Source organism: Bacillus sp. EB600 (assembly GCF_024494385.1).
GTDB lineage: Bacteria > Bacillota > Bacilli > Bacillales > Cytobacillaceae > JAEVLT01.
The window spans coordinates 288,358-346,028 of the sequence record NZ_JAEVLT010000002.1 but is presented as its reverse complement, the minus strand read 5'-3'; the positions used below and the strand labels follow the sequence as shown (position 1 = coordinate 346,028).

The following is a 57,671-nucleotide window of genomic DNA, read 5'->3' as shown; positions in this document are numbered from 1 at the left end:
ATTTTTCTTGGCGCTGAATAAATAGGAATTGCTTATTAAAAAAAATAGCTTCTGCCAAAAAGGCAGAAGCTATTATCACAATATAAGAAAGGATAGAATTAATTAGGAGAAAAAATGGCCAATAAACAACCCGACAGCCAGCAAAAAACCGAAGAATGTGTTGGTTTGGGCTGTTGCTTTCATGGCCGGCGCCATTTGAATCGGCAGGTTATTATGAATAAATCCGTTAATTGCTTGGATGGCTTTTGGAGTGCTTAGAACAACAAGTGCAATCCAAACGGGAGCAACACCAGTAATAATAAGTGTTAAAACCCATAGATAGGAAACGATGAAAATGAATGCCAGTAAATAAACAGCTTTCTTTTTTCCTAATAGGATTGGAAGTGTCTTTCGGCCACTCTCTTTATCGCCTTCACGGTCACGAATATTGTTTGATAAGTTGATGCCGCCCACAAGGAGCATAATTGGTATTGATACAAGGACGCTTGTCTGGTCAATTGTTCCGGTTTGGATAAAGAATGAGATTAAGATTATCAGAAATCCCATGAAAAATCCGGAAAGAAGTTCACCAAAAGGAGTGCTTGAGATTGGAAGCGGGCCGCCTGTATATAGATAACCAGCCGCCATACAAACAAGCCCGACTAGAGCTAACCACCAGCTGCTATTCATACAGATATAGACTCCAAGTAACAAGGATATACCGTACAAGCCTAAGGCGAGGTTCAGTACCGTTTTCGGCTTGACGCCATCCCGAACAATCGTTCCGCCAATCCCGACAGAATTTTCATTATCGAGGCCATTTTTAAAATCATAGTATTCATTAAACAAATTGGTTGCAATTTGAATGAATAAACTAGCTAGCAGCATTGCAATAAAAAGGCCAAGGTGAAATTTTTCATATCTAAGGGCAAGTGCTGAACCAAGCAGTACTGGCACAAAGGATGCTGTTAGTGTATGGGGACGTGTCATTTGCCACCAAACTTGAAAACCACGGTTCGATTCCAAGCCTGATTTAGAGCTTGAAGGTAATTGTGGCTGCATATTTGATCTCTCCCTTTAAAAATAATATCTATAAGTTATAGAGAAACTGTTTGTAAGGTAATAAAGATTTTCATCCAAAATTAAGTTTATGGAATTAGCCGAACAGTGTCAATGACTTTTTCACTACTGAAATTGGAAGATTATCCTTAACAGTTGATTAGTGGAAAAATAAAGCTCAATTCTGCCAAAACTTGTGTTATTAATATATAATAAGGAACGAACTAGGCTTATTGTAATATGTATTATTGACACCGCTCTTATCGGAGTAGTATCTTAAAATAGGCTTAAAATGAATGGATAACAGTCACTTTGGCTGTTTTGGAGGGATTTTTTTTGGTTACCATTCAAGAAACGGACGTTAAGGAAAAGGCAATGGCAGCTTTAGCACGCGCAAGAAGGCTTGCTCGGCCGATTTTAGTAAGTGTTGTAAATAAAGTTGATTCAATAGATCCACTGCTTTTTTTTCAGAGTGGCAGTGATCATTATTTAGGTGAACGATTTTTCTGGAAGGACCCAGCAGATGAAATCGTTCTTGTTGGAATGGGAATAGCGAAACAAATACAATCGGATCAGGCTACTGACCGCTTTTTTCATGTTGAAAAAGTGTGGCAGGATTTTTTAGCAGAAAGCATAACCCATAACCCTTTTACGGAAAATGGAATCGGGCCGCTGTTGTTTGGCGGATTTTCCTTTGATCCATTAAAGCAAAAGACAGAGCTTTGGAGCAAATTCTCTGATGCACAATTTTATGTTCCAAAGTTTATGCTGAGTATCATTAAAGGACAAACCTTTATTACCACAAACATAGTCTGTACAAATCATGATGATCTCAGTTTATTTCAACTGGCAGTAAAAGAGATGCAGGAGATGTTAAGCTTAGCTACCCAAGGCTTGGATTTAGAGCCTGCCAAAATTGTTGATACAATGGTTATTTCCCCGCAAAGGTGGAAGGAAACGGTTGATGAAGTAGTCAAGGACTTAAAAGCCGGGGCATTAAAAAAGGTCGTCCTTGCCCGTGAACTGAGGCTGCGATTTGATCATTGTATACCAAGTGAGACAGGCTTAAGCCGCTTATATAAAGAGCAGCATGACAGCTTTATTTTTGCATTTGAATCCCATGGGGACTGCTTTATTGGGGCTTCACCAGAGCGGCTTGTGAAAAAACAAGGAGGGAATGTTTTTTCAACCTGTTTGGCTGGTTCGATTCCAAGAGGGAAAACAAAAGAGGAAGACGAAATTCTAGGTGAGCAATTATTGGCAGATCGTAAAAATCGAATGGAGCATCAATTTGTTGTCGAAATGATTAAAGAAGCGCTAGAAGAATCCTGTGAGGATATCATTCTGCCAGATAAGCCGCAATTGATGAAAATAAGAGATATTCAGCATCTATATACACCCGTTATTGGTAAATGCAAAGAAGATGCTTCCTTATTGATGTTAGTTGAAAGGCTTCATCCGACACCGGCACTTGGCGGACTTCCGAAGAAAGAGGCAATTGAAAAAATTAGACAGGTAGAGGAATTGGACCGAGGTTTTTATGCTGCCCCGCTTGGCTGGATGGATTATCAAGGAAACGGAGAATTTGCTGTTTCCATCCGCTCCGGGTTGATTCAGGGAAATGAGGCCTCACTGTTCGCAGGCTGTGGGATCGTTGCCGATTCGGATTCGGAAAGTGAATTCTTGGAAACTAGCTTAAAATTTAGACCGATGCTAACTGCGCTTGGAGGAAAGTGACATGAACCATCAAGAATCTTTAACCGCTTATACAGCTGCCTTTGTGGCAGAATTAGTTCAAATAGGTGTTACCGAGGTTGTAGTCAGCCCTGGTTCTCGGTCCACTCCGATGGCAATGGTGATGGCAGAACATCAGGAGCTGAACATCCATATCCTAGTGGATGAAAGATCCGCCGCCTTTTTCGGGCTTGGAATCGCCAAAGCTTCTGGTAAGCCTGTTGCGATCCTTTGCACATCTGGCACGGCGGCAGCAAACTACTTTGCGGCTGTTGTAGAGGCCAATTTGTCACGAATTCCGTTACTTGTGATTACGGCAGACAGACCCCATGAGCTACGGGATGTTGGTGCACCACAGACTATTGATCAAATTCGTTTATATGGCCATCACGTTAAATGGTTTGTCGAAATGGCCCTGCCTGAGAAAAGCGATGAAATGATTCGCTATGTAAGAAGTGTATGCGGCAGGGCAGCCGCAACCGCCCTTCAAGCACCATCAGGTCCTGTCCATTTAAATTTTCCGTTCCGGGAACCGCTCATTCCTAAATTAGACGATGATAATCTTTTTCAGTTAACAGAACGGCCAAACCGTTACGTTACTGTTCATAATGGGGATTTAACCATTGATCAAGCTGAAATCAAAGAAATTGCCGGAATAATAGATAAGCACGAAAAAGGGATCATTGTTTGCGGTCAAATCGAAGATGAGAAGTTTGCTGCAGCTGTAACCCAGCTTTCTGCCCGATTAAATTTCCCTATTTTGGCGGACCCACTATCACAGCTGAGAAGCGGTAAGCATTCAAGCGAAACGATCATTGATGCGTATGATACTTTTTTGCGGAATGGAGAGGTAAAAGAGTATTTAAAGCCAACGATTATTTTACGCTTTGGAGCAATGCCTATTTCTAAAGCGCTGACAAACTTCTTAAAGGAAAACCATCAAGCCGTACAATTCGTCGTCGATGGAGGCGGAGGATGGCGCGATCCTGCTGCACTGTCAACTGACATGATTTATTGCAATGAATCAAAATTTTGTCAAGAGCTTTTCGCACTGCTTAAAACACATGATAATCAGCATTTTCTTGATAAATGGCTTTCTATCAATCGCTTATCAAAGGATAATATGACATTTAGTAAGGATACGATCGAACTAAGTGAAGGACGTTTATTCTCTCAATTGGCGGAAATGCTTCCTGAAGGAGCAAACCTGTTTGTCGGAAACAGTATGCCGATTCGTGATTTGGACAGTTTCTTTCATAATAACGATAAATCGATTCGTGTTTTGGCTAACAGAGGGGCAAATGGGATTGATGGAACAATCTCTACTGCATTAGGAGCGGCAACTGTCTGTTCACAGCCACTTTATCTTGTACTAGGCGACCTGACGTTTTATCATGATTTAAATGGTTTGTTGGCGGCCAAACTCTATAATATTGATATTACAATCATTATTATTAACAATAATGGCGGCGGGATTTTCTCGTTTCTTTCGCAGGCAGAGCATCCAAAGCATTTTGAACTCCTGTTTGGAACACCTTTAGACCTTGATTTTGAGTATGTCGTTCATATGTATAATGGAAATTTCACACGTGTAAAGGATTGGGCTCATGTGGAGGCCATGATGGAGGCTTCAAAAACACCTCAAGGTTTAAACGTAATCGAGATTGTGACAAAGAGAGACAGAAATACAGAAGAACATCGTCAAATGTGGAATCTGGTTTCCCAGGAAATATCAAAGTTTGTCAAGGGTGAACAGTGATGGAGATCGATATTGATGAAGTTAGCTACCATGTAGAGACTTGTGGTGAAGGCTTCCCTCTGCTGCTGCTTCATGGATTTACAGGAGATTCCTCAACATGGACAGGCTTTTGTAAGGATTGGGGGAAGCATTCCAGCTTGATCATCCCTGATATTATTGGTCATGGGAGCACGGAAGCACCTGAGCAGCTAATCCGTTATAAAATTGAGGCTGCTGCCAAGGATTTAAACGACATCCTTACTAAACTTGGCGTCGAAAAAGTTGATTTGCTTGGTTACTCGATGGGGGGCAGACTTGCCCTAACCTTCGCTATTCTTTTTCCGGATAAGCTCCGTAAGTTGATTTTAGAAAGTTCTTCACCAGGTTTGTTGACAGAGGCTGAAAGAGAAGAACGTTGTATGAAAGATGGAGAACTTGCCCATTTTATTAAGGAAAAGGGTATAGAGCCGTTTGTTGACTATTGGGAAAAAGTCCCTCTGTTTTCAACGATGGAAAATCAGCCTCAACAGATAAAGAATGCCATTCGGCGGCAGCGGTTGTCCCAGTCTCCCCCGGGCTTAGCAAACAGTTTGCTTGGAATGGGGACAGGTGCGCAGCCTTCATGGTGGGCAAAACTGCCCCAGCTAAAGAACGAGGTTCTTTTACTAACGGGAGAGAAAGATGAAAAGTTTTGCAGGATTGCTGAAAAAATGCAAAAAGGCTTAAAAAATAGTACATGGATGGTCATTGAAAACAGCGGCCATGCAATTCATGTGGAAGAACTAGAAAAGTTTGGTACAATAGTAAGTGAGTTTTTGCTAAATACATAATAAAGGAGGATTTCATTTTGACAGTAGAATGGGTACCAGGACGTAAATATGATGAAATTATTTATGAAACCTATAATGGGATTGCGAAAATTACGATTAATCGCCCCCATGTACATAATGCGTTTACTCCAAAAACCGTTATGGAAATGATTGATGCATTTGCTTATGCTCGTGATGACTCTGATGTTGGTGTGATTATTTTAACTGGCGCAGGGGATAAGGCGTTCTGCTCGGGCGGTGACCAAAAGGTACGCGGCCATGGCGGTTATGTGGGCGAGGACCAAATTCCACGCTTAAATGTTCTTGACCTGCAGCGTTTAATCCGAGTGATACCAAAACCAGTAGTTGCCATGGTTAAAGGCTATGCAATCGGCGGAGGGCATGTTCTTCACATTGTTTGTGATCTAACGATCGCTGCTGATAATGCTATTTTTGGACAAACTGGACCTAAGGTGGGCAGCTTTGATGCTGGCTATGGTTCAGGCTATCTAGCGAGAATTGTTGGTCACAAGAAGGCTCGTGAAATTTGGTATTTATGCCGTCAGTATAATGCACAGGAAGCATTAGATATGGGCTTAGTAAATACAGTCGTTCCATTAGACAAAGTGGAAGAGGAAACAATTAAATGGTGTGAGGAAATGCTCGACAAGAGCCCAACTGCACTACGGTTCCTTAAAGCAGCCTTTAATGCGGATTCCGATGGTTTAGCCGGAATTCAGCAGTTAGCAGGCGATGCTACATTGCTTTATTATACAACCGATGAAGCGAAGGAAGGGCGCGATTCCTTTAAAGAAAAGCGGAAGCCGGACTTCGGACAATTCCCTAGGTTCCCTTGATGGAATATTTCAAAACAGCTTGATGGTTTTTTCCATCAGGCTGTTTTTATAGTATCATATAGATAACTTTGAAATTTGATAACTGTCTAGCTTCGACGCACAGGATGTGCTAGTGCCGACGTTGCCGCCAGGACGGCGGCGCTTTTAGTCGGCCAGCGCCCAATGAATTGTCTAGCTCCAGTGCCCAGCGACTAGTGTACTTCGCTCACCTCCTTACGATAAGTCAACATCGAGTCGCTAACGCTCTTCGTGTTTCCTTTATCTCATACGGTGCGCTCCATTCCATACGTTGCTAAACGGGCACTTGCGCTTTTCTAAATAAGAAGGTGATTTAGTTTATATGCAAAATGAAATGATGCCTAACTTTTTGAAAAAAAGAGCGTTCCTAACACCAGATCGAACAGCGATTTATTTTCAAGAAGAAACAATAACATTTAAACAGCTTTATGAGTACGCTATCAAGACTGCAGGACAGCTTCAGACCTTTGGACTCGCTAAGGGGGACTTTGCCGGCGTTTTACTAACAAACCATTTAGAAACGGTTGTCATCTTGTTTGCTTTTCAATTACTGGGCATCAGAGCAGTTTTCCTTAATAATCGGTTATCACCCGCCGAATTAGCTTGGCAGATAATTGATTCTAGGGCTGTTTGTTTGATTATCGACTCTGCTTTTGCAGAAAAAGTACCATCGATGCGAAGCATTACAAAGGAAGAGTTGTTTGCCGCACCAGTCTCGGAGCCAATTATCCAAGAAGAGGTTGGCTTAGCTGATATTTGTACGATTATGTACACATCAGGTACAACCGGAAATCCGAAAGGGGTGATCCAGACTTTTGGAAACCATTGGTGGAGCGCGGTTGGGTCGATGTTAAATCTAGGATACACCGATGGTGACTGCTGGCTTTGTACCGTCCCATTATTTCATATAAGCGGTTTTTCAATCGTAATGAAAGGCGTTATTTATGGGATGCCAATTGTTTTACATGAAAGCTTTGATGCGCAAAAAACAATTAAGGACATCCGCAGTAAAAAAGTAACGATCATGTCTGTTGTTGGAACGACTCTTTCAAGAATTGTTGAATTTCTTGGAACCGATCGTCTACCTTCCTATTTTCGCTGCATGCTGTTAGGGGGAGGTCCTGCACCGCTGCCGCTCTTGGAATCGTGCGTAGAAAACGAAATTCCTGTTTTTCAAACTTACGGAATGACGGAGACATCCTCACAGATTATTACGCTTTCACCGGAGTATAGTCTAAGCAAATTGGGATCTGCCGGGAAACCGCTGTTTCCTTCACAAATTAGAATAGAGCGTGAGGACGGCAGTATTGCAAGTGCAAACGAAGCAGGTGAGATTGTTGTAAAAGGACCCAACGTAACATCAGGCTATTTATACCGATCGGAAGCGACTACAGAAAAAATCCGGAATGGCTGGCTTTATACAGGGGATATAGGTTATTTGGACAAAGAAGGCTTTTTATATGTAATGGACCGGCGTGCAGATTTGATTATATCAGGAGGGGAAAATATCTACCCTGCCGAGATCGAGTCAGCTTTATTGGCCCATCCTTGTGTTGCTGATGCTGGAGTTACGGGCATTGCCAGTGACAAATGGGGACAGGTTCCAATTGCATTTGTTGTCCTAAAATCAGGGTGCCCCGAATGCTCTGATGACGAGCTGCGCCAATTTTGCTTAGAGCACATAGCTAAATATAAAATGCCAAAACAAATCTATTTCGTCGAAGGACTGCCAAGGAACGCAGCGAAAAAGCTTCTGCGCCGCAAGCTTTGTGACCTTATTGGTGAGAGCAGGGGAGAATAATGAAACTATCAGCCATTCATCTTTACGTCATCAGGATGCCGTTAAAATCTCCATTTCTTACTCATTTAGGTGCGGTTACAGACCGTGAGGGAATTATTGTTGAGGTGAGGGATGAGGATGGTGTTTCTGGGTTTGGCGAGGGGGTTGCTTTTTCTTCCCCTTGGTACACAGAGGAGACAGTTGAAACAAGCTTACATATGTTAACTTCATTTTTAATCCCATTACTTGAAAAAAATCCGCTCAAGCATCCTGAAGAGGTTTCTACTTTATTTAGTTCGGTACGCCGCAATCATATGGCTAAGGCAGCTATTGAAACTGCACTTTGGGATTTGTATGCAAAAAGGAAAAAACAATCTCTCGCAAAATTGATTGGCGGGACACAAGAACGAATCCCAGCTGGGGTGGTTGTTGCGACCGATTCGACCGAAAATGCCCTTAAGCAAATTGAAAGCTATTTAGAGGATGGTTATCAGCGCTTCAAAATAAAAATAAATCCTCAGCTGGACATGACATTTTTGCGGGATATTCGCCGTGATTATCCGGATATTGCACTAATGGCTGATGCGAACTCGGCCTATAGCTTAAAAGAAATCGATCGTTTGAAAGCATTGGATGAATTTGAGCTGTTGATGATCGAACAGCCGCTTGCCCATGATGATATTATTGAACATGCTATTCTCCAAAAGGAAATTCAAACGCCGGTTTGTTTGGATGAAAGTATTGTTACCTTCGATGATGCGCGTAAGGCGATTGAGTTGGGCAGTTGTAAAATCATCAACATTAAAATAGGCCGGGTTGGGGGGCTTAGTGAAGCGATCCGAATTCATGATTATTGCTTTGAAAGGAATATATCGGTTTGGTGCGGCGGCATGATTGAATTTGGGGTTTCCCGGGCTCATAATATTGCGCTCGCATCATTGCCTGGGTTCTCAATTCCCGGTGATATCTCAGCATCCAGTCGGTTTTGGGAACAGGATATTATTTTACCTGAAGTCACCGTGAAAGATGGTTGGGTAGATGTTCCTGCAGGGCCTGGAATAGGCTTTGAAATCAATGAAAAACGGCTTCAGAAAGTACTTGTAACAAAACGGACATTTGTGTTTAAATAGGCTATGTTAAAATTGCTGACCGGAGTGGAAATCAACGATCAAATTTAATGCACAGGCTTTAAATAAGAAATACTGAAATTTTTGTGCAATTACAAATTTAAGTGTAAAATAAATGAATGAACGAGGAAGGGTGTGACCAAAACTTTGACATTATTAAACGAAATACTTGAATATAATCACCAGTTTGTTGAAAATCAAGAATATAAAAAATACGAATCAACCAAATTTCCTAAAAAGCGGATGGTCATTCTAACCTGTATGGACACGAGGCTGCTTGAGCTGTTGCCTAAATCGATGAATTTAAGCAATGGCGACGTAAAGACAGTAAAAAACGCAGGTGCTCTTGTAAGTCATCCATTTGGAAGCGTAATGAGGAGTATCCTTATTGCCGTCTATGAACTTAAGGCTGATGAAGTATTCGTTATCGGCCACCATGATTGTGGAATGAGCGCATTGAAATCAGATCAAATGATTGAAAGTATGAAGGAACGAGGCATTTCAGAGGAAACACTTGAAACCCTTAGTTACTCTGGAATTGATTTTGAAAAATGGCTGCATGGCTTTGATAATGTTTCTGAAAGTGTAGAGCATAGTGTTACTGTCATTAAAAACCACCCGTTAATGCCATCCGGTGTTCCCGTTCACGGATTGGTTATTGACCCTGCAACAGGAAAATTAGATGTTGTGGTAGATGGGTATGGAGCTTAGTGCTCCTTTTTTTTTTGCCATTTGTCCGGTACGGGATCGACTCCACCGGGATGGAAGGGATGGCATTTTAAAATTCGTTTTATCGTAAGCCAGCCGCCTTTTAATGCTCCAAAGCGCTGAACAGCTTCTAATCCATAATGAGAGCATGTTGGATAAAACCGGCAGGTGGGCGGTTTTAATGGTGAAATAACGATTTGATAAAAATGAATAAATGCAATAAGTCCTTTTTTAAGCATGATTTTTCTCCTTATTAGATCTTGGTTAAAACATAACATAAACGAAGATAAACGTCTAAAATGATTAATTAAGATGATAAAACAAACGATTTGAGGTATGATGAAAATAGATTTGTTAAGAGGAGTGATTTATAATGCCATCTGTCGAAAGCTTTGAATTAGATCATAATGCTGTAAAAGCCCCTTACGTTAGACATTGCGGTGTCCATAAGGTCGGAACTGACGGTATTGTTAATAAATATGATGTTCGATTTTGTCAGCCAAATAAACAAGCGATGGAACCTGCTGCGCTCCATGCGTTAGAGCATATGTTGGCCTATACGATCCGTAAATACACAAAGGAACACTTTGATATTATCGATATCTCGCCAATGGGTTGCCAAACAGGCTTTTATCTTGTCGTCAGCGGGGAACCGACTGTGGAAGAAATCATTGATTTACTTGATGCTACAATGAAGGATGCCCTACAATTAACCGAAGTGCCTGCAGCAAATGAAGTTCAATGCGGCCAAGCGAAGCTTCATGATTTAGAAGGGGCAAAGCAAATCATGCGCGCATGGCTGGAACACAGCAATGAAGAGTTGAAGCAGATTTTTGCGTAAAACCAAAAGTGGAAGCACCATTTTCCTAAAAAGAAATCCTATTCATTTTTTGAATAGGATTTTTTTACCCTTGAGTGTTATTTTGGTCTTTTTCTTGGTCTGCATATGGATTGTTTTCTAATGGGTCCACTGTATGTTTATAGGAATAGGCCTTTGAAGTTGTCAAAACACTTAAAAGTAAAACGGCGATTACAATGACTATACAGACTATAAATATGGTATACATTCTTTCCCCCCTTTTTTTCTATTATTGTAACATGAAAACATCCTGGTTTTAATTTAATTGTGCTGGGGAAAATATGGTTGGAGGGATGTTATTAGTAGCTACTGTCAATGACCAATTGGCGATTTTAACAGCTTGTGGCATGATAAATTGGAAGCTAAGTTCATTAGCTTCCACTCTATGTACAAATTATAGTTAATGTATGTTTCTTGGATGATAAGTATGGGCCCGACGCTGACCATATTCTTCTTGGGCAAATTTTACCTTCAAGCTCTCAATTAAATAGAGTCCGACAAGATCATTTAACTCTTGTTCATCCATATCATGAATAATACCTAATAAATCCTCACGGGACATTTCTTCAAGAAAAGCGAAAGTGAGCATATCAATATCTTCTTCATCGCCTGTCAGCTTATTTCGATACAGATCAAATAGTTCATCCACTAATTTCAATTCGTTCACCTCTCCTGTTTAGAATGATTTTTTTCATTTCTTTCTATTCAATTCCCTTAAAAGTTTAAAAATATGCTAATTTGATTTACGCAATGATGAAAGTAGTGTCTGAGCGATTTTAGAATAGAAGTTGTTATTTCTTAATTTTATGATAATTCAATCCAAAAATGAAGAAAAAAGATTTAAGAATAAAATCTATTTTTTGTGGAAGCAATAAGTAAAAGGGGATGATAGGATGGAGCACGCAAAAAAAACTTATTATATAGACCCAGGTACCGGGGAAATTTCTCAAAGTGCTACTAGTTCGACATGGAGTTATAAAATTCACGCATCTGATGAGGAAATCATTCAGCTCCGTGAATTGTTTGATCAAAACTATGCAACTGAATGGCAAAGTTTCTTTCGCGCCCATGTTCCATACGTTCAATATCACTATGATCGTGAAAATGATGCATATGACCAAACAATCGCAAAGGTATACGAATTGTTATATAAGCTTGGTGATGAAGAAGCTCAAAGTCACATCAAGAGTATGAATATTATACCTGAAAATAATGTTTAATCAATTTAGCATCCTTATCTTTTAAAGATAGGGATCTTTTTTCTTTTTCTATTATAAATCGACTATAATAAAAGTAGTAAAGATTCGTGAAGGCGTGATTTAAGATGAAAACTTTTTTAGATATCGCGGGGAACAGGGTTGAGTTATCCTTCTCCCAGCATGCCTTTCAAGAGGAAGCAAGGCATGTTCTAGTCATTTGCCTATTTGGAGATGATTGGCTTCTAACACATCATAAAACGAGGGGATTGGAATTTCCGGGCGGTAAAATGGAAGCAGGGGAATCGCTTGAGGACGCAGCTTACCGTGAGGTTTATGAAGAAACAGGTGCTCAAATAAGCGAACTTACGAAAATTGGCGAGTACCGGGTAACAGATCCCAAAGGAACCTTTGTAAAGGCAGTGTTTTGGGGACGAGTTGAGCAATTAAATGAAAAAGGCGACTATCTGGAGACTGATGGACCGGTTGTTGTGAATGGAGATATCCTAAAATTGCGATTCAGCCCTGAATACAGCTTTATTATGAAGGATAAAGTCATCGAGGAATGCATAAAAAGATTAGCCTTACTGAAAAACCAATAAAGAATAGCTGCATCTTCGCTATTCTTTATTGGTTTTTCAATATAATTTTTTTTACAAAGTATTGGATCCTCGTAGTCGAAAATAATGGTTAGCAAATATTTTTTTAAAACAGAAAATTCTAAATTTTATTCATAATTTGATTGACAATGGGGTAAATATGTGAGAATATCAACTTATGAATCCGCTTTCAATATTTGAATAATTCATTCTTTTCAAAGTATACAAACTTTGTTATGAATGGATGCTATTTTAAAACATTACTCCACGCGCATTCAATCTAAATTGGAGAATGATTAGGGAAGATGTAGTTATGTATTCCAACGCACTGGTAATGGAATCATAAAGTGTATGTTAGATTATCTTACATGTTACTGGTTTTCTAGATTACAGTAAGATATTCTTTACATAAGAACAATTGAATATTTTACGGTTGATTGTATTGGGAGAGAGTGACGAATGTCGCCGCCGAAGGAGCAAATTCCATAAAATCCTTGGAATAAATCTCTCAGGTAAAAGGAACCATTACATGACGTAGCTCTGGAGAGTGCATATTTCTTTATATGCCACCAAAGGGGATCCGCTTTTTTGTGGGACAAACTTTCAGGTAAAAGGACAGAGAAGGTAGAAACACTGCCTTCTTCTGTCCTTTTTTGTTGTAGCAAACAAATAATTCCTGAAATTTAGCGCTATTAAGTTCAACAACAGCATTTAGCCATGTATATAGCAGTTATCATCAACAAATTCTATTATATGGACCTTAATATGCTGAGGGGATTTAGCGCATTAAAAAAAAGGAGGAGTAGGAATCGAGTAAAGAAACGATATTAGTATGAGGCAATATTTACGGGAATAGTGCAAAAAATTTGACAAAACCCACAAGTTACTTTTGTAGAAACCTTTGCATCAGAATTATCTCTATATTCGTAAAAAAAACTTTGTGACAAAAGCAGGTGCAGTTACAGAGATGATTTTCGGAGTGCTCACTGTGGCCTATATTACTCTTACTCAGGATCGCAACATTGTTTCCATCGCTCCCGTAAGTCATTTAAGATTTAAATACTGGCACCCTTGCTTTAATGATAAATGTTGTCATAACAGTTATTTTTAGTCTTGTTACTCCTGAAAAAAGTTAAATCAAATAATGTAAATTCAAAAACAGCCTGATATTTTACAGAATGCAAGTAATTTTTTCTGCCGGTTGAGTAATCGTGTAAAGTCTTTATTGGATTTACTATCAAATATTCAACATAGATCCTGCCTCTAGAATATTCACAATAGTCAAAATAGAGCATACAAAACTAGTAGAGAGAGGGAATTATATGAAGGAACAAAAATTGGAAAGAGGCCTAAAAAACAGGCACGTACAATTAATCGCTATTGGTGGGGCAATTGGAACAGGATTATTTCTTGGTGCTGGAAAATCTATACATTTGGCAGGACCTTCGATTTTATTTGCTTACCTGATTACAGGGGTAATCTGTTTCTTAATCATGCGCGCACTTGGCGAACTGCTCTTAACTAATTTGAACTATCATTCTTTTGTTGACTTTGTTAGAGACTATTTAGGTAATATGGCAGCATTTGTCACGGGCTGGACCTACTGGTTCTGCTGGGTTTCAATTGCTATGGCTGATTTAACAGCAGTTGGACTCTATACCCAATATTGGCTTCCTAATGTACCACAGTGGATGCCTGGATTAATTGCACTTGTTATTTTGTTAATTATGAACCTTACAACGGTTAAACTTTTTGGTGAAATGGAATTTTGGTTTGCATTAGTTAAAGTTATCGCGATCCTGGGACTCATTTTCGTTGGTATTTTTATGATTATTAAAGGCTTTTCCACCAATTCAGGTCCATCTAGCTTCACGAACTTATGGAGTCATGGCGGCTTATTTCCTAATGGCATAGGCGGGTTTATTCTCTCATTCCAGATGGTGGTGTTTGCGTTTACAGGTATTGAACTTGTAGGACTTACTGCAGGTGAAACAAAAGACCCGGAAAAAGTTATCCCAAAAGCAATCAATAATATCCCAATTCGAGTTTTTATTTTCTATCTTGGCGCGCTATTAGTCATAATGAGTATTTATCCATGGAATGCCATAAATCCGGCAAAAAGTCCATTTGTCCAAGTCTTCGTAGCGGTTGGGATCGCAGCTGCTGCCGGTATTGTCAATTTTGTTGTGCTCACATCCGCAGCTTCAGCATGTAACAGCGCCGTCTTCAGTACAAGCCGGATGGTATTCTCACTTGCTAAAGATAAAAATGCACCTGCACCATTTACCAAACTTACAACACGTAAAGTACCTTCTAATGCGTTATTCTTTTCAAGTGCTGTCATTCTTGTTGCTGTTATTTTAAACTATATAATGCCTGAAGGAGTATTTACACTCATTACAAGTATTTCTACAGTATGTTTCATCTTTATTTGGGGCATTACTGCCATCAGCCATTTAAAATACCGGAAAACAAGACCGGATTTGGCAAAAGTCAACAAATTTAAAATGCCGCTTTATCCATTTTCGAATTACCTGATCCTAGCTTTCTTAGCTTTCGTTCTTGTCGTGCTTGGCCTTGCGGAAGATACTCGTGTTGCTTTGTTTGTAACTCCTGTCTGGTTTATTGTGCTAATTGCCATTTATAAAATACGGAATATGAAGGCAGGCCAGGAAGAGCAAGTGAGTCAGGAAAAGATAGCAGGAAATTAAGCGAAGATGTCTGATATAGCCGCTATTGTTACCGTTTTCAAAAAAAACTTAAAAAAGCTTGACTTTGATTCCATTAACGATTATTCTGAAAACAACAAATGAATAGAGCGGATGACGGTTGTGGGAGAGCGCAATTTTTTTACAAGCCACCGAAGGAGCAAGTTCCAAAAAAACCCTTGGAATAAATCTCTCAGGTAGATGGAACCACAACTGGACGCAACTCTGGAGAGCGCGTATAAAGTTATGCCACCAAAGGGGAAGGTTCTAAACGGAACTAAACTCTCAGGTAAAAGGACAGAGAAGGGAAAAATGCTTTAAAAGCTACCCTTCTACTGTCCTTTTTTGCGTGCAAAAAAGCAGTGTTTCGTTATAACACATCAAGGGGTAGTTTAAACCATATTTCAAGGAGGAGTAGGAATGGGATTACAACAAAATGACTCAACTATTTTTGAAGCAATTAAGAAAGAGCAAAATCGCCAGCTACAAACCTTGGAGTTGATCGCATCTGAAAACTTCGTAAGCCAAGATGTGCTAGAAGCAATGGGAAGTGTGATGACGAATAAATATGCAGAAGGCTACCCTGGGAAGCGCTACTATGGTGGATGTGAATTTGTTGATGTGGCGGAACAAACAGCCATTGACCGCCTCACTCAGCTGTTTGGCGCCAAATATGCCAATGTTCAGCCACACTCAGGTGCACAAGCAAACTTTGCTGTATTTTTCGCTCTGCTCCAGCCTGGTGATAAAGTGATGGGGATGAACCTTTCGCAAGGTGGACATTTAACTCACGGAAGCCCTGTAAGTGTTTCTGGAAAATGGTTTGAAGTTGTGTCCTATGGTGTTAGAGAGGATACTCAAATGATCGACTACGAAGAATTGGAAGCGATCGCCAAAAAGGAAAAACCAAAATTGATTATTGCGGGGGCAAGTGCTTACCCTAGAAAGATTGATTTCGCTCGCTTCAGACAAATTGCTGATCAAGTTGGCGCAAAATTCATGGTGGATATGGCACATATTGCCGGGCTTGTTGCAGCTGGACTTCATCCATCGCCAGTTCCATATGCAGATGTTGTCACGAGCACTACGCATAAAACGTTAAGAGGCCCGCGCGGCGGCATTATTTTAACCAATGATGAAGAAATCAGTAAAGCGATTAATAAATCAGTGTTCCCGGGAATTCAAGGCGGCCCGCTTATGCATATCATTGCAGCTAAGGCGGTTGCTTTCAACGAAGCATTGCAGCCAAGCTTTAAGGAATATGCAAAACAGGTCATTGCAAATGCATCAACACTTGGCGAAACATTAAAAAATGAAGGTGCAGCCCTTGTTTCTGGTGGAACAGATAATCATATCGTTCTATTAGATTTACGTCCGTGGAATTTAACCGGAAAAGTAGCAGAGAAATTATTAGAAGAAGCAGGCATTACTGTAAATAAAAATACGATTCCATATGACCCGGAAAAGCCGTTTGTTACAAGTGGTATCCGGATGGGAACAGCCGCTTTAACGACTCGCGGCATGAAGCAGGATGAAATGGTGAAAATCGGAAAAGTTATTGCGGCTGTTCTGAAGAGTAAAGGGGACGAAGCAGTGCTTGAAAAAGCAAAGGAAACCACTAAATCGATTTGTGATGCCTATCCGATATTTCAGCAGGCAGTCACAGTGTAAGAAAGGGGCATGCTGATGGAATTTCAGAGTTGTTTTGACATTATTGGCCCGATCATGGTGGGACCTTCTAGTTCGCATACAGCAGGTGTCGTATCGATCGGAAAATTTATTTATGAATTGTTGGGAGATTGTCCCGAAGAAGCAAATATTGTCTTTTATGATTCTTTCGCTGAAACCTATCAGGGCCATGGAACAGACAAGGCTCTGCTCGGCGGCTTAATCGGGATGGATACAGATGATCCACAAATCAAGTATTCATTGGAGTGGGCGAAGGAAAACGGCTTGAAGTACCAATTCGAATTTGCGGAAGACTGCGAGTATTATGATCATCCAAATATAGCAATCGTTACAGCAAAGTGCGGTGATTATGTTGTTAAGGTTGGTGGTGTATCGCTAGGAGGCGGCTTATCTAAGATCTTTTTGATTGACGATGAGATGGTCGATATTCGTTTGAGTGCAGGCGAAGATTTTACAAACCTTGCCAGCCAGTATCGTCCTAGCAGGAAACAGCTTATGGAGGCAATATGATGGAAATCGGGTCTATGAGAGAACTGCTCGAAGCCTGTGAAAGTGAAAAAAAAACCATTGGCGAAATCATGTTAACGTTGGAAACAGAAAAATCCGGAAGAGATCAAGAAACCATTATTGCGATGATGGAAGAACGATTGATCAAAATGAAAGAAGCTGTTGACAGCGGTATAAAAGATAACTCAAGCGCACCAAGTGGAATTTCCGGCGGTGATGCCGTGAAAATGTATGATTACATGAATCAAGGTAAAGCACTGTCAGGGAGCTATATCAGCAATGCAATGAGCTTTTCATTAGCAACTTCTGAGAACAATGCACGAATGGGTGTCATTGTTGCAACACCAACTGCCGGGGCAGCCGGGATTTTACCTGGGGTATTGTTTTCGCTCCATAAAAATGATGGTACACCATATAAAGATTTAGTCATGGGATTGTTTACAGCCAGTATGCTCGGTTATGTCATTGCGAACCGCTCCTTCATTTCAGGGGCAGCGGGAGGGTGCCAGGCTGAGGTTGGATCGGCAACAGCCATGGCAGCCGGAACGATTGTTGAATTAAAAGGGGGCACACCACAGCAAGCTGTGACTGCAACTGCGATAGCGATGAAGTCACTTTTAGGTTTGGTGTGCGACCCTGTAGCAGGCCTGGTTGAAGTGCCTTGCATTAAGCGGAATGTCATTGGAACTTCCATCGCGTTTTCAGCAGCGGATATGTCCCTTGCCGGGATTGAAAGCCGTATTCCTTGTGATGAAGTAATTGAAGCGATGTATAGAGTCGGAAAAGATATGCCTCGGACCCTCCGGGAAACTGCACTTGGAGGGCTGGCAACGACAGAAACAGGGAAACAAGTAAAAGAACGACTATTTTGCAGGAAATCATAGGGGGTATAGCAATGAGTACAAAAACAGCATTAAAGCAAACACCGCTTTTTGAAACGTATGGAAAATATGGTGCCAAAGTTATTGATTTTGGAGGCTGGGCACTGCCGGTACAGTTTTCGGGCATTTTAGAGGAGCATGAGACAGTTCGAACAAAAGCGGGACTTTTTGATGTCTCCCATATGGGTGAAGTGCTTGTTGAGGGTAAAGATGCAGAGAGTTATATCGACTTTCTTGTGACAAACGATGTAACAAAGCTTAGCATTAATCAAGCACAGTATTGCGCCATGTGCTATCCAGACGGCGGAACTGTCGATGATTTACTAGTGTACAAATTAGAAGATGAAAAATATTTACTCGTCATTAATGCTGCAAACATTGAGAAAGATTTCGAATGGATGCAAAAGCAAGCAAAAGGAGAGATGACGCTGCAAAATATTTCGAATGAAATTGCTCAGCTTGCTATCCAGGGTCCTAAAGCTGAAGGGATCTTACAAAAGTTAACGGATATTAATCTATCCGAAATCGGATCATTTACATTTGCTCAACATGTCGACTTGGACGGGGCAAAAGATGTACTAGTATCCCGCACGGGCTATACAGGGGAAGATGGTTTCGAACTGTACTTTTCCGCTGATCAAGCACCGGCACTTTGGGAAAAGCTTTTAGAAGCTGGAAGTGAAGACGGGTTAAAGCCATGTGGACTTGGTGCCCGTGACACGTTGCGCTTAGAAGCAAAGCTTTCCCTATATGGCCAGGAATTAGCGAGCGATATTAATCCGCTTGAAGCAGGAATCGGCTTTGCCGTAAAACTGAAAAAGGAAAGCGATTTTATCGGGAAATCTGCACTCATCGCCCAAAAAGAAGCTGGATTAAAACGAAAAATTGTAGGAATTGAAGTGACAGGACGTGGGATTCCGCGCCACGGTTATAAAGTGGTTTCAGAAGCTGGAGAGGAACTTGGGGTTGTGACATCTGGAACACAGTCACCATCGTTAAAGAAAAGCATTGGTCTTGCATTAATAGCAGCGGAATATGCAGAAATTGGGACACCTTTAAAAGTGGAAATCCGTAACAAGTTGATTGATGCTGTAGTGGTAAAAGCTCCATTCTATAAAAGAGGTTAATAGAGTGTCAAAGCTGTAGGCTATCTTCCATACAGGCGGCAGTTGCTAGGTCGCCTGTTATTATAACATTTACTGAATTTTTAAAACCAAAAAAAGAGCTGAAGGGAAGAAAAAACCAATGACAAATGCAACTGCAAGCTTACGATATAGCAAGGAACACGAGTGGGTTTTACAATTAGAAGGAAATCGAGTGCGCATTGGAATTTCGGATTATGCCCAAAAACTACTTGGCGATATCGTATTTGTTGAAAATCCGCAAGTGGATGATGAAGTAACTGCAGAGGAATCAATGGGAACAATCGAATCAGTTAAAGCTGTTTCTGAAATTTTCGCTCCAGTTTCAGGTACAGTTGTCCGGATCAACGAAGAGTTAGAAGATGCTCCAGAGACAATTAACGAATTCCCATTTGGCAAAGGCTGGTTACTAGAGATCGAAATGTCATCTCCGGAAGAACTGGAAGCCCTTTTAAATGAGGATGAGTATCAAGCATTTATTAATGAAGGAGAGGAATAAGATGGCGAATACTTATAGATATCTCCCTGATACGGAACAAGACAAAAAGGAAATGCTCGATTTCTTAGGAATGTCTTCAATTGAAGAATTATTTGCAGATATTCCTTCTGAACTTCGCTTAAAAGGTGAATTAGCTATTCCAGAAGCGGATCCAGAACCTGTTCTATTGAAGAAAATGAACAAACTTGCTGCGCGTAATTTAAATGCAGATCAGTATCCAACTTTTCTAGGTGCGGGTACATATGATCATTACATTCCAAGTGTTGTTGATCATATGATTTCACGTTCGGAATTTTATACAGCTTATACACCATATCAACCAGAAATCAGCCAAGGGGAATTACAAGCTATTTTTGAATTCCAAACGATGGTTAGTGAATTAACAGGAATGGATTTAGCAAACTCATCTATGTACGACGGCTTTACATCTCTAGCAGAAGCTGCTTCACTTGCTGTTGCTTCTACAAGACGTTCAAAAGTAGTTATTTCACAAGCTGTTCATCCTGAATCCCGTGCAGTTTTAAACACTGTTGCAAAGGGTCATGGATATTCAGTTGAAGAAGTAAGTCTTGCTGTAGATGTAACAGACTTAGAACAACTTAAAGCACAAGTGGATAAAGGCACAGCAGCTGTAGTTGTTCAATATCCAAATTTCTTTGGTTCGATTGAAGATCTAACAGAAATTAAGAAAATTGCAGCAGCAAACGGAGCGGTTTTCATCGTAAGTTCCAATCCGCTGGCATTGGCTCTTCTTCAGGCTCCTGGTAAGCTTGGGGCAGATATTGTAGTTGGGGATATGCAGCCATTAGGAATCCCAATGTCCTTCGGGGGCCCACACTGTGGTTATTTTGCAGTCAATAAGAAATTTATGCGGAAAATCCCTGGACGTATTGTCGGGCAAACGACAGATGAGAAAGGACAACGCGGATTTGTGTTAACCTTGCAAGCTCGTGAGCAGCATATCCGCCGCGATAAAGCGACATCCAATATTTGTTCAAACCAAGCACTAAATGCTCTTGCCTCTTCTATTTGCATGTCAGCATTAGGAAAGAATGGAATTCGTGAAATGGCACAGCAAAATATTGAGAAAGCTGACTACATGGCTAAATCTCTTCAAAACAAAGGCTTTAACGTTTTAAACAAGTCAGCATTCTTCAATGAATTTGTTGTAGAACTTCCACGTCCAATTAAAGAAGTTAACACTAAGCTTCTTGAATCAGGATTCATCGGTGGTTATGACTTAGGCATTGATTACGGATTTGAAAATCAAATGCTGATTGCAGTAACAGAACAACGTACAAAAGAAGAGATTGACCAATTTGTAGAAGCAGTGGAGGCGGTTGTAAATGGCTGAGTATAATGATTTAATTTTTGAAATCAGTCGTCCCGGTCGTGTGAGTTATAGCCTACCGAAAAGTGACGTTGATAGCATTAACTTAGAAGATAAATTTCCAAAACATTTAATTCGTGATGAAGAAGCAGAGCTTCCTGAAGTAGCTGAACTTGACCTTGTTCGTCACTATACAGCACTCTCAAATAAAAACCACGGAATCGATAATGGATTCTATCCACTGGGATCTTGTACAATGAAATACAATCCAAAAGTGAACGAAGTTGTGGCACGTATTCCAGGATTTAGCCGCATTCATCCATATCAACCAACTGAAACAGTACAGGGCGCTTTGGAATTATTATATAATCTACAAGAAGAACTAGCTGTTATCACTGGTATGGATGCAGTAACACTACAACCTTCAGCAGGTGCTCAAGGTGAATGGACCGGATTAATGATGGTCAAAGCCTATCATGAAAACAAAGGCGAAACTAGAACAAAGGTACTTGTTCCAGACTCTGCTCATGGCACAAACCCTGCCAGTGCAAGCGTTGCCGGCTTTAACACAGTTACCATTCCATCCAATGAAGATGGATTAGTTGATTTAGAAGAATTAAAGAAACATGTTGATAGTGATACAGCTGCATTAATGCTTACAAATCCTAATACCCTTGGGTTATTTGAAAAGCAAATTAAAGAAATCGCTGAAGTTGTTCATGAAGCAGGCGGATTACTTTACTATGATGGAGCAAACTCCAATGCAATTTTAGGAAAAACCACTCCAGGAGACATGGGCTTTGATGTTGTGCATTTAAATCTTCATAAAACATTCACAGGTCCACACGGTGGTGGAGGCCCAGGTTCAGGCCCAGTTGGGGTTAAGGAGATCTTAATTCCTCATTTACCTGTACCACGTATTGAAAAAGATGGAGAAAAATTTGTACTAAATGCAAATTACCCATTGTCCATTGGACGTGTTAAAGGATATTATGGAAACTTTGGTATTAACGTTCGTGCCTACGCTTATATTCGTACAATGGGAAATGTTGGCTTACGTGAAGTTTCTGAAGGCGCTGTTCTTCATGCAAACTACCTACGTAAGAAGCTGGAACCATATTTTGACGCACCATATTCACAAATTTGTAAGCATGAATTTGTCTTATCTGGTTCAAGACAGAAAAAATTGGGAGTTCGTACACTTGATATGGCAAAACGTCTGTTAGATTTTGGCTATCATCCACCTACTATCTACTTCCCATTAAATGTTGAAGAATGTTTAATGATTGAACCAACGGAAACAGAATCAAAAGAAACAATGGATGCTTTTGCAGATGTGATGATTCAAATTGCCAAAGAGGTAGAAGAAAACCCTGGTATCGTTTTAGAGGCACCACATACAACGGTGATCGGCCGATTGGATGAAGTGCAAGCAGCTAGACAACCGATTTTGCGCTATACAAAAGAAGAATCGACAGTGAAAGAAAAAGAAACTGTAAACGTATAAAATGAGATTTTCATCTGTGCGGGGGTTACCCTGCACAGATAATTTTCAAGTTTAGTAGATTATATGTTCCGTTCATAGGAGTGAATGAGATGGCAGCTGAGTATGTTCGCAAACCAGAATGGCTTAAGATTAAATTAAATACGAATGAACAGTATACAGGCTTGAAAACGATGATGCGTGAAAAAAAGCTTCATACGGTCTGTGAAGAAGCGAAATGCCCGAATATTCATGAATGCTGGGCATCACGAAAAACAGCAACATTTATGATATTAGGAAGTGTATGCACACGTGCCTGCCGATTCTGTGCCGTCCAAACGGGGCTTCCGACGGAGCTTGATTGGGAAGAGCCGGAGCGTGTGGCAGAATCAGTGGAGCAAATGGGTCTAAAGCATGTCGTAATTACTGCTGTTGCCCGTGATGATTTAAAGGATGGAGGAGCAGGAGTTTTTGCAGCAACGGTAAAAGCCGTAAGACGCCGTAATCCATTTTGCAGTATTGAAGTACTTCCTTCCGATATGAATGGTGAATATGAGAACTTAAAAACATTAATGGATGCGAAGCCCAACATTTTAAATCACAATATTGAGACGGTAAAACGATTATCACCAAAAATTCGTGCCCGGGCTACTTACGAACGTTCCCTTGAGTTTTTGCGCCGTGCAAAAGAAATGAATCCTGCTATTCCAACCAAATCAAGCATTATGATCGGTCTTGGAGAAACAAAAGAAGAAGTTATCGAAACGATGGATGATCTTCGCGCTAACAATGTGGATATTATGACAATCGGCCAATATTTGCGACCTACCAAAAATCATTTAAAAGTTGAAAAATACTGGAGTCCACAAGAGTTTGAAGAACTTAGAATAATTGCCATGTCAAAAGGATTTAGTCACTGCGAAGCGGGTCCGCTTGTTCGCTCCTCTTATCATGCTGATGAACAGGTTCAAGCAGCAAAAGTAAAGGTGCAATCATAAAAGATCGGACTTGCGAGAAAGAGAGGATTCCATGGTTATAACATTAACGGAGACAGCATTAACTAAGCTAAAAGCAATGGAATTGAGGGAAGGACAATTTCCCCGAATTGATGCCGAAGTAGCCGGTGGATGTGGAGTATCTGTAAAATTTTCGCTTATTTTTGATGAAGTAAGACGGAACGATACTGTTATTGAATTTGATGGAATCCAGTTCCGAATAGATTTCTTTACAAAACGTATGTTAGATGAAGAGACGCAAATTGATTATACAGATGAACTTGGCTTTCTCGTTGGAGAGAGTTTTACTTCAAGTGCATGTGCAATAGAAATAAATTAATTCTGATTATTCTGAAAATAACAAAAATAGCAGCGAATGACGGTTGTGGGAGAGTGCATTTTTCACGCCACCGAAGGAGCAAGTTCCAAAAAGACCCTTGGAACAAATCTCTCAGGTAGATGGAACCACAACTGGACGCAACTCTGGAGAGCGCGTATACATATATGCCACCAAAGGGGAAGGTTCTCATTATAAATGGAACTAAACTCTCAGGTAAAAGGACAGAGAAGGGTAAAAGCAAGCTTTAGCTGCCCTTCCCTGTCCTTTTTTGCGCAAAAAAATAATGGTCTCTATCAGTTTTCTTGGAAATGAAATCTGAAGTGATTAAGAGATTAAGATTAATCTTCCGGCTTTAAAACATAAAGGGTAGCTTGAGTAATATTTCAATATGAAAGGGAGATACAGAGATGACAAAAGAATATGACGTTGTTATTATCGGTGGTGGACCAGGAGGATATGTTGCTGCTATTCGCGGATCTCAATTAGGTCTCAAAGTGGCGGTTGTTGAAAAAAGTAAAGTCGGTGGTACTTGCCTTCATGCCGGATGTATCCCGACTAAGGCCTTATTAAGAAGTGCGGAAGTGTATGTTCAAACAAAAATTGCAGATCGGTTTGGTGTAATTGCCTCCCCAGAAATAGGACTTGATTTCTCGAAAGCACAGAATCGGAAAGAAGAAATTAAGGACCGCCTATTTAAAGGAATCCAACATTTAATGCAAAAAGGAAAAATCGATGTTTATGATGGGAAAGGCAGCATTTTGGAGACAAAAGATGTCTTAATAGAATTGAATAATGGTGAAGGGGAAATCATTTTAAGTCCCCGGAATATTTTAATTGCTACAGGATCAAGACCAAGAACACTCCCTGGATTGGATGTAGATGAGAAGTATGTGATGACCTCAGATGAATCACTCGAAATGGTGGAACTTCCAAATTCGATTATCATTGTTGGCGGAGGAGTGATTGGAATAGAATGGGCATCAATGCTCGTGGACTTCGGATTACAAGTTACAGTAATTGAATATGCAGATCGGATTTTACCGACAGAAGATCAAGATGTTTCAAAGGAAATTCAGCGTTTACTAAAGAAAAAGGGCGTTAAAATCGTCACAGGGGCAAAGGTGCTTCCGGAAACGCTTGAAAAAGGTGAGGGTGTTTCGGTTAAGGCAGAGCATAAAGGGAAAGAAACGTCGTTTTCTGCAGATAAACTTTTGGTATCGGTAGGGCGATCACCAAATACCGAAGGAATTGGGCTTGAAAAAACGTCAGTTGAATTGAATGGTATTTTTATTAAAACCAATGAGCATTATCAAACAAATGAACCGAATATTTATGCAATCGGCGATGTCATTGGCGGCTTGCAGCTTGCCCATGTTGCCTCACATGAAGGAATCATTGCCATTGAACACATCGCAGGGGAAAATCCTGGTGTACTTGATTCTTCACTTGTTCCAAAATGTGTATACTGTAGTCCTGAAGTAGCAAGTATTGGACTCACAGAAGATCAAGCAAAAGAGAAAGGCTATCAAGTAAAAACGGGTAAATTCTCATTCCGTGGAATCGGAAAAGCTCTCGTTTATGGTGATTCAGACGGATTTGTGAAACTTGTTGTTGAAGAAGGAACGAATAAGCTACTAGGAGCGCATATGGTCGGTCCGCATGTAACGGATATGATTACGGAAGTTGGCTTAGCCAGTGTATTGAATGCAACTGCAATGGATATCGCCCATACGATTCATCCACACCCAACATTAACAGAAGCGATTGGTGAAGCGGCATTAGCCGTAGATGGAAAGGCTATTCATGCATAAGAAGATCACTTTAGGATTGATTGGATTACAAAAAATAGGAATAAGTATTTAAGAGGTTTCAGAGGGTTCTCCTGCATTAACCTTTAAATCAATCAAATTATTAGCCCTTCTATTCAATTAGCTTTACATAAAATATACGACTAAGGATGGTGGAAGAGCAATGATTACAAAAGTAAAGCAGAACCGTGCAAAATTATTAATTTCTTGTCCGGAAAAGCCGGGTATCATCTCGACAGTAACGAATTTTTTATTAGAACACAAAGCCAATATTGTACATTTTGACCAGCATACAACAGATCCGCACGCAGGTGTATTTTTTATGCGGATCGAGTTTGATATGGAAGAATTTGATGCTTCATTTGAAAAGCTTGAACAAGATCTGCATGTTATGGGACGGGACTATTCTTTGGATTGGCAGTTGACCAGTAATGAAAAAAGGAAGCGAATGGCCATCTTTGTTTCCAAAGCAGACCATTGTCTCAATGAGTTGCTTTGGCGGTGGAAATCCAAGGAAATACAGGTGGAAATCCCGATGGTTATTAGTAATCATCTCGATTTAAAAGAAACTGTTGAAGGGTACGGTATTCCTTATTATCATATCCCAATGTCTCATGATTCGAAAGAAGAGGCAGAACAGAAAGTGTTAGAGCTTTTGGAAGGGAAAGTAGATTTTATTGTGCTTGCAAGGTATATGCAAATTCTTTCCCCCAATTTTATTTCTCGTTATCCCAATCAAATTATTAACATCCATCACTCTTTCTTACCGGCATTTGTTGGGGCAAATCCTTATGTGAGAGCGTTTAATCGGGGTGTAAAGTTAATCGGGGCAACTGCCCACTATGTAACGAATGATCTCGATGAAGGACCGATTATTGAACAAGATGTACAACGGATTAATCATCGCTATGCAGCAGAAGATTTAAAGACTGCCGGACGTCATGTGGAAAAGAGGGTTCTTGCCGAAGCGGTTTCGTGGCATGTTGAAGATAAAGTTCTTGTTCATGGTAATAAAACAATTGTCTTTGCATGAGTTGTTTTGCTAGGCAAGACAAGCTTTTTCCTTAAAGAAATAAAATGAAAAGATAAAAAGGCAGCTAATTACTTTTTTTCAAAGTACATAGCTGCTTTTTTGATACAGGTTATTCGACTTCTTGAAAAAATGACCTAAGAAACAGAATTTATGAAAGAGCAAGTCATCCGGAAATTAATAAAAAGATTCGATTTTACCGAAAAACTAAAAAGAATAGCGTCATTAGCGCTATTCTTTTATTAGTTTTTTCTCAATAAAATCAACGAGCTGGTACATAATAGTCGCTAAGACAGCGATGACAAGCAGTGATAGCATGACTAATGTAAAATTAAACACCTGGAAGCCGTAAATAATCATATATCCAAGACCTTTAGATGAAACAAGATATTCTCCGACAATTACTCCTACCCATGATAACCCGACATTAACCTTTAAGGTCGAGATAATCGTCGGAAAACTGGCAGGCAGGATGGCTTCTTTAAAGCATTGCAGTCGGGTAGCACCAAATGTCTGCATTACTTTGATGTAGTTGGGGTCTACTTCGCGAAAGGATGTATAAATTACGATCGTTGTCACAATAACGGAAATAATAATACCCATTGAAACAATAGAAGTGTAGCCAGGACCTAAAGCAACAATTAAAATCGGACCAAGGGCAACCTTTGGCAATGCGTTTAAAATTACGAGATAGGGATCAAGAACTTTTGAGATCATCGGGGACCACCATAGGATTGCCGCTAAAATGGTACCTAGTAATGTCCCTAATATAAAGCCAAGGACAGTTTCTGTTAAGGTTACACTGGTGCTTTCCAGCAGTGTTCCATCTTGTGCTTTTTCCAAAAATAACAGCCATATTTTTGAAGGTGAACTGAAAATGAGCGGATCGACCCAATGAAGTCTGCTAGCGACTTCCCAGCCAATAAAAAATAATAAAAAAATTAAAACTTGATAAAATCGCACCCATCTTTTTTCAATTTTTATGGAACGTAGATATTCTTGATGCAGGTGTTTTACTTTATGTTGATTCAAGGGATTCCAGCTCCTTCCAAATTGTTTGAAAAAGGGTGGAATACAATTCGTGGTTTCGGGCCTTAAAAGGAGATTCCTTTCTTAGCGCATCGGGAATTTGAAAAGTACGATAAAGCCTGCCTGGCCTTGCTGAAAATAAAAATACCCGATCACTCATCGCAAGGGCTTCACCGATATCATGTGTAACAAGAATGGCCGTTTTTTTAAACTCTTTTAATGTCTTGGAGACTAAATCCTCCAATTTTAACTTAGTTTGATAATCAAGTGCTGAAAAAGGTTCGTCAAGCATTAATATCTTTGGCTCTGTTGCTAATGTTCTTACAAGTGCAGCACGCTGCCGCATTCCACCGGAAAGCTGCTTTGGCAGTTGGTTCTCCACGCCGTTTAGACCAATTTGCTTTAAAAGCTGTAATGCTGCTGATTTCGTTTTCTCATTAAGCTGTTTTGATAATTTCAATCCCAAAAGGACGTTTTCTTCAATTGTTTTCCAAGGAAACAGGTAGTCTTGCTGAAGCATATAGCCAATATCATTCTTTTTCGAAGACAGAGGTTTATTTTCCAGAAGAACGGTTCCTTGGGTTGGTTTCAGTAACCCGGCAATAATGGACAGAAGGGTCGTTTTTCCACAGCCGCTAGGGCCGAGAAAGGAAACAAATTCTCCTTCCTCAATTTTTAGTGAGACATTGGAGAGGGCCGTGGTCGTAGAGGCTTTTGTAAAATAGGTATGTTGGATTTCATTGATGGTCAACAAACTCATTGGACCGCCTCCTTTAGACTTTACTTTTGGATCTCAAAGTTTTTTACTTTTGAATGACAGACTCAGCGATACTCGTATTCACAAGGGTTTTATAGTCTACTTGTTTTGGAAGTTCTCCAGCTTCTTTCATAATAGTTTGGAGGTTATTCCATTCTTTTTGATCAAGAATTGGATTGGTTGCATACGATCCTTGTGTTTTATAACGGTCAACAACTGTTTCCATAATACCCATATCCGTGTCAGGAAAATACGGCTGAATGGCTTGAGCTGTCTCTTTAGCAGAATGAGAGTCCACCCATTGCTGAGCCCGATAGATTGCTTTTGTGAATTTTTTGACAGTTGCAGGATTTTTTTTCATATAGCTTTGTTTTGCCATAAAGGTAGTATAGGGGACATGCCCAGATTCTGTTCCAAAGGAAGCGACGATATAGCCTTTTCCTTCCTTTTCAAATATGCTGGCAGTTGGTTCAAATAATTGGACAAAGTCACCTGTTCCAGAAGCAAACGCACTTGAAATGTTAGCAAAATCAACATTTTGAATTAAGTTTAAGTCTTGGTGCGGATCAATCCCATGTTGTTTGAGAACATATTCACCAACCATTTGCGGCATTCCGCCTTTTCGTTGTCCTAGAAAGGTTGTGCCTTTTAATAGCTCCCATGAAAAATGATCAATTTTCTTTCTTGAAACAAGGAATGTACCATCTGTTTGGGTTAACTGAGCAAAATTGATAACTGGGTCACCGGAGCCTTGTGCATAAACATAGATTGATGTTTCTGAACCAACGAGTCCGATATCAGCACCTCCAGAAAGCAGGGCGGTCATCGTTTTATCACCACCAGCAGTAGTCGTAAGGCTAACGTCTAATCCTTCATCTTTAAAAAAACCTTTGGATAATGCAACATATTCAGGTGCATAGAAAATCGAACGGGTTACCTCAGCAATGCGGACTTTTTCATGCTGTTTTTTGGGTGGTTGACTAGTATTACTGCAGGCTGCTAATGAAAAGATAAGAATAGCGGAGAAGAAAATGGAAACACTGAGTTTTAACAATTTTTTCATGTAATGGAACCTCCTCAATCTGGGCTGTTTTTTACCTAAAATATCGTATGAAGGGGAAGAAAATGTGTGAATGCCCAATTGTAAAAAGTAAAAGGAGAGGGTGTAATAATGGACGAGAATGGTAAAGTAGTCGCATCACACAGATTACCATCTCCGAATCCGAATGTAGAATTAACGCTGGTTACCTATTTTTCAAATGGGTTGCGCGTAAAGGGTCTGCTTGCTGAACCAAAGCATCAAAAAACAAAGGATGCCTTTCTTTATTTAAGAGGTGGGATTAAAAGCGTGGGGATGGTCCGTCCGGCAAGGATAGCGCAGTTTGCTGCAGAGGGATTTATTGTGTTTGCTCCCTTTTATCGAGGCAACCAAGGTGGAGAAGGAAATGAAGATTTTGGCGGAGAAGACAGGGAAGATGCGTTTGCAGCATTAATTCTGTTGAAATCACTTCCCACTGTAAAAAACATTCATGTTTTTGGTTTTTCCCGCGGAGGTGTAATGGCTTTATGGACAGCAATCAACTTTCCTGACATAACAAGCGTTGTGACTTGGGGAGGTGTTAGTGATATGTCGTTAACATACATGGAACGGCAGGACTTAAGAAGAATGATGAAGAGGGTCATTGGCGGAACTCCTACTAGATATCCTGAAAAGTATCACAAGCGCACGCCACTTTATCAAGTAGAAAAAATCACTGCACCCGTATTGATCATCCATGGAGTAAAGGATCAAAATGTTACTGTACAACATGCCTATCTGCTTGAAAATCGGCTTAAGGCATTACATAAACCTGTTGAAAGCTGGTATTTTCATGATTTTAATCACTATTTTCCACCACTTGTCAATCGAAGAATCGTCACAGATTTAACGAGATGGATGAAATCGCAGAGTGAAAAGTGTTAAAATAGAGTTAAAATAATAAGAGGAGCGATGCGAATGGGAATGCCTCTTGAATTAAATACTATGATTGTGACGAAAGGCCGAGAAAAAAGGCTGGAGGAAAATCTTTTTTTATTAGAGAAGAAAGGATATCGATTATATCCAATCGATATCCCCGTGGATGTAAGAAAAGAAATTGAGGGCGATTCAAACGGAACAGGGATGATTAAAAAGGTTGAATGGCAAAATCAAGCAACGTTTATAACCTATGAATTAGTTTCATTGAATTCAACAAATTAATGAGTGGAATAAATAAAAACCTTATCAGCAATGATAAGGTTTTTATTTATAGTATCAGGGAACTTCCGCATTTATTTTAACGGTGCACCTTTTTCAGCAATTTCAGCTGAAACGTCAGCGAACTTTTTGAAGTTTTCACGGAACTTGGCAGCAAGTTCTTTTGCTTTTGCTTCATAAGCGTTCTTGTCAGCCCAAGTTTTTTGCGGTTGCAGTACTTCATCAGGAACACCTGCAACATGAACAGGGATATTTAAACCAAAAATTTCATCTTTAACAGTTTCAACGTTGTTCAATTCACCTTCGAGTGCAGCTTGAACCATTGCCCTTGTATAGGAAAGTTTCATCCGGTTGCCGATCCCATATTCACCGCCAGTCCAGCCTGTATTAACAAGGAATACATTGGCATTATGCTCTAGTACTTTTTGGCCAAGCATTTCTGCATAGCGAGTTGCAGGAAGCGGCAGGAATGGCGCTCCGAAACAGGTAGAAAAAGTTGCTTCTGGAGATGTAACTCCGCGCTCTGTTCCGGCTAGCTTGGATGTATAACCACTTAAGAAGTGGTACATGGCTTGCTCTCTTGATAATTTTGAGATTGGAGGCAAAACTCCAAATGCGTCTGCAGTTAAGAATACAACAGTGTTTGGGTGGCCGGCAACACTAGGCTGAACAATATTATCGAGTGCTTCCAAAGGATAGGCAGCCCGAGTATTTTCAGTCAATGCACTATCATCATAATTCGCTAGTCTAGTAGTAGGGTCGATAACTACATTTTCAAGGACGGTACCGAATTTAATCGCATCAAAAATTTGTGGTTCCTTTTCACGGGAAAGGTTAATTGTTTTCGCGTAGCAGCCACCTTCAATATTAAAGACCCCGTGCTGGGACCAGCCATGCTCATCGTCACCAATTAAACGGCGGTTTGGATCTGCCGAGAGTGTTGTTTTTCCTGTTCCGGAAAGACCGAAGAAAAGGGCAACATCGCCTTCAGCACCTACATTTGAAGAGCAATGCATGGATAAAATATTGTTTTCCGGAAGTAAGAAATTCATAACGGAGAAAATCGATTTCTTCATTTCACCTGCATATTCTGTTCCACCGATTAAAACTGTTTTTCTTTCAAAAGAAATCAGAATAAATGTCTCAGATTTCGTACCATCAACACTTGGATCAGCTTTAAAGTTCGGAGCACAAATAACAGTGAATTCCGGTTTATGGGTACTGAGTTCTTCGTCAGTAGGGCGGATAAATAATTGATGAACAAAAAGATTATGCCATGCGTATTCATTAATAACTTGAATAGGCAATTGGGATTTCTTATCTGCTCCAGCAAAACCATTAAAAACAAAGATTTCCTCTTTTTGATCTAAATAAGCAAGAACTTTGTCATATAGTCTTGAAAATGATTCTTGCGAGATCGGCTGGTTCGTTCCCCAACCAATTTTATCCTTTGTTGACGGTTCCTCAACAATAAATTTATCTTGCGGGGAGCGACCCGTATATTTACCTGTTGAAACTCGTATTGCACCTGTTGAAGTTAAGGTTGCTTCCTTCCGGCTTAAAACCTTTTCGACTAATTGTGGAACTGACAATTGGATATGGACATTTTCCTTTGCAAGTAAACCATTTAGCACATTTTCAGTATGCGTGGAGTTCATTTAATGAATACCATCCTTTACAATGATTTTAATGTTGTAACATTTTACAAATAGTATAGCACATTAAAATGATTAGTCTATACTAATTATGAAAATTTCTGTAAATTAATTAGAATTTCATGAATACCGAAAATTAGCTTATTTAAAGGTAGAAAAAAATGAATGATCCCCTTTTTTCATGATTATTCTGCAAAAGTGGTTGACATTGGTTACTAGGGTACGGTATGATTTTAATTTGAACGGATACTCTCTTATCCCGAGCTGGTGGAGGGACAGGCCCTATGAAACCCAGCAACCTGCTATATGAGAAGAACGACCTCTTTCCAGGTCTTTTTCCTAGCGAGGTGCTAATCTGAAGCAAGGCTTGACCTTGAACGATAAGAGTGAAAGGCGCGCAAAATTTGCTATCAACCTTTCCTCACAATGGAAAGGTTTTTTGTTGTCTAGGAAATTATAAAATAATAACCTGTTGATAACTTTGAATGAAGTTAATTTACATCTTGCTTCAGCGCCCAGCGACTAGTGTACTTCGCCCACCTCCCTGAGATAAGTCAAGCACGAATCGCTAACGCTCTTCGTGTTTCCTTTATCTCAGTCGGTGTGCTCCAGTCCTGTCGTGCGCTAAACAGGTGCTTGCGCTTTCGTTCTTTTGTATAAGCCTTTTAATGATAAGAGTTTCTAATAAAAATCCTTTGTTTATTTCATACTATAAAGGGAATGAGTTCCGTATCAATATCTGAGGTTCAAGAAGTATACCTGTAACCTTCAGGAACCTCGATTATCTCATAAATATAGGAGGAATTCAGTTGTCAGCAAAACGTCGTTTGTTCACTTCTGAATCAGTCACTGAAGGTCATCCGGATAAGATTTGTGACCAAATTTCTGATTCCATTTTAGATGCAATTTTAGCGAAAGATCCCAATGCACGTGTTGCTGCAGAAACTTCAGTAACAACTGGCCTAGTGCTTGTAGCAGGTGAAATCACAACATCTATTTACGTAGATATTCCAAAAATTGTTCGTAAAACCATTAAAGGTATCGGGTACAATCGTGCTAAATATGGCTTTGACTCTGAGACTTGTGCTGTATTAACCTCCATTGATGAGCAATCTCCGGATATAGCAATGGGTGTAAACCAGGCACTTGAAGCACGTGAAGGGCAAATGACTGATGAAGAAATTGAAGCGATTGGTGCAGGAGACCAAGGTTTAATGTTCGGCTTTGCCTGTAACGAAACAAAAGAACTTATGCCGCTGCCTATCTCACTTGCTCATAAGCTTGCCCGTCGTTTAACAGAGGTTCGTAAAGAAGAAATCCTTCCTTATCTTCGTCCAGACGGAAAAACACAAGTAACAGTCGAATATGACGAAAATGACAAACCGGTAAGAATTGATACAATTGTGATTTCAACGCAGCATCACCCAGAAATCGCGTTAGAGCAAATTCAACGTCATGTGAAAGAACATGTTATTAAACCAGTTGTTCCAAAAGAACTAATCGATGAAAATACAAAATATTTCATTAATCCTACCGGCCGTTTTGTGATTGGTGGTCCACAAGGGGATGCAGGCTTAACAGGCCGTAAGATTATCGTTGATACATACGGTGGATATGCCCGTCATGGCGGAGGCGCATTCTCCGGAAAGGACCCTACGAAAGTAGACCGTTCGGCAGCATATGCTGCACGTTATGTTGCTAAAAATATCGTAGCGGCAGGACTAGCAGAGAAAGTTGAAGTACAACTTGCTTATGCCATTGGTGTTGCTAAGCCTGTATCCATTTCCGTTGATACTTTTGGCACAGGTAAAGTCAGTGAAGAAGTATTGGTTGATTTAGTAGGTAAAAACTTTGACCTTCGCCCAGCAGGGATTATTAAGATGTTGGATCTGCGACGTCCAATTTACAAACAAACTGCAGCATACGGACACTTTGGCCGTACAGATGTAGATCTTCCTTGGGAACGGACAGACAAAGCAAATGATTTAAAAGCACAAGCTGGTCTTTAATAGAATGAAACAGCGGGAGTTGCAGCCTAATGTAACTCCTGTTTTTTTGTCTAAGGCTTCATCCCTAGTTTATATGTATATGTATAGGTAAAACTTAATAGTACGTGAATTTTCCTATCATTACAGGTGCAATTTTTTTATGATTAGTGGTAGTATGAGAGAGTATTTATTTTCGACTTGTGTATTCCTTTGCTAAGGAAAAGGAAAGATTTAGAAATGGAGTAGGTGAGGTACATAATGTGCGGTTTTATTGGCTGTGTACACGAAAAAGCACAAAATTATCGTGATGATCAAATACAGCAATTTAAAAATATGAATGATCTGATTACCCATCGCGGACCAGATGATGAAGGCTTTCATTATGATGACCATATCCAATTTGGTTTCCGGCGGTTAGCCATTATTGATATCGAAAGCGGGCATCAGCCGCTCACATACGAGAATGATCGTTATTGGATCATATTTAATGGTGAAGTCTACAACTATATCGAACTACGTGAAGAACTTCGCAAAGAAGGTTTAACGTTTGCGACAAATTCAGATACGGAAGTCATTGTAGCCTTATACAGTCACTTAAAAGAAAAAGCAGTGGAAAAATTACGCGGAATGTTTTCGTTTGTTATTTGGGATAAACAAGAAAAGACAGTCTTTGGAGCAAGGGATCATTTTGGAATCAAACCACTCTTTTATTTCGAAGACGATGATCGCATCTTCTTTGCTTCTGAGAAAAAAAGCATTTTGCTTGCGCTTGAGAATGATGTGTTAAATTATGATGCCCTGCAATATTATTTTACCTATCAGTTTGTTCCTGAACCATTGACAATGTCGGAAGGCATTAAAAAGCTTGAACCGGGGAACTACTTTATTAAAAAAATAGGAAAAAAGATGGAAACTCACCAGTACTGGCGGGCAACATTTAAGCCGATAGACAAAGCAGAAGCAGATTTTATCAAAGAAATCAGGGACGTTTTATTTGATTCAGTAAAAATGCATATGCGCAGTGATGTTCCAGTTGGCGCCTTCCTTTCCGGCGGAATCGACTCGTCGATTATCGCTTCGATTGCTAGAGAATTTCATCCAGCGATTCAAACTTTTTCGGTTGGTTTTGAACGGGAAGGTTATAGCGAAATTGATGTGGCCAAGGAAACTGCTGAAAAAATTGGTGTTGAGAATATTAGCTATATGATTACTCCGGAAGAATTCATGCAGGAATTTCCAAGAATTATGTGGATGGTCGATGATCCGCTGGCCGACCCGGCCATCGTGCCGCATTATTTCGTTGCCCGCGAGGCAAGGAAACATGTCAAAGTTGTCCTTTCAGGGGAAGGATCCGATGAACTGTTTGGCGGTTATAATATCTACCATGAGCCCCAGTCGTTGGAAGTATTCGACCGTATACCAAAGGCGGGTAAAGCCCTTTTGAAAACAATTTCAGCCATGATGCCGGAAGGAATGAAAGGTAAAAGCTTTATCGAGCGCGGCGTCACACCTATTGAAAAACGCTATATAGGAAACGCCAAGATGTTCAGTGAAGCGGAAAAGCGGGAATTATTAAATAATTATCGCGAAGGACTGGATTATACCAATATCACGAAACCATTATATGATGAAAGTAAAGGCTATAACCCGGTTGACCGGATGCAGTTTATTGATATGCATACCTGGCTGAACGGTGACATTTTGCTGAACGCCGACCGGGTGACGATGGCTCATTCCTTAGAACTGCGCGTTCCATTCCTGGACAAAGAGGTATTCGAAGTTGCCTCAAGAATACCGGCAAGTTTAAAGGTCACAAATGGAACGACAAAATACATTCTCAGGAAAGCGGCTGAAGGCATTGTTCCTGACCATGTCTTAAACCGCAAAAAGCTTGGTTTCCCTGTTCCGATCCGTCTTTGGTTAAAGGATGAGATGAACGATTGGGCAAAAAAAATAATCCGCGAAAGCAATACGGATCAATTAATCAATAAGGCCTATGTATTGAAACTGCTTGAAGACCATTGCCAGGGTAAGCACGACAACAGCCGAAAGATTTGGACCGTTCTTGCCTTTATGGTTTGGCACCAGGTCTATATGGAAGGGAAGTACTCCTTCCAAACAGAGAAAAAATTACAACCAATGAAAAACTAAGGGAGATAGGTAATGGCCTGACTTCCCATTTGCACCCAGGATTCTTTAAAATCCGTTATGGGTGCTTTTTTATTTTTCGCTCCTGTTAATGGGTCGTTAAAGTAGATATACTGTTGATCATAGCCTGTTAATAAAACTGAGTGTTCCTTATAAGTGATTTTTACTGTAGCTGTTGGCGTATTCCATGTTTGGAACATGTTGTCATCAAGCTTTTTGTACAAGGTGTTTGTAATTACCCAGATCGGACGGCCATCTGAGAGATGAATTTTTAATTCATTAAAGTCTGAATTCGTTAAATCCTTTATTCTTCCAGGTAAGTAGTTTTCTGCAAGCTTGGCTATTGGTTCGTGGTAAACTCCGTAGCCAGGTTCTTTAAAAGTGTATATACTGCCAACAAATCCATTGTCAGGATTTCCAAAATAAATTTGTCCGTTGGAAACAGTTTTTGGGGTAGGATCTTTTTTGATTTTAGCCGCGAGCTCCATTTTGTCGACATTTTTACCAGCCTGATTTAGAAGCATCGCTAAACTTGTAACCTCACAGCCGCGCGGAAGCTCTGGAAATTGGGCAACGACAGGTGCATCGAGGAGAACTTGATCTTTAATTGGTACATTCTGCAAATTTAGCTGCTCTTCGAGAAAACTAGTTGTCGTGACAACGGGAGAATGAAACCAGCTTTTTATCGAGGTTACAGCCATTGCCACATGCTCAGTTTTTGCACTATCTAAGATAAAACCAGCAAGAAGAATGAGAAAGATAAAAAAGAACAAAAATGTTGATTTAAAGGTACGTACCGCCTTCTTCAGCAACCATAAAAGAAGAAACAGCACGATCAAAAGGACGATGATTTGTGGATATAAAGAATTCATAAAACCACCTAATTATTTTTTCTTGGAGTCAATCATGATGTGAATGTTAATAATAGGAAAGAATAAGTAATTACTTATTCTTTCCTTGCAGTGACTTATAATAATTTCCTTTTTCGGCGTATTCTCTAGAGATACGCTGCATATCTTGAATATCTTCAGGTGTTAACTCTCTAATTACTTTGGCTGGTCTGCCAAAGGCTAAAGTATTAGGCGGGATTTTCTTACCTTGCGGGACAAGACTTCCAGCCCCGATAAAGGCACCTTCGCCGATTTCAGCTTGATCGAGAATAATCGAGCCCATGCCAATCAGGGCATTCTTTCTAATGATACAACTATGTAAAATTACCTGATGGCCAATGGTAACTCCATCTTCCAAAATAAGCGGATTATTTGGGCTTTGGTGAAGGACACTATTGTCTTGAACATTTACCTTTTTGCCAATAATAGTAGGGGCAACATCGCCTCTAATGGAAGTGTTAAACCATATCCCAGAGTCTTCACCGATTTCAACATCACCTGTAATGGTGACATAATCTGCAATAAATGCAGAGTCAGCAATTTTAGGATACTTGCCTTTGAATGGATAGATCAATTTTTTTCACTCCTTTCTAGTTCCATTCTATCGAATGATCATTGTTTGTTGAAAGCTTTTTGCATAAAGTTTTATTCTTTTTTGTGATATAGTACCTTTATTGCAGGTATTATAAATAGATTTCGAAATATTTTATTTACAATTATTCTACGTTATTCTTGGTGATTTAGGAGGAGGAAATATGTGGAAATGGGAAGCGGAAGGAGAAGCAAAAGCGGTGATTGTGATGGTGCATGGTGCGATGGAGCATCATCGCCGCTACGGCTGGCTAATCGAAATGTGGCGTACATCGGGCTTTCATATCATCATGGCTGATCTTCCCGGCCAAGGCATGACAACCCGGTCTCGCCGGGGGCATATTGATTCCTTCGACGAATACATATTTGAAGTAAAAGATTGGGTCCAGGCTGCCTACCGTTATGAATTGCCTGTGTTTTTATTGGGACATAGTATGGGCGGACTAGTCTCGATTCGACTATTACAGGAAGAAAGATTAAACATAGCTGGAGTTATTTTGTCCTCTCCATGTCTTGGCCTGATAAAAACACCGTCTAAATTGGTAAATTCCCTCTCATATTTACTAAATATGATTTATCCTACTTTACGTCTTAATTCTGGACTGACGGTTGAAATGGCGACGAGAAACCTAGATGTTCGTGAGGCAGACGTTAATGATACTTTGTATATTACAAAGGTCTCCGTCAGGTGGTATCGGGAATTAGCCGCTGCGATGAAGCTTGCGTTTGAAAAAATCAGTGAAATCCAGGATGTGCCTATGCTCGTCATGCAAGCCGGCGACGATAAGATTGTTAATAAAAATACAGTTAAGGAATGGTTTAACGGCGTGCCATTATCGGAAAAAAGGTTTAAAGAATGGCAAAAGTGCTATCATGAAATTTTTAATGAGCCTGAACGGGAAGAAATTTTTGAATATGCAAAGGACTTTGTTTCAAGTCAATTAAAATCAATTGGCTATATCGTTTAAAAGAGGTGTCAGAATCGTGCTTTCGATTGCGCCAATCAACTTAATGTCAAAGGTATATCATAAAATTTTTCCTGCAGTTCATCACGAACTGGCGTATTGGAAGAAGAGGGCAGGTGAAATTCCGAATCCTGAGCTTAGAAGGCAGGCACTTGCGAGTATAGAACATAAAACGTTCCATTGCGAAGGAGGAGCCATTCTAGCCCTAATGGCAAATAACCAATTAAAAAAGGCAGTTAAATTTATTGTCGCCTATCAAACCATTAGTGACTATTTAGATAACTTATGTGATCGGAGCACTTCACTTGATCCAGATGATTTCTCTGCCCTTCATGAATCAATGCTGGATGCATTAACATTAAACCCGGAGCCAAAAAATTATTATCGACTGCGTCCAGATCAGGATGATGGCAATTATTTAAATGATTTAACTGAAACATGTCGGTCTGTATTATCCGAAGTAGATCATTATGATTTTATAAAAAGTTATTTGTTTGAGCTTTGTCAGTATTATTGTGATTTGCAGGTACATAAGCATGTTACTCCAGCAGAAAGGGTACCCCGTTTGAAAAACTGGTTTACTGTCTATCAACAGCAATTGCCCAAGATGGAGTGGTATGAATTTTCAGCATGCTCAGGTTCAACACTTGGTATATTTTGCCTTATTTCCTATGCGTTGAGGGCAGACTTTCAAAAAGAGGATGCCATTCACATTCGGAATGGGTACTTTCCTTATATTCAGGGCTTACATATTTTATTGGATTATTTGATTGATCAGGAGGAAGATAAAATTGGTGGGGATTTAAATTTTTGTTTTTATTACGAAAATCAAGAAGAACTGTTTAAACGTCTGAAGCACTTTGTGATAGAGGCAGACCGTCATACAGAGGATCTACCTAACAAGAAATTCCACCAGTTGATTAACCGCGGGTTGTTAGGTATTTATCTTTCTGATGAGAAGGTCCGCAAGCAAAAGAATGTCCGCAAGCTAGCCAAAGAAATCATTAAGACGGGTGGTTTAACAAGTTATTTCTTTTATGTTAACGGACGTGCCTATCGAACCTTTCAAAAATGGTTTCCAGCTGGCAAAGAACAGAAATCTTCACTTCAACAATAAAAAGGTGAAACTAGGCCGATAGCCTAGTTACGTCTAGCTACAGCGCCCAGCGACTAGTGTACTTCGCCCACCTCCCTACGATAAGTCAAGCACGAATGCGCTAACGCTCTTCGTGTTTCCTTTATCTCAGTCGGTGTGCTCCAGTCCTGTCGTGCGCTAAACGGGCGCTTCCGCTTTTGTACTTCACCTTTTTTCAATCGCCACAATAAATGGCGGGCTATTTTTTTGATTAATAAATTGGTATTGCAAAACATGGAAATCATTTTGATCGAGCTGTTCACAATACTGAAGCAATTGATCACGTTCCGTTGCCCCTCCAGGGTGACCGTGATAAATAACCAAAACGATAATTCCTTCGGGTGCCATAATTGTTAACAGCTGCTCTACAGCTGCAATGGTCGTGTTCGGTTTTGTAACAATGCTTTTATCACTTCCTGGCAAATAGCCAAGATTAAAAACAGCGCCTGTAATTTTCCCATGTTCCTCTTGCGGTATGCAATGACCAAGATTTTCATGACCCTGGTGAAAAAGAGTAACCCGGTTTGATAGTCCATGGCTGCTTATCCGTTCCGCTGATGCTGTAACAGCCTCTAGCTGAACATCAAACCCGTAAACCCGACCGGTTTCGCCGACAAGGTTTGCGAGGAATAACGTGTCGTGCCCATTTCCTACTGTAGCATCGACAACAGTATCACCAATAGTAACGGCTTTTTCGAGTAAGCTTTGTGCAAATGAAGGGATTTTTTCAATCTTCATGATTGTTTTCCATCTTTATTGTAAAACTTCCCCTGATAACTGTCTCTTCGCTTAAGCTCATCATCAATCGCATTTAGAACTTCCCATTTATTAACACTCCACATTGGGCCGATCATGAGATCAATTGGTCCATCACCAGTAATTCGGTGGACAACCATTTCGGGGGGGATAATCTCCAATTGGTCGCAAACTAGGTTTACATAGTCTTCCTTCGAAAGGAAATCAACCATCCCTTTTTCGTATTGTTTTACCATCGGAGTTCCTTTTAACAGATGCAATAAGTGAATTTTTATACCCTGAACATCAAGCTTTGCCACTTCACGAGCGGTTTCCATCATCATGTCTTTCGTTTCAAGCGGGAGTCCATTGATGATGTGGGAACAAACACGGATTCCACGATTTCTAAGTTTATTGACTCCTTCAACATAACTTTTAAAATCATGGGCACGATTAATTAATAAGGCAGTTCGTTCATGAATTGTTTGCAGTCCAAGCTCAACCCATAAATATGTTCGTTCATTTAGTTCTGCCAAATAGTCAACTACATCATCTGGAAGGCAATCAGGACGAGTGGCAATGGACAGTCCAACGACATTCTCTTGGTTTAATACTGTTTCATACTTTTCGCGCAGAATTTCTACAGGCGCATGTGTATTCGTAAATGCCTGAAAGTAAGCCATATATTGGCCATCTTTCCATTTTGTGTGCATTTTTTCCTTAATATCCTGAAATTGTTTGACGAGATCATCCGCACGGTTTCCGGCATAATCCCCAGAGCCTGCTGCACTGCAAAACGTACAACCGCCATGAGCAACTGTGCCATCCCGATTCGGGCAATCAAAGCCGCCATCTAGAGCAATTTTAAATACCTTATGACCAAATTGCTGGCGTAGATGGTAATTCCATGTATGGTATCGCTTCTGATCTAAAGAATATGGGAAAGGGTTTGTCTGAATCATTTCAGCAACCTCCTTTGTTTTTTTTAAACTATTTTAAAAGAATAATCTGTTGATAACTTTGAATGAAGGCATAAATTAAATTTTATCACTAACTGACACTCAGTGGCAAACAATGGTTACATCCTCATTTGCCAGTAAATCTCAGTAAATTTGGAGTGATAGGAAAATCACAAAAGTACACAATAAGAAAAGAAGCGGTTTGCTTCAATGGGGGTTTAAATCTAAAGGGGGTTTTTAGATGGCAACTCGGGATTCAGTCGAAGGTTTACTTCAACAATGTGAGGATACAATTCGCTATGCCCAGAAACAGTATGAGGAAAGCAGTCTTCAACAGCATTACAATAATGACGATTATACCAGTGCCTTACAAGGACTTGAACAAACCTATCAAGATGTTTGTAAAATGGCGCTTAGCGCCAACTCACAACAACGTGACCAGCTCCATCGAATGAGACTCCAGCTTCAGGAGCTGCAAAACAAGATGGTTTTACAAGGGTACTAAAAGGGAGGAAACCAAGTGAAAAAGCGCTCAAAGCAACAAAACCCGGAACAAAAGACGAGAAATGGGATTAATAATCAAGATCTTGAGCTTGGACAAGATTTTGATGTCGTAAAGCAATCAAAACTGAAATACGAAAAATTGGGCGGACAGCCGGTAAAATCGAAAATGCACCAAGAACCGGAACAATCTTCATAAAATAGCAACATCAATACCCCCAAGTTTGGGGGTATTTTTACTACTTGACTGTCTATGGTTATAAAGAAATCTCTAGAACCGGTTCACATTGGTGAGCCGTCTTTTTAGATTTATAACGTATATAAAAGAATGATGGCGTCTAAACTGAATTAGTGTGTAACGATTACTTGCATCCTGATGGAAAGTTTAATACAATAACCGTATACTTTATATTTATAATGACATTGATGAGGAGTAGTAATGGTTATTATCCCGGAGCAAAGAGAGTTGACGGACGGTGCAAGTCAACCTGGGAATTCATGAACTCGCCTCCTGAGTTGCAGGCATGAAAAGCAGTAATGTTTGCCGTATTCCGCGTTAAGGATGAATGAAGCGGGTGTTTATAACACTAATGTGGGTGGTACCGCGGGAAGATTCATACATAATCCTCTCGTCCCTTGTTTAGGGATGAGAGTTTTTTTATTTTAAATAGGAGGAAATTGCAATGAGCTTTGATCATCAACAAATTGAACAAAAGTGGCAAAAAAAATGGGAAGGGGAAAAAACATTTAAAACAAAAGAAGATAAAGGAAAACGGAAATTCTACGCGTTAGATATGTTCCCATATCCATCAGGGGCAGGGCTCCATGTTGGACACCCTGAAGGCTACACGGCAACAGATATTCTATCTCGTTTAAAAAGGATGCAGGGCTATAATGTGCTTCATCCAATGGGCTGGGATGCATTCGGTTTGCCAGCAGAGCAATATGCGTTGGATACTGGAAATGATCCTGCAGAATTTACAAAGAAAAACATTGATAACTTCCGCCGTCAAATTAAATCGCTTGGGTTTTCATACGATTGGGATCGCGAAGTCAACACAACCGATCCTGAGTATTATAAATGGACCCAATGGATTTTCCTGCAGCTTTATAAAAAAGGCCTTGCATATATTGACGAAGTTGCCGTTAACTGGTGTCCTGCGCTCGGTACAGTATTGGCTAATGAAGAAGTCATTGATGGAAAAAGTGAACGCGGGGGACATCCTGTTGAACGCCGGCCTATGAAACAATGGATGCTGAGGATTACTGCGTATGCCGATCGTTTGCTTGAGGACCTTGAGGAATTGGATTGGCCTGAGAGCATTAAAGATATGCAGCGTAATTGGATCGGCCGTTCAGAAGGAGCAGAAGTTACTTTTAAAATTGATGGGTACAATGAAACGTTTACTGTGTTCACAACTCGTCCAGACACATTGTTTGGTGCTACCTATACGGTGTTGGCCCCAGAACATGCTCTCGTTGAAAAAATTACAACAAAAGACCAAAAGGAAGCAGTTGCTGCTTATTTAGATAAAATTAAGAGCAAAAGTGATCTTGAACGTACAGACCTTGCGAAGGAAAAAACCGGGGTGTTCACAGGTGCGTATGCGATTAATCCAGTAAACAATGAAAAAATGCCAATCTGGATTGCTGATTATGTACTCGTAAGCTACGGAACGGGTGCGATTATGGCCGTTCCTGCTCATGATGAACGTGATTATGAATTTGCGAAAACATTTGCTCTTCCGATCCGTCAGGTTGTTGCCGGTGGCGATATTGAGAAAGAAGCCTTCACAGGTGATGGTGAGCATATTAATTCGGACTTCTTAAACGGTTTAAATAAAATCGAAGGTATTCAAAAAATGCTTCTCTGGTTAGAGGAGCAAGGAATCGGCACGAAAAAAGTCACCTATCGTCTGCGCGATTGGCTGTTTAGCCGCCAGCGGTATTGGGGTGAACCAATTCCGATTATCCATTGGGAAGATGGCACAATGACAGCAGTGCCAGAAGATCAACTGCCGTTAACACTGCCAATAACTACAGAAATTAAACCATCCGGTACAGGAGAATCACCTCTTGCTAACATTGCGGATTGGGTAAATGTAGTGGATCCAGAAACAGGTAAACATGGCCGCCGCGAAACAAACACGATGCCGCAATGGGCAGGCAGCTGCTGGTATTACTTGCGTTTCATTGACCCAAGGAATGATCATGAGCTGGCATCACCTGAAAAATTAAAAACATGGCTTCCGGTTGATATATACATTGGCGGGGCTGAGCACGCTGTGCTTCATCTGCTATATGCCCGTTTCTGGCATAAGTTCTTGTATGATATCGGTATTGTTCCTACGAAAGAGCCTTTCCAAAAGCTATTTAATCAAGGAATGATCTTAGGGGAAAATAATGAAAAAATGAGTAAATCAAAAGGTAACGTGGTAAATCCGGATGACATTGTTACCAGCCATGGTGCTGATACACTTCGCGTGTACGAAATGTTCATGGGACCGCTGGATGCATCGATTGCTTGGTCAACAAATGGGCTTGATGGTTCACGCCGCTTCCTTGATCGTATTTGGCGCCTATTTGTTGAGGATACTGGAGAATTAAATCCGAAAATCCAAACGGTAGAAGAAGTGGCTCATCTGGAAAGAACTTATCATCAAACAGTAAAGAAAGTGACTGAAGATCTAGAGAATCTGCACTTTAATACAGCGATTTCGCAACTGATGGTATTTATCAATGATGCATATAAATCAACAGTTCTTCCAAAACAATTTATGGAGGGATTTGTAAAACTTCTTGCGCCAATTTGTCCGCATCTAGCTGAAGAACTTTGGGAAAAATTAGGCTATTCCGATACGATTTCCTATGAAGCATGGCCAGCATATGATGAATCCAAGCTAATTGATAACGAGATCGAAATTGTTATTCAAGTTAATGGCAAAATCAAGCACAAGCTGACAGTTCCAAATGGGGCAAGCAAAGAGGTACTTGAACAAATTGCAATGGACGATGAAAAAATAAAGGAACAAATTGAAGGAAAAACGGTCCGCAAGGTCATTACCGTACCAGGTAAATTAGTTAATATTGTTGCTAATTAAAAAGAAAAGCGGATGCGCCTAATTTAGAAACCTAGGAGAGGGAGTACATTCGTCGCTGAGTGTCCGAACTGGACAGTTTTCTAGGTTCTAAGATATATTTTAATAAAATAAACATCCTCCTAGTTCTTGGAGGATGTTTTTATAAAAGGGGTGCTTGTTGTGGAAGAAGTAAAGATTATTACGCCAGAAGAATTAAAAAAGAAGCTTGATGAAGGGGAAAAGCTTGAGCTTGTTGACGTTCGTGAAGATTACGAAGTCGAGCAGGGGAAAATTCCAGGGGCAAAACATATTCCAATGGCTGAGATTCCGGCCAGCCTGAATTACTTTGATAAAAATAAAGAGTATATCTTCATTTGCCGCTCAAGCCGGCGCAGTGAAAATGTCTGTCTATTCCTTCAGGATCAGGGCTATAAGGTTCGCAATATGATAGGCGGAATGCTTGAGTGGACAGGAGAAACAGAATAACCGATTCCAGTTGGAATCGGTTTTTTTTATGACCTTGTAGCTCGGGTAACCGCACCTGTTGTTTTTGGTTTCTCTTTGGTGAACTTCGTGAGCAGGGCAAAGATTCCCATTATAGGTATCGGAATTAAATTCACGATTGCCAAAATTTCTCCGTTAAAGTCTGTTCCAATCCATAAGCCGTGAATCGTAACCATTATATAAAGTATTGGATTTAGCGCGTGTGATTTACGCCATCTGAGATAACCGACCTTTTTGCGCAGCTTCGATGTAAAGATGGTAATGATTAAAAAATAAAAAGAAATGGTACCAAGGGCCATTGGGAAAGGCTTAAAAGTAGTGTGAAATGGAACAATGACTTCAGTCCAGTTAAAGCCTATATACGAGTCTATTAATAAAAGTCCCAAGTGCCCGAATACGAGGATGAGCGCCCAGTTCGAAAGTGATTCATGAAGATTGATGATTCCATTCATTTTCTTTTTGCGCTTCTTCTGCACTTGCGAAAAAAGGCCGATCATCACCGTTAAATATAATAATAGATAGGCAACTGTACCGGTGCCCCGAATCATGTACCACTCAAGCATTTGCATATTATTCTCCTCCTCTCCAAATTTTTTTCGATTGATTGACTAGAACGGCTGGGGCACCCTTACTAGAAATCCAGGCTTTTCCCTTTTCCTCTCCTAATAAAAGTGTAACCTTTGCCCATACGTCTGCCTCTAAGGCAGTGGGAGCAGTGACGGTTGAAGAAACGATCAGACTATTCGATGGTTCCCCTGTAAATGGGTCGATCAGATGATGTTTGTTTCTCCCGTCCATCTGCCATCTTCTTTTCATCGAAGTGGAAGTGGCAACACCCCCGTCAGAAACTTGGATCGCTGAAATTATTACAGCCGGATCAAACGGATCTTCAATTCCAATATTTAATGGCCGCGGTAACTGACCAAATATGCGGATATCTCCCCCAACGTTAATAAATCCGTATCCATGATGTGATAACAGATTTACTGCCCGGTCAATCGCCCAGCCCTTAGCTATCCCTCCTAAATCAATCCGTGTTTGTAAAACAACTGTCTGTTTTGATTCTTCCAAATGGTAGGGGGGAATGTTTGTGGCTACAGGTGCCGAATGGAGGGGGTGGTTCAATTCCATTCCTCTTATATATTCAATTGATTTTGTATAGCCGCTGTTTTCAATTGCTGTTAAAATACCTGGATTAAATACCCCGTCTGTTTCTTGATAGAATTTTAAGGCATCTTTTAGAATGAATAACAGTACTTCAGAGACCAAAGCTTCTTTTCCAATTTGTTGGTTTAAAAGGGATAATTCACTATCCCTTTTAAACCGGCTGCATGTATCCTCAACGATTGTAAATATTTTATACACGGGCATTAAATCATTGGCGAAAAGTTCATGATTTATTGAAATTTGGACCATGGTACTCATTGAGTTGAAATTGTATTTATACATCAGGTTCCACCAGTTGTTGTGTCAAACCGTCCGTGATGCCCAAAAGAACGCTGACCTGAAGATTGATTACTATTTTGCTGGGAACTGCCATTATCAAAGAGCGACTGACTACTATCTGTAGTCGGTTGGTCATCCCCAAAGCTGGAAGAAGCTCCATTATTATTAGTCACTTGGTCATTCCCAAAGCTGGAAGAAGCTCCATTATTATTAGTTGGTTGGTCATCCCCATAGCTGGAGGAAGCCCTATTATCAGTAGTCGGTTGGTCATCCCCAGAAGAAGAGGAAGCATCATTATCATTAGCTCGGCTCCCAAAAGTATTTTGGCTATTTTCGGTTTGAGAGGGTACTTGTTGGATTGAATTTTGACTTGATGCTGGGGATTGATTCGATTTGGCTGTTGTATCTTTGGTATTTAATCCAAGATATGATACCATGCCTGCTACAAGAGCAAGACTTCCAAAGCTTACTCCCCAGAAGGTAAACTGCTTTTTGTCCAATTTAATGACTCCTTTCAAAAAAAGTTGCCCTTATTAATTTTTCTGGGCTATTTAAGTTTCACCTTCTCAGTTCGCTTTACTAATATGTACTTTACAAGCCGAATCTTAAAATTCTCTTAATTTCGTTTTTATATTTATAAGCTTATCCAAAATAACTGGATGTAACGTGTGTATTTATAAAATTCAGAAAAAATGGAAAGAATAAGAACAAAAGCGCAAGCGACCGTTTAGCGACGTATGGACTGGAGCCCACTGACTGAGATAAAGGAAACACGAAGAGCGTTAGCGCATTCGTGCTTGACTTATCGTAGGGAAGTGGGCGAAGTACACTAGTCGCTGGGAGCTGGAGCTAGACGATAAAAAAGAGGAAAAGGAGGAGAGTACTTTGATAAAAGTTAAACTATTTGATCGCGAGCATGAGAAGGATTTGGAAAAGGAGATGAATCGGTTTTTAAAAGGAATCGATGAGAGGAAACTGGTCGATATAAAATATAATATTGCAGCAATACCGGAGGAAGACGAGGAAGAACAAATTTATTGTTTTACAGCCATGATTATTTATCGGTCATGACAAAAAGTCATGACCGGGGATTCTTCGCAAAAAGAGCCGCATTGGTACCAGCTAGTCGTCCTGTGACGAGCGCGGCCGTAATGTTGTAGCCGCCTGTATAACCGTGAATATCAAGAATTTCGCCACAAAAGTAAAGACCATCCATTCGTTTTGATGCCATAGTATGAGGTTCAATTTCCTTTACTGATACACCTCCGCCAGTAACAAAGGCCTTTTCCAATGGAAGGGTACCATTAACATGAAAGGTAAAATGTTTGCAGTTTTTTGAAAAAGTACGAATTTTTTCATTTGAAATCGTTCCACCCTGCGAATTTATGTCAATCTCCGTTTGCTCAAGTAGAAAAAGCAAGTATCGTTCTGGGAGGAATCCTTTTAGGATATTTTTGATGCTTTTCTTGGGTTCAGTTTTGACAAGTCTGCCGATTTCCTGAAATAGTTCTTCCTCTGTCTTGTCAGGAAGGGCATCAAGACTCATTGTAACCTCTTTTAGGTTCCATTTTTTCATAGCTTTTAAGACAAATTGACTGCAGCGAAGGACGGCAGGACCGCTGACACCAAAGTGAGTAAAAATCATATCCATTCGATGGGAGATTAGTGGTTTTTCCTTTGGATTTAACACGCTAAGATTGACATCTCTTAACGATATACCCTGAAGTGTTTTCGCTTTTATAAACGGTTCATTTGAGGTAACGGGAACCTCTGTTGGAAAAAGATCAGTAATTGTGTGGCCTGCTTTTTCTGCCCAGGCATAGCCATCCCCTGTAGACCCCGTATGTGGAACAGATTTTCCGCCAACAGCAATCACTACTGCATTGGTTGAGATTTGATTTCCATTCTCTAATACGACCGCAGCAGTTGCCCCATTTTTATAAATGATATCCTTTACGGGAGAATTTTTATAAACTCTGACCTTCAAATCCGCTAATTTTTCTAAAAGGGCTTCAACAACTGATTGAGAACTATTTGAGATGGGGAACATTCGGCCGTGATCTTCTTCTTTTAATAACACACCCATTTTTTCAAAAAAAGTAATGATGTCTTCATTATTAAAAATAGAAAAAGCACTATATAAAAATTTCCCGTTTCCTGGCAGATGTTTAATAATCTCTTCAATTGGGAGACGGTTGGTCACATTACAGCGCCCGCCACCGGAAATTGCCAGTTTTCTGCCAAGCTTGTCCTTTTTATCAATAAGCAGCACACGCGCACCCTGCTCGCCTGCACCAATTGCGGCCATTAATCCTGATGGACCGCCGCCAACGACAATTACATCATATTCCATATTTTCACCAACTCTATGTACGATTTCTTTAAAAAAGGTAAAACTAGAACTATTATGCATTTTCATTATAAACATAAACAGACATATTAGAAAGCAGACAATGATTGCAACAGCAGGACCGATATTCTAAAAATTTAATATTATTGTTATAGCGCCGTTCGAAAAGAAGTTGTACACTACTAATAGTGTGCAAAAAAGTCCAATTCTCTATTGAAATAGACTCTAAATTCACGCCTCACATTTGTACGAGGAGAAGAGACCATATGTCATCATCACAGCTTTTAAGAGGAACATTAATTTTAACTGTTGGAACTATCCTTTCCAAAGTTCTCGGCTTATTTTACGTTATCCCGTTCTATCAAATTGTTGGGAATCATGGGACACAGTTATATAATTTCGGTTATGTCCCATATACGATATTTATTAGTATTGCTACAGCGGGGGTACCTCTTGCCGTTTCAAAATTCATTTCAAAGTATAATGCACTTGAAGAATATGCAGTTGGACGAAAACTATTTAAATCTGGTTTAGTGATTATGATGTTATCCGGCTTTATTGCCTTTTTAGTTTTGTATCTTGCTGCACCTGCTTTGGCTAAATTGAGCATTGGCAGTGAAAAGCAAACGTTTAGTGTAAGTGAAGTAGCTACGGTTATTCGAGCTGTAAGTTGGGCATTGATTGTTGTTCCGTTTATGAGTTTAATTAGAGGCTTCTTTCAAGGACATGAATCAATGGGGCCTTCTGCAGTTTCTCAAGTAATTGAACAGATAGTCCGGATTATTTTTACTTTAGTAGGGGCCTATGTTGTACTGCAAATGTTACATGGTGGTATTGTAAATGCAGTTAGTGTCTCAACCTTTGCTGCATTTATTGGTGCAATTGGCAGTTTGGTTGTGTTATTTTGGTATTGGTTTAAAAGAAAGCCCTATTTGGATGAACTTCTAAAACAGGATAAAGGTACTTTGAATATTTCCCTGCTGCAGATTTATAAAGAAATTTTACTTTATGCTGCACCATTTGTTTTTGTCGGAATTGCCAATCCTTTATTTCAATTTATTGATCAAATTACTTTTACACGTGCCATGGTTGCCATTAATCAAATAAAATTAGCAGATACAGCTTTTTCGATTTTAAACTTTGAATCACAAAAAATTGTTATTATTCCGGTTTCGTTGGCAACTGCCTTTTCTTTAACGCTTGTTCCAAGTGTTACAAAAGCATATATAGCAAATGACCGCGAAGATATGAATCATCAGCTTAACCAAGCATTTCAAGTGTTGTTATTTTTAACACTTCCTGCTGCAATGGGATTATCGTTATTAGCAGAACCAATTTATACCGTCTTTTATGAGCATGATCCACTTGGAATTTCTGTCCTGGCAGCCTATTCACCTGTTGCTATTTTATTTTCTTTGTATTCGGTCACGGCTGCAATCTTACAGGGAATTAACGAGCAGCGCTTTACAATGCTAAGCTTGCTCGTCGGCTTACTGGTTAAATTGAGCTTAAATATCCCGCTTATTAAAGCGATGCAAACACAGGGAGCGGTTTTAGCAACTGCGCTTGGATATGCGGCAGCAATTATCATTAATTTAGTGGTTATTAAAATTTATTCACGCTATCCTTTCCGGCTTGTCGTTAGACGAAGCTTGTTAATTGTTATTTTTACGGGAATAATGTGGACATGTACAGAGATTACGTTAAAATTATTGCAGTTATTCCTTAATCCTGTGTCTAAGGTTCAGTCCTTGGTGATAATTGTGGTTTGTGCTGCAGTAGGGGCGGGAGTTTATTTTTACTTAGGTCTGAAGAGCCGGCTTGTTTATCGGTTATTTGGCAATCGGGTTGACACGATTAAGAAAAAGTTGAGATTGCGTGGCTAATACATTGTGATTTGGAGGGTGGCAAATGAGAATAGATAAGTTGTTGGCCAACCTTGGTTATGGCAGCAGGAAAGAAGTAAAAAAGCTGCTAAAAGACGGTGCGGTAACGATTAATGATGTGGTTGTAAAGGATGCCAAGGAGCATGTTGACCCAGACAAAGATCGTGTCACCCTTAATGGTGACACGATTGAATATAAGGAATTCATCTATTTAATGATGAATAAACCACCAGGTGTTTTATCCGCGACAGAAGATCATACTGGAGAAACGGTCATTGATTTATTGGAAATGGATGATCAGGTCTATGAGCCATTTCCTGTCGGCCGACTGGATAAGGATACGGAAGGATTGCTGCTGATTACCAATGATGGAAAACTGGCTCATCGGCTGCTGTCACCAAAAAAACATGTCCCGAAAACATACTTCGCTGTCATTGACGGGGAGGTTACTGAAGAGGACGTATCCGCCTTTCAAAATGGGGTCACTTTAGATGACGGCTATGAAACAAAGCCTGGAAAATTGACGATTCTCAAGTCGGGGATACGCTCAGATATTGAGCTAACGATTACGGAAGGTAAATTTCATCAAGTAAAAAGAATGTTTGAAGCAGTAGGCAAGCGAGTCGTTTATTTACAACGGATTTCGATGGGGCCGCTTGTGCTCGATGAAACACTCGAACTGGGCGAATATCGCGAATTAACAGGCGAAGAAGTGGATTTGTTAAGAGATTTTCAAGTAAAATAAAACGTAGAATTTAGAAAAAGTAGCCTGTTATGTGGCTGCTTTTTTTCATAATGGGGGATTCGATGAAAAAAGTTGGTTTAGTGATGCGGAAAATTCAATATATGGAGGCGCAGGGTCCTCGTGTGTTTGCTGACCGCTTGAAACAAATCTGCAGTGAATTAGGGGTTGAGATTGTTTTTATCTCTCCTGAGCGCCATGTAAGCGGCTATGATTGGATTCCTGGCTATGAACATGAAAAGGGAGACCTGGTCAACTATGATATTGTCCTTGACCAAATCTATAAAGAAAACATTGAACATGTAATTTACACAGTTTCAGGTTTTACGTTCCTAAAAATGTTTATACAGAATAGTGTTCTTTTTCCACACAGCTTTCCAGATCCCGCTTTAACCGGGTACGAGATGATGAAGCCATTTTATTCGATTGTTGATAAAGCAATTGTGCAAACAGATTTTCTTAAAAGAGAGATGAACAGAAATTTTGGGGTAGCTGATGTAACCGTGATTCCAATTGGCTTTAATGAAGAATTAGCTAACACGAATTTTGACCCGGGACAGGTGGTTGACAATCGGATTCTTTGGATTGGCCGGGATGAAGAGAACAGAAGGCCGGATTTGGTAATCGAATATGCCCGTCAAAACCAGGATAAAGAGGTATATATGGTCTTTGGCGGCTCTCGTTATCAAGAGAGTATGAAAAAGTATGATATTCCTAATAATGTGAAGTTGCAATTTGCATTAACGCAGGATGAAGTGTTTGCACTTATGAATACGGCAAAGGTCTATTGGAATTGCTCAAAGTTTGACACCTTTGCCATGCCGCTTACCGAAGCAATGGCGATGGGGAAAATGGTTGTTAAACCGGAACATCCCTGCTATGGACACATTCGTTCAAAGCATTCTTTTTCAGGAAATGAGCAGAATTGGTTTGAGCTCGTAAATATGGCTGCAGCAGTACCGAAAAAGGTATCTCTTGAAAATCGTGAATATGCCTTTGAAAAGTTCTCCAGTTCGGTCATGAAGCAGGGGTACAAGGATTTCTTCGAAAATTGGTTAAGTCATTAGATTGCATCAGAGATTGACATACTTATAAAAGTTTGATAAAGTGACAATAATAGAATATTTCCTTTTAAAGGGGAGTAGCTGTAAAATAAAGTCGTCATTACGAGAATTCATTCTCCGGCTTTATTGGCAACCTAACGTTGTTAGCAAGACCTTTACTGAAACGGTAAAGGTCTTTTTATATTTTTCTTGGCCTTTACCGTAATGGTAAAGGCCTTTTTTCTTGGCAAAAGGAAATAGACTAGAATTCATTTCATTTAGGAGGCTTTTTATGGACATTTCATTATTACTTGAGTATGGTTGGGTGCTGCTTGTATTAATTGCATTGGAGGGCCTATTAGCGGCTGATAACGCATTGGTACTAGCAATTATGGTTAAACACCTGCCGGAGGAAGAACGAAAAAAATCGTTATTTTATGGATTAACTGGTGCACTTGTCATTCGTTTTGCTTCCCTGTTTGCGATTTCCTTTTTAGTAGATGTGTGGCAGATGCAAGCGATAGGGGCAATTTATCTTCTATTTATGGCGGTCAATCATATTTTCCGAAAACTTGTGAAGGGAAAAGTGGAAGTATTGAAGGAAGAAAGGGTTAGCAAAGGCAGCGGCTTTTGGACAACCGTGCTAAAGGTTGAATTGGCCGACATTGCCTTTGCTATAGACTCTATCCTTGCAGCCGTGGCGATGGCCGTGGTGCTGCCTGAGACACCCCTCCCGAATATTGGCGGGCTTGATGGCGGTAAATTCTTGGTAGTATTTGCTGGCGGCATTATTGGCCTCGTCATCATGCGTTTTGCGGCAAACCTGTTTGTGAAGCTAATGGAGAAAAGGCCGGGGCTGGAAATCGCCGCCTTTACGATTGTGGGCTGGGTTGGGGTAAAGCTTGCCGTCCATACGCTGGCACATCCGGCGCTCTCGTTTTTGAGCGAGGAATTTGCCCATTCAACACAATGGAAAGTAAGCTTCTATGTTGTGCTAGTGGGGATCGCTCTAGCAGGCTGGTTTTTCTCTAAGGAAAAGGATTCTGCGAAAAATAACTCTGCTGTTTTGTAAGGAATAAGAATAAATCGACAAGAAAAAGGCGGCGAAACCACCGTCTTTTTTTTCTTCCTATTGAAGGTATAAGATTGTAGACATAGATACCTAAACATAGCTTATAAAAATAAGTGAAAATATGGACTTTCTTAGTTAACAGCTATTCCTATTGTCTGTCCTCCCATGGCTCAAAGGAAAACGGTATTCCAACCATTTTTGCGGTCAATTCATCATAGGATACCAGGTCCTGTTTGGATAGCTCTTTTAAGGATCGTTTCCCCATTGCTCGTAATGCTATTTTCATCTCTTCCGTGCTCGCACTGAGAAAATTTTCTGCTGCTTTTGCCCCATCTTCAATCTTAAATTGGTCCTTGAACTTACCGTTGTACCAAACGGTTTGGGTTGGCGGTTCAAATGGAATGGCTTTTAATACTTGATCATGTGCGAGAGCAAAAAGCATGGCAGAGCCTACATAGACAGCGTCGGCCCCGAGTGCCAGCACTTTTAAAAAATGTCCGGGCACTAAAAGTCCGCCTGAAACGATTAAACTAATTTGTCCCTTCATGTTTCTTTTTTCCAAATGATTAACAGCCCTAACCACCGCGTGCAACGTCGGAATTCCAAAATCATCATATAAAATAGGTGAAGCCCCGTGCATCGCTGCTTGTCCGCCGTCGATGACAATAAAATCTACCCCCATAAAGAGTAAGTGGTCAATATCTTCTTCAATTTTCCCACCGGCCCCAATTTTTGCCCCGATCGGAACGCCTTCTGATAAAACACGAAGTTCTTCGACAAGCATTTTTATATCTACCAGTGTTTGATCTTCAAAAAAGTTTTCAGTAACAACTGCTGGCTCATTATCCTTAAGCCCCATGATCTCACGGGCACGGCCTTTTAAATTTTCTGGAAGGACCGTTCTCCCCATCCCCACCGTCGCACCCTGACCTAATCGAATTTCAATCATATCAGCACGTTTAAGCAAGTCTTCTTCCTTTCCCCAGTCTGTTTTAGAAAATTGTAAAATATACTTTCCGGCAGCTTGTAACTCCTCGGGCAGGATTCCACCTTGGCCGGAGTTAAGTGCCGTTCCTGCCTTTTTTGCTGCTTGAGCCAAAGAGAGCCTTGCTTGTTCACTAAGGGCAAGCCCGTAGCCCATCCCGCTGATCATCAGGGGAATTTTTATTTCCATCGGTTTTTTCGCCTTTGGTCCAATGGTAACGGCAATATCTACATTTTCTTCACTATCAATCGGAAACGGTGAAGTTTGGACAGGGATAAAGGTGATCGGATCGAGGTGCGGCCATTTTTTTGCAGACCCGCCAAGCGGGCGGTCAATGGGAGTGCCTGTTTGGGCACGCAAGGTATTCTCAATCACATTTTGTACACCCATGTGCCGCAGTCCCGGCAGTAATTCCATAATATTTTCTTCATAATTATCAGTTAAAATAATTTTTCCAGTTGTTTTCACAACCTTTTTCATAATCCAACGCCAGCCAACAAGCATAAATAAGAAAAGGAAAAAGAATATGGATATCATGGCAAAGTTCAGGAATACTAAAATGTTTGTCATAGCGTCTCTCCATTATTTCAGAAATAGGATTACAACATTTCCTTTTGGTTGTCTTTCCATGGTTCAAAGGAAAACGGAATTCCTAGTATGTTCGCGGTCAATTTATCATAGGAAACTAAATCTTTTTTTGATAACTCTCGTAAAGAGCGTTTCCCCATTGCTCTAAGTGCAACTTTTATTTCTTCGGTACTTGCTGTTAAGTATTTCTCTACTGCTTTTGCGCCTTCTTCCGTCTTAAATTCATCTCTGAATTTTCCCAGATCCCAAACAACTTGTGTGGGCGGTTCAAAAGGGAATGCTTTTAAGTTTTGATTATGGGAGACAGCAAACAAGATGGCAGAGCCTAAATAGACAGCATCGGCTCCGAGTGCTAGCACCTTTAAACAATGACCGGGAGTAAAAAGTCCGGCAGAAGCAATTAAGCTGATTTGCCTCTTTACGTTCCTCTTTTCCATGTAATTAGCAGCCCGGGTAACCGCATGAAAGGTCGGGATTCCAATATCATCTGCTAAAAGGGGCGGTGCGCCATATGTGCCGCCTTGGGCTCCATCAACCGTGATAAAATCTACACCAATGTCTATTAAATGATCGATATCTTCCTCAATTTTTCCACCGGCCCCAATTTTCACACCAATCGGAACGCCGCCTGACATGTCCCGAAGCACGTCGACAAGCTCCTTTAAGTCCTCTAACTGTTGATTATCGAAAAAGTGTTCAAAAACCACGGCCTCCTCCCCATCTTTAAGTCCCATTACTTGATTGGCACGAGTTGACATAGTATTTTGCGGGATTTTCCAGCCCATCCCGAAAACAGCACCTTGTCCCAATTTAATTTCAATCATGTCGGCACGTTTAATAATGTCTTCTTCTTTGGCCCATTCTGTTCTGGAAAATTGCAAAATATACTTTCCGGCATTGTTGACTTCTTCTGGTAGGATCCCGCCTTCCCCAGAGTTAAGCGCAGTCCCAACATTACTAGCTGCTTCCGCCAATGATAGTCTTGCTTTGTCGCTAAGTGAAAGCCCGTAGCCCATACCGCTGATCATCAGTGGTATGTTAACGTTCATTGGCTTTTTTGCTTTAGGACCAATAGTGACAGCCACATCTACCTCTTCGTCACGATCGATAGGAAAAGGTGATGTTTGAGCAGGGATAAAGGTAATCGGATCAAGGTGCGGCCATTTTTTAGACGAACCGAGCGGGCGATGAAGCAATTTTCCCGTTTCGGCCCGCAAGCTATTTTCAAATGTATTTTGAATGCCCATATGTTGAAGTCCAGGCAGCATTTCCATTACATTTTCTTGATAACGGTCAGTTAAAATGATTTTTCCTATGTGCTTCACCATTCCTTTTATCACCCTGCGCCAGCCAAAAAGTATAAACAAAAATACGGCGAATAGTATGAGTAGAATAAAAAAGCTTAAAAAATAATAAATGTTCATTTATTTGCTTGCTCCATTAGTTACAAATTTTTTATGAGAGATATCTTCTTTTCTTATTGTTTCCAAAAAATGAAAAATTGAACATCA

The 57,671-nt window shown here is 40.3% G+C and carries 55 protein-coding genes, 4 riboswitches and 1 other annotated feature; of the genes, 37 read left to right on the top strand and 18 right to left on the bottom strand.

The window, feature by feature from the left end; translation table 11 throughout:
* Positions 1 to 102 precede the first annotated feature (102 nt).
* Entirely contained in the window at positions 103 to 1,041 is a 939-nt protein-coding gene (locus tag JN080_RS04355) for a 1,4-dihydroxy-2-naphthoate polyprenyltransferase (protein ID WP_256234687.1), read from the bottom strand.
* A gap of 333 nt (positions 1,042 to 1,374) precedes the next feature.
* Here JN080_RS04355 and JN080_RS04350 point away from each other — a divergent pair, with 333 nt between their 5' ends.
* The 7 genes from JN080_RS04350 (at position 1,375) to JN080_RS04320 (ending at position 9,812) form a co-directional block, all read left to right on the top strand.
* Positions 1,375 to 2,775: an isochorismate synthase gene (locus JN080_RS04350; RefSeq protein ID WP_256234686.1), complete on the top strand. Its 1,401-nt coding sequence runs from the start codon at positions 1,375 to 1,377 to the stop codon at positions 2,773 to 2,775.
* A gap of 1 nt (position 2,776) precedes the next feature.
* Entirely contained in the window at positions 2,777 to 4,531 is a 1,755-nt protein-coding gene (menD, locus tag JN080_RS04345; RefSeq protein ID WP_256234685.1) for a 2-succinyl-5-enolpyruvyl-6-hydroxy-3-cyclohexene-1-carboxylic-acid synthase, read from the top strand.
* Positions 4,531 to 5,340 (top strand): 2-succinyl-6-hydroxy-2,4-cyclohexadiene-1-carboxylate synthase, encoded by an 810-nt coding sequence (gene menH / locus JN080_RS04340; protein ID WP_256234684.1) that lies wholly within the window; start codon positions 4,531 to 4,533, stop codon positions 5,338 to 5,340. Before menD ends, menH begins: the two co-directional genes overlap by 1 nt.
* Before the next feature lie 17 nt (positions 5,341 to 5,357).
* Positions 5,358 to 6,176: a 1,4-dihydroxy-2-naphthoyl-CoA synthase gene (gene menB / locus JN080_RS04335; RefSeq protein ID WP_256234683.1), complete on the top strand. Its 819-nt coding sequence runs from the start codon at positions 5,358 to 5,360 to the stop codon at positions 6,174 to 6,176.
* A gap of 340 nt (positions 6,177 to 6,516) precedes the next feature.
* A complete protein-coding gene (locus JN080_RS04330; protein ID WP_256234682.1) occupies positions 6,517 to 7,995 on the top strand; it encodes an o-succinylbenzoate--CoA ligase in 1,479 nt (492 codons plus the stop codon).
* Positions 7,995 to 9,104, top strand: coding sequence for an o-succinylbenzoate synthase (menC, locus tag JN080_RS04325; RefSeq protein WP_256234681.1), 1,110 nt, complete (start codon positions 7,995 to 7,997; stop codon positions 9,102 to 9,104). The genes JN080_RS04330 and menC overlap by 1 nt, the downstream gene beginning before the upstream one ends.
* A gap of 144 nt (positions 9,105 to 9,248) precedes the next feature.
* Positions 9,249 to 9,812 carry a beta-class carbonic anhydrase gene (locus JN080_RS04320; protein ID WP_256234707.1) on the top strand — a complete coding sequence of 188 codons (564 nt, stop codon included), beginning with the start codon at positions 9,249 to 9,251 and terminating at the stop codon, positions 9,810 to 9,812.
* On the opposite strand, the gene yidD is transcribed toward JN080_RS04320, so the two are convergent.
* Positions 9,809 to 10,048 carry a membrane protein insertion efficiency factor YidD gene (gene yidD, locus JN080_RS04315; RefSeq protein ID WP_256234680.1) on the bottom strand — a complete coding sequence of 80 codons (240 nt, stop codon included), beginning with the start codon at positions 10,046 to 10,048 and terminating at the stop codon, positions 9,809 to 9,811. The two genes, JN080_RS04320 and yidD, sit on opposite strands and share 4 nt — an antisense overlap.
* Positions 10,049 to 10,182: 134 nt before the next feature.
* On the opposite strand from yidD, the gene JN080_RS04310 reads away from it, so the two are divergent.
* A complete protein-coding gene (locus JN080_RS04310) occupies positions 10,183 to 10,650 on the top strand; it encodes an S-ribosylhomocysteine lyase (protein WP_256234679.1) in 468 nt (155 codons plus the stop codon).
* 64 nt (positions 10,651 to 10,714) lie between these two features.
* Here JN080_RS04310 and ytzI read toward each other — a convergent pair whose 3' ends face one another.
* Positions 10,715 to 10,876 carry a YtzI protein gene (gene ytzI, locus JN080_RS04305; protein WP_256234677.1) on the bottom strand — a complete coding sequence of 54 codons (162 nt, stop codon included), beginning with the start codon at positions 10,874 to 10,876 and terminating at the stop codon, positions 10,715 to 10,717.
* A gap of 192 nt (positions 10,877 to 11,068) precedes the next feature.
* Positions 11,069 to 11,326, bottom strand: a complete 258-nt coding sequence (locus JN080_RS04300; RefSeq protein WP_256234676.1) for a DUF6154 family protein — start codon at positions 11,324 to 11,326, stop codon at positions 11,069 to 11,071.
* A 235-nt stretch (positions 11,327 to 11,561) separates the two neighbouring features.
* Between JN080_RS04300 and JN080_RS04295 the strand changes: the two genes are divergently transcribed.
* The 14 genes from JN080_RS04295 (at position 11,562) to purU (ending at position 26,878) form a co-directional block, all read left to right on the top strand.
* The gene (locus JN080_RS04295) at positions 11,562 to 11,888 is read left to right on the top strand and encodes a hydrolase (RefSeq protein ID WP_256234675.1); all 327 of its coding nucleotides are present in this window, start codon (positions 11,562 to 11,564) and stop codon (positions 11,886 to 11,888) included.
* Positions 11,889 to 11,992: 104 nt separating this feature from the next.
* A complete protein-coding gene (ytkD, locus tag JN080_RS04290) occupies positions 11,993 to 12,466 on the top strand; it encodes an RNA deprotection pyrophosphohydrolase (RefSeq protein WP_256234674.1) in 474 nt (157 codons plus the stop codon).
* A gap of 430 nt (positions 12,467 to 12,896) precedes the next feature.
* A riboswitch (glycine riboswitch) is annotated at positions 12,897 to 12,998 on the top strand.
* A 787-nt stretch (positions 12,999 to 13,785) separates the two neighbouring features.
* A complete protein-coding gene (locus JN080_RS04285) occupies positions 13,786 to 15,174 on the top strand; it encodes an amino acid permease (RefSeq protein WP_256234673.1) in 1,389 nt (462 codons plus the stop codon).
* A gap of 212 nt (positions 15,175 to 15,386) precedes the next feature.
* Positions 15,387 to 15,482: riboswitch (glycine riboswitch) on the top strand.
* 109 nt (positions 15,483 to 15,591) lie between these two features.
* Entirely contained in the window at positions 15,592 to 16,842 is a 1,251-nt protein-coding gene (gene glyA / locus JN080_RS04280; RefSeq protein WP_256234672.1) for a serine hydroxymethyltransferase, read from the top strand.
* 15 nt (positions 16,843 to 16,857) lie between these two features.
* On the top strand, positions 16,858 to 17,370 hold the full coding sequence (locus JN080_RS04275) for a serine dehydratase beta chain (RefSeq protein ID WP_256234671.1): 513 nt from the start codon (positions 16,858 to 16,860) through the stop codon (positions 17,368 to 17,370).
* A complete protein-coding gene (sdaAA, locus tag JN080_RS04270; protein WP_256234670.1) occupies positions 17,370 to 18,251 on the top strand; it encodes an L-serine ammonia-lyase, iron-sulfur-dependent, subunit alpha in 882 nt (293 codons plus the stop codon). Before JN080_RS04275 ends, sdaAA begins: the two co-directional genes overlap by 1 nt.
* 11 nt (positions 18,252 to 18,262) lie before the next feature.
* The gene (gene gcvT / locus JN080_RS04265) at positions 18,263 to 19,375 is read left to right on the top strand and encodes a glycine cleavage system aminomethyltransferase GcvT (protein WP_256234669.1); all 1,113 of its coding nucleotides are present in this window, start codon (positions 18,263 to 18,265) and stop codon (positions 19,373 to 19,375) included.
* Between the two features lie 118 nt (positions 19,376 to 19,493).
* A complete protein-coding gene (gene gcvH, locus JN080_RS04260) occupies positions 19,494 to 19,889 on the top strand; it encodes a glycine cleavage system protein GcvH (protein WP_256234668.1) in 396 nt (131 codons plus the stop codon).
* Position 19,890: 1 nt separating this feature from the next.
* A complete protein-coding gene (gcvPA, locus tag JN080_RS04255) occupies positions 19,891 to 21,243 on the top strand; it encodes an aminomethyl-transferring glycine dehydrogenase subunit GcvPA (protein ID WP_256234667.1) in 1,353 nt (450 codons plus the stop codon).
* Positions 21,236 to 22,726: an aminomethyl-transferring glycine dehydrogenase subunit GcvPB gene (gcvPB, locus tag JN080_RS04250; RefSeq protein ID WP_256234666.1), complete on the top strand. Its 1,491-nt coding sequence runs from the start codon at positions 21,236 to 21,238 to the stop codon at positions 22,724 to 22,726. The genes gcvPA and gcvPB overlap by 8 nt, the downstream gene beginning before the upstream one ends.
* 89 nt (positions 22,727 to 22,815) lie before the next feature.
* Positions 22,816 to 23,700, top strand: coding sequence for a lipoyl synthase (lipA, locus tag JN080_RS04245; RefSeq protein ID WP_256234665.1), 885 nt, complete (start codon positions 22,816 to 22,818; stop codon positions 23,698 to 23,700).
* A gap of 31 nt (positions 23,701 to 23,731) precedes the next feature.
* Positions 23,732 to 24,037, top strand: a complete 306-nt coding sequence (locus JN080_RS04240) for an iron-sulfur cluster biosynthesis family protein (protein WP_256234664.1) — start codon at positions 23,732 to 23,734, stop codon at positions 24,035 to 24,037.
* A 36-nt stretch (positions 24,038 to 24,073) separates the two neighbouring features.
* Positions 24,074 to 24,175: riboswitch (glycine riboswitch) on the top strand.
* 269 nt (positions 24,176 to 24,444) lie between these two features.
* Complete coding sequence (gene lpdA, locus JN080_RS04235) at positions 24,445 to 25,848, top strand: dihydrolipoyl dehydrogenase (protein ID WP_256234663.1); 1,404 nt, start codon at positions 24,445 to 24,447, stop codon at positions 25,846 to 25,848.
* A 160-nt stretch (positions 25,849 to 26,008) separates the two neighbouring features.
* On the top strand, positions 26,009 to 26,878 hold the full coding sequence (gene purU, locus JN080_RS04230) for a formyltetrahydrofolate deformylase (protein ID WP_256234662.1): 870 nt from the start codon (positions 26,009 to 26,011) through the stop codon (positions 26,876 to 26,878).
* Positions 26,879 to 27,106: 228 nt separating this feature from the next.
* Here the strand turns inward: purU and JN080_RS04225 are convergent, their stop codons facing one another.
* The 3 genes from JN080_RS04225 to JN080_RS04215 are packed head-to-tail and all read right to left on the bottom strand — an operon-like array spanning position 27,107 to position 29,724.
* Positions 27,107 to 27,907 carry an ABC transporter permease gene (locus JN080_RS04225; protein ID WP_256234661.1) on the bottom strand — a complete coding sequence of 267 codons (801 nt, stop codon included), beginning with the start codon at positions 27,905 to 27,907 and terminating at the stop codon, positions 27,107 to 27,109.
* A complete protein-coding gene (locus tag JN080_RS04220; RefSeq protein WP_256234660.1) occupies positions 27,894 to 28,664 on the bottom strand; it encodes an ABC transporter ATP-binding protein in 771 nt (256 codons plus the stop codon). Before JN080_RS04220 ends, JN080_RS04225 begins: the two co-directional genes overlap by 14 nt.
* A gap of 43 nt (positions 28,665 to 28,707) precedes the next feature.
* Complete coding sequence (locus JN080_RS04215; protein ID WP_256234659.1) at positions 28,708 to 29,724, bottom strand: ABC transporter substrate-binding protein; 1,017 nt, start codon at positions 29,722 to 29,724, stop codon at positions 28,708 to 28,710.
* Positions 29,725 to 29,832: 108 nt separating this feature from the next.
* Here JN080_RS04215 and JN080_RS04210 point away from each other — a divergent pair, with 108 nt between their 5' ends.
* Both JN080_RS04210 and JN080_RS04205 read left to right on the top strand, forming a co-directional pair.
* Positions 29,833 to 30,624 (top strand): alpha/beta hydrolase family protein, encoded by a 792-nt coding sequence (locus JN080_RS04210; protein ID WP_256234658.1) that lies wholly within the window; start codon positions 29,833 to 29,835, stop codon positions 30,622 to 30,624.
* A gap of 33 nt (positions 30,625 to 30,657) precedes the next feature.
* On the top strand, positions 30,658 to 30,900 hold the full coding sequence (locus tag JN080_RS04205) for a DUF2584 domain-containing protein (protein WP_256234657.1): 243 nt from the start codon (positions 30,658 to 30,660) through the stop codon (positions 30,898 to 30,900).
* A gap of 71 nt (positions 30,901 to 30,971) precedes the next feature.
* On the opposite strand, the gene pckA is transcribed toward JN080_RS04205, so the two are convergent.
* Positions 30,972 to 32,555, bottom strand: coding sequence for a phosphoenolpyruvate carboxykinase (ATP) (pckA, locus tag JN080_RS04200; protein ID WP_256234656.1), 1,584 nt, complete (start codon positions 32,553 to 32,555; stop codon positions 30,972 to 30,974).
* 248 nt (positions 32,556 to 32,803) lie between these two features.
* A riboswitch (SAM riboswitch) is annotated at positions 32,804 to 32,939 on the top strand.
* A gap of 422 nt (positions 32,940 to 33,361) precedes the next feature.
* Here pckA and metK point away from each other — a divergent pair.
* Both metK and asnB read left to right on the top strand, forming a co-directional pair.
* Positions 33,362 to 34,561: a methionine adenosyltransferase gene (gene metK / locus JN080_RS04195; RefSeq protein ID WP_256234655.1), complete on the top strand. Its 1,200-nt coding sequence runs from the start codon at positions 33,362 to 33,364 to the stop codon at positions 34,559 to 34,561.
* Positions 34,562 to 34,798: 237 nt separating this feature from the next.
* Positions 34,799 to 36,691, top strand: a complete 1,893-nt coding sequence (gene asnB, locus JN080_RS04190; RefSeq protein WP_256234654.1) for an asparagine synthase (glutamine-hydrolyzing) — start codon at positions 34,799 to 34,801, stop codon at positions 36,689 to 36,691.
* Here asnB and JN080_RS04185 read toward each other — a convergent pair.
* Together JN080_RS04185 and JN080_RS04180 are read right to left on the bottom strand one after the other, a co-directional pair.
* Positions 36,688 to 37,560, bottom strand: a complete 873-nt coding sequence (locus JN080_RS04185; RefSeq protein WP_256234653.1) for a C39 family peptidase — start codon at positions 37,558 to 37,560, stop codon at positions 36,688 to 36,690. The genes asnB and JN080_RS04185 overlap by 4 nt on opposite strands.
* Positions 37,561 to 37,630: 70 nt before the next feature.
* Entirely contained in the window at positions 37,631 to 38,152 is a 522-nt protein-coding gene (locus JN080_RS04180; protein WP_256234652.1) for a gamma carbonic anhydrase, read from the bottom strand.
* Between the two features lie 181 nt (positions 38,153 to 38,333).
* On the opposite strand from JN080_RS04180, the gene JN080_RS04175 reads away from it, so the two are divergent.
* On the top strand, positions 38,334 to 39,137 hold the full coding sequence (locus tag JN080_RS04175; protein WP_256234651.1) for an alpha/beta hydrolase: 804 nt from the start codon (positions 38,334 to 38,336) through the stop codon (positions 39,135 to 39,137).
* Positions 39,138 to 39,180: 43 nt separating this feature from the next.
* Positions 39,181 to 40,251, top strand: coding sequence for a tetraprenyl-beta-curcumene synthase family protein (locus JN080_RS04170; RefSeq protein ID WP_256234706.1), 1,071 nt, complete (start codon positions 39,181 to 39,183; stop codon positions 40,249 to 40,251).
* A gap of 183 nt (positions 40,252 to 40,434) precedes the next feature.
* On the opposite strand, the gene mnmM is transcribed toward JN080_RS04170, so the two are convergent.
* Both mnmM and mnmL read right to left on the bottom strand, forming a co-directional pair.
* Complete coding sequence (gene mnmM / locus JN080_RS04165) at positions 40,435 to 41,007, bottom strand: tRNA 5-(aminomethyl)-2-thiouridylate-methyltransferase MnmM (RefSeq protein WP_256234650.1); 573 nt, start codon at positions 41,005 to 41,007, stop codon at positions 40,435 to 40,437.
* Positions 41,004 to 41,966 carry a tRNA modification radical SAM protein MnmL/YtqA gene (gene mnmL / locus JN080_RS04160; protein WP_256234649.1) on the bottom strand — a complete coding sequence of 321 codons (963 nt, stop codon included), beginning with the start codon at positions 41,964 to 41,966 and terminating at the stop codon, positions 41,004 to 41,006. The genes mnmM and mnmL overlap by 4 nt, the downstream gene beginning before the upstream one ends.
* Before the next feature lie 238 nt (positions 41,967 to 42,204).
* Between mnmL and JN080_RS04155 the strand changes: the two genes are divergently transcribed.
* The 4 genes from JN080_RS04155 (at position 42,205) to JN080_RS04140 (ending at position 46,030) form a co-directional block, all read left to right on the top strand.
* Positions 42,205 to 42,468 carry a YtzC family protein gene (locus JN080_RS04155; protein WP_256234648.1) on the top strand — a complete coding sequence of 88 codons (264 nt, stop codon included), beginning with the start codon at positions 42,205 to 42,207 and terminating at the stop codon, positions 42,466 to 42,468.
* A 15-nt stretch (positions 42,469 to 42,483) separates the two neighbouring features.
* Positions 42,484 to 42,663 carry a glycogen biosynthesis protein GlgD gene (locus JN080_RS04150; RefSeq protein WP_256234647.1) on the top strand — a complete coding sequence of 60 codons (180 nt, stop codon included), beginning with the start codon at positions 42,484 to 42,486 and terminating at the stop codon, positions 42,661 to 42,663.
* A gap of 215 nt (positions 42,664 to 42,878) precedes the next feature.
* Positions 42,879 to 43,104 (top strand) — a binding site (T-box leader).
* A gap of 43 nt (positions 43,105 to 43,147) precedes the next feature.
* A complete protein-coding gene (gene leuS, locus JN080_RS04145; protein ID WP_256234646.1) occupies positions 43,148 to 45,565 on the top strand; it encodes a leucine--tRNA ligase in 2,418 nt (805 codons plus the stop codon).
* Positions 45,566 to 45,724: 159 nt separating this feature from the next.
* A complete protein-coding gene (locus JN080_RS04140) occupies positions 45,725 to 46,030 on the top strand; it encodes a rhodanese-like domain-containing protein (protein ID WP_256234645.1) in 306 nt (101 codons plus the stop codon).
* 26 nt (positions 46,031 to 46,056) lie between these two features.
* On the opposite strand, the gene JN080_RS04135 is transcribed toward JN080_RS04140, so the two are convergent.
* The 3 genes from JN080_RS04135 to JN080_RS04125 are packed head-to-tail and all read right to left on the bottom strand — an operon-like array spanning position 46,057 to position 47,994.
* The gene (locus tag JN080_RS04135) at positions 46,057 to 46,617 is read right to left on the bottom strand and encodes a ferric reductase-like transmembrane domain-containing protein (protein ID WP_256234644.1); all 561 of its coding nucleotides are present in this window, start codon (positions 46,615 to 46,617) and stop codon (positions 46,057 to 46,059) included.
* Position 46,618: 1 nt separating this feature from the next.
* Entirely contained in the window at positions 46,619 to 47,497 is an 879-nt protein-coding gene (locus JN080_RS04130) for an FAD:protein FMN transferase (protein WP_256234643.1), read from the bottom strand.
* Positions 47,497 to 47,994 (bottom strand): hypothetical protein, encoded by a 498-nt coding sequence (locus JN080_RS04125; protein ID WP_256234642.1) that lies wholly within the window; start codon positions 47,992 to 47,994, stop codon positions 47,497 to 47,499. The genes JN080_RS04130 and JN080_RS04125 overlap by 1 nt, the downstream gene beginning before the upstream one ends.
* A gap of 385 nt (positions 47,995 to 48,379) precedes the next feature.
* Here JN080_RS04125 and JN080_RS04120 point away from each other — a divergent pair, with 385 nt between their 5' ends.
* On the top strand, positions 48,380 to 48,565 hold the full coding sequence (locus tag JN080_RS04120; RefSeq protein ID WP_256234641.1) for a sporulation protein Cse60: 186 nt from the start codon (positions 48,380 to 48,382) through the stop codon (positions 48,563 to 48,565).
* A 7-nt stretch (positions 48,566 to 48,572) separates the two neighbouring features.
* On the opposite strand, the gene JN080_RS04115 is transcribed toward JN080_RS04120, so the two are convergent.
* Positions 48,573 to 49,847, bottom strand: coding sequence for a BaiN/RdsA family NAD(P)/FAD-dependent oxidoreductase (locus JN080_RS04115; RefSeq protein ID WP_256234640.1), 1,275 nt, complete (start codon positions 49,845 to 49,847; stop codon positions 48,573 to 48,575).
* Between the two features lie 263 nt (positions 49,848 to 50,110).
* On the opposite strand from JN080_RS04115, the gene JN080_RS04110 reads away from it, so the two are divergent.
* From JN080_RS04110 to JN080_RS04095, 4 genes are all read left to right on the top strand, one after another.
* Positions 50,111 to 51,730: a putative polysaccharide biosynthesis protein gene (locus tag JN080_RS04110; RefSeq protein ID WP_256234639.1), complete on the top strand. Its 1,620-nt coding sequence runs from the start codon at positions 50,111 to 50,113 to the stop codon at positions 51,728 to 51,730.
* A gap of 25 nt (positions 51,731 to 51,755) precedes the next feature.
* The gene (locus JN080_RS04105) at positions 51,756 to 52,475 is read left to right on the top strand and encodes a pseudouridine synthase (RefSeq protein ID WP_256234638.1); all 720 of its coding nucleotides are present in this window, start codon (positions 51,756 to 51,758) and stop codon (positions 52,473 to 52,475) included.
* 62 nt (positions 52,476 to 52,537) lie between these two features.
* Positions 52,538 to 53,539 carry a glycosyltransferase gene (locus JN080_RS04100; protein WP_256234637.1) on the top strand — a complete coding sequence of 334 codons (1,002 nt, stop codon included), beginning with the start codon at positions 52,538 to 52,540 and terminating at the stop codon, positions 53,537 to 53,539.
* A gap of 268 nt (positions 53,540 to 53,807) precedes the next feature.
* Positions 53,808 to 54,587, top strand: coding sequence for a TerC family protein (locus tag JN080_RS04095; protein ID WP_256234636.1), 780 nt, complete (start codon positions 53,808 to 53,810; stop codon positions 54,585 to 54,587).
* 148 nt (positions 54,588 to 54,735) lie between these two features.
* Here JN080_RS04095 and JN080_RS04090 read toward each other — a convergent pair whose 3' ends face one another.
* Positions 54,736 to 56,142: an FMN-binding glutamate synthase family protein gene (locus JN080_RS04090; protein WP_256234634.1), complete on the bottom strand. Its 1,407-nt coding sequence runs from the start codon at positions 56,140 to 56,142 to the stop codon at positions 54,736 to 54,738.
* Between the two features lie 29 nt (positions 56,143 to 56,171).
* The gene (locus JN080_RS04085; RefSeq protein ID WP_256234633.1) at positions 56,172 to 57,584 is read right to left on the bottom strand and encodes an FMN-binding glutamate synthase family protein; all 1,413 of its coding nucleotides are present in this window, start codon (positions 57,582 to 57,584) and stop codon (positions 56,172 to 56,174) included.
* Between the last annotated feature and the right edge of the window lie 87 nt (positions 57,585 to 57,671).

Bases quoted from the DNA above. Each gene is read 5' to 3' on its own strand.
- JN080_RS04090 (WP_256234634.1), bottom strand. From the start codon at position 56,142: ATGACAAACATTTTAGTATTCCTGAACTTTGCCATGATATCCATATTC.
- lpdA (WP_256234663.1), top strand. From the start codon at position 24,445: ATGACAAAAGAATATGACGTTGTTATTATCGGTGGTGGACCAGGAGGA.
- JN080_RS04205 (WP_256234657.1), top strand. From the start codon at position 30,658: ATGGGAATGCCTCTTGAATTAAATACTATGATTGTGACGAAAGGCCGA.
- JN080_RS04240 (WP_256234664.1), top strand. From the start codon at position 23,732: ATGGTTATAACATTAACGGAGACAGCATTAACTAAGCTAAAAGCAATG.
- leuS (WP_256234646.1), top strand. From the start codon at position 43,148: ATGAGCTTTGATCATCAACAAATTGAACAAAAGTGGCAAAAAAAATGG.
- JN080_RS04285 (WP_256234673.1), top strand. From the start codon at position 13,786: ATGAAGGAACAAAAATTGGAAAGAGGCCTAAAAAACAGGCACGTACAA.
- ytkD (WP_256234674.1), top strand. From the start codon at position 11,993: ATGAAAACTTTTTTAGATATCGCGGGGAACAGGGTTGAGTTATCCTTC.
- JN080_RS04135 (WP_256234644.1), bottom strand. From the start codon at position 46,617: ATGCAAATGCTTGAGTGGTACATGATTCGGGGCACCGGTACAGTTGCC.
- JN080_RS04220 (WP_256234660.1), bottom strand. From the start codon at position 28,664: ATGAGTTTGTTGACCATCAATGAAATCCAACATACCTATTTTACAAAA.
- menD (WP_256234685.1), top strand. From the start codon at position 2,777: ATGAACCATCAAGAATCTTTAACCGCTTATACAGCTGCCTTTGTGGCA.
- JN080_RS04170 (WP_256234706.1), top strand. From the start codon at position 39,181: ATGTCAAAGGTATATCATAAAATTTTTCCTGCAGTTCATCACGAACTG.
- JN080_RS04310 (WP_256234679.1), top strand. From the start codon at position 10,183: ATGCCATCTGTCGAAAGCTTTGAATTAGATCATAATGCTGTAAAAGCC.
- JN080_RS04105 (WP_256234638.1), top strand. From the start codon at position 51,756: ATGAGAATAGATAAGTTGTTGGCCAACCTTGGTTATGGCAGCAGGAAA.
- JN080_RS04210 (WP_256234658.1), top strand. From the start codon at position 29,833: ATGGACGAGAATGGTAAAGTAGTCGCATCACACAGATTACCATCTCCG.
- gcvPB (WP_256234666.1), top strand. From the start codon at position 21,236: ATGGCTGAGTATAATGATTTAATTTTTGAAATCAGTCGTCCCGGTCGT.
- JN080_RS04185 (WP_256234653.1), bottom strand. From the start codon at position 37,560: ATGAATTCTTTATATCCACAAATCATCGTCCTTTTGATCGTGCTGTTT.
- menC (WP_256234681.1), top strand. From the start codon at position 7,995: ATGAAACTATCAGCCATTCATCTTTACGTCATCAGGATGCCGTTAAAA.
- JN080_RS04215 (WP_256234659.1), bottom strand. From the start codon at position 29,724: ATGAAAAAATTGTTAAAACTCAGTGTTTCCATTTTCTTCTCCGCTATT.
- JN080_RS04175 (WP_256234651.1), top strand. From the start codon at position 38,334: ATGTGGAAATGGGAAGCGGAAGGAGAAGCAAAAGCGGTGATTGTGATG.
- glyA (WP_256234672.1), top strand. From the start codon at position 15,592: ATGGGATTACAACAAAATGACTCAACTATTTTTGAAGCAATTAAGAAA.
- sdaAA (WP_256234670.1), top strand. From the start codon at position 17,370: ATGGAAATCGGGTCTATGAGAGAACTGCTCGAAGCCTGTGAAAGTGAA.
- ytzI (WP_256234677.1), bottom strand. From the start codon at position 10,876: ATGTATACCATATTTATAGTCTGTATAGTCATTGTAATCGCCGTTTTA.
- pckA (WP_256234656.1), bottom strand. From the start codon at position 32,555: ATGAACTCCACGCATACTGAAAATGTGCTAAATGGTTTACTTGCAAAG.
- mnmL (WP_256234649.1), bottom strand. From the start codon at position 41,966: ATGATTCAGACAAACCCTTTCCCATATTCTTTAGATCAGAAGCGATAC.
- gcvT (WP_256234669.1), top strand. From the start codon at position 18,263: ATGAGTACAAAAACAGCATTAAAGCAAACACCGCTTTTTGAAACGTAT.
- JN080_RS04095 (WP_256234636.1), top strand. From the start codon at position 53,808: ATGGACATTTCATTATTACTTGAGTATGGTTGGGTGCTGCTTGTATTA.
- JN080_RS04355 (WP_256234687.1), bottom strand. From the start codon at position 1,041: ATGCAGCCACAATTACCTTCAAGCTCTAAATCAGGCTTGGAATCGAAC.
- JN080_RS04130 (WP_256234643.1), bottom strand. From the start codon at position 47,497: ATGTATAAATACAATTTCAACTCAATGAGTACCATGGTCCAAATTTCA.
- gcvH (WP_256234668.1), top strand. From the start codon at position 19,494: ATGACAAATGCAACTGCAAGCTTACGATATAGCAAGGAACACGAGTGG.
- JN080_RS04295 (WP_256234675.1), top strand. From the start codon at position 11,562: ATGGAGCACGCAAAAAAAACTTATTATATAGACCCAGGTACCGGGGAA.
- lipA (WP_256234665.1), top strand. From the start codon at position 22,816: ATGGCAGCTGAGTATGTTCGCAAACCAGAATGGCTTAAGATTAAATTA.
- JN080_RS04085 (WP_256234633.1), bottom strand. From the start codon at position 57,584: ATGAACATTTATTATTTTTTAAGCTTTTTTATTCTACTCATACTATTC.
- JN080_RS04330 (WP_256234682.1), top strand. From the start codon at position 6,517: ATGCAAAATGAAATGATGCCTAACTTTTTGAAAAAAAGAGCGTTCCTA.
- JN080_RS04110 (WP_256234639.1), top strand. From the start codon at position 50,111: ATGTCATCATCACAGCTTTTAAGAGGAACATTAATTTTAACTGTTGGA.
- gcvPA (WP_256234667.1), top strand. From the start codon at position 19,891: ATGGCGAATACTTATAGATATCTCCCTGATACGGAACAAGACAAAAAG.
- JN080_RS04100 (WP_256234637.1), top strand. From the start codon at position 52,538: ATGAAAAAAGTTGGTTTAGTGATGCGGAAAATTCAATATATGGAGGCG.
- menH (WP_256234684.1), top strand. From the start codon at position 4,531: ATGGAGATCGATATTGATGAAGTTAGCTACCATGTAGAGACTTGTGGT.
- purU (WP_256234662.1), top strand. From the start codon at position 26,009: ATGATTACAAAAGTAAAGCAGAACCGTGCAAAATTATTAATTTCTTGT.
- mnmM (WP_256234650.1), bottom strand. From the start codon at position 41,007: ATGAAGATTGAAAAAATCCCTTCATTTGCACAAAGCTTACTCGAAAAA.
- yidD (WP_256234680.1), bottom strand. From the start codon at position 10,048: ATGCTTAAAAAAGGACTTATTGCATTTATTCATTTTTATCAAATCGTT.
- JN080_RS04115 (WP_256234640.1), bottom strand. From the start codon at position 49,847: ATGGAATATGATGTAATTGTCGTTGGCGGCGGTCCATCAGGATTAATG.
- JN080_RS04155 (WP_256234648.1), top strand. From the start codon at position 42,205: ATGGCAACTCGGGATTCAGTCGAAGGTTTACTTCAACAATGTGAGGAT.
- asnB (WP_256234654.1), top strand. From the start codon at position 34,799: ATGTGCGGTTTTATTGGCTGTGTACACGAAAAAGCACAAAATTATCGT.
- JN080_RS04275 (WP_256234671.1), top strand. From the start codon at position 16,858: ATGGAATTTCAGAGTTGTTTTGACATTATTGGCCCGATCATGGTGGGA.